General features: G+C 71.6%; 58 protein-coding genes and 1 pseudogene (1 of these 59 running past the window's edge). 37 read left to right on the forward strand and 22 right to left on the reverse strand.

What is annotated here, in order from left to right; all coding sequences use genetic code 11:
- The 5 genes from Z052_RS11210 to Z052_RS11230 form a co-directional block, all read left to right on the forward strand.
- Positions 1–884 (forward strand): NAD(P)/FAD-dependent oxidoreductase (locus Z052_RS11210; RefSeq protein WP_199058263.1); only part of this gene is annotated, 884 nt, incomplete at its 5' end.
- Between the two features lie 200 nt (positions 885–1,084).
- Complete coding sequence (locus Z052_RS11215) at positions 1,085–1,885, forward strand: bacteriorhodopsin (RefSeq protein WP_086220664.1); 801 nt, start codon at positions 1,085–1,087, stop codon at positions 1,883–1,885.
- A 105-nt stretch (positions 1,886–1,990) separates the two neighbouring features.
- Positions 1,991–2,329 carry a peptidyl-tRNA hydrolase Pth2 gene (gene pth2 / locus Z052_RS11220; RefSeq protein WP_089307943.1) on the forward strand — a complete coding sequence of 113 codons (339 nt, stop codon included), beginning with the start codon at positions 1,991–1,993 and terminating at the stop codon, positions 2,327–2,329.
- Complete coding sequence (gene truD, locus Z052_RS11225; RefSeq protein ID WP_094520362.1) at positions 2,330–3,841, forward strand: tRNA pseudouridine(13) synthase TruD; 1,512 nt, start codon at positions 2,330–2,332, stop codon at positions 3,839–3,841. It abuts the gene before it with no gap.
- A gap of 105 nt (positions 3,842–3,946) precedes the next feature.
- Entirely contained in the window at positions 3,947–4,501 is a 555-nt protein-coding gene (locus Z052_RS11230; protein ID WP_049932452.1) for a GMP synthase subunit A, read from the forward strand.
- Positions 4,502–4,567: 66 nt separating this feature from the next.
- On the opposite strand, the gene Z052_RS11235 is transcribed toward Z052_RS11230, so the two are convergent.
- The 5 genes from Z052_RS11235 to Z052_RS11255 all read right to left on the reverse strand — a co-directional run bounded on the left by Z052_RS11235 (position 4,568) and on the right by Z052_RS11255 (position 6,030).
- A complete protein-coding gene (locus Z052_RS11235) occupies positions 4,568–4,834 on the reverse strand; it encodes a DUF3194 domain-containing protein (protein WP_086220661.1) in 267 nt (88 codons plus the stop codon).
- Between the two features lie 4 nt (positions 4,835–4,838).
- Positions 4,839–5,225, reverse strand: coding sequence for a prefoldin subunit beta (locus Z052_RS11240; RefSeq protein WP_008440520.1), 387 nt, complete (start codon positions 5,223–5,225; stop codon positions 4,839–4,841).
- A gap of 119 nt (positions 5,226–5,344) precedes the next feature.
- Positions 5,345–5,596, reverse strand: coding sequence for a KEOPS complex subunit Pcc1 (locus tag Z052_RS11245; protein ID WP_094520005.1), 252 nt, complete (start codon positions 5,594–5,596; stop codon positions 5,345–5,347).
- Positions 5,597–5,624: 28 nt separating this feature from the next.
- Positions 5,625–5,759 (reverse strand): DNA-directed RNA polymerase subunit P, encoded by a 135-nt coding sequence (locus Z052_RS11250; RefSeq protein ID WP_004049526.1) that lies wholly within the window; start codon positions 5,757–5,759, stop codon positions 5,625–5,627.
- A gap of 4 nt (positions 5,760–5,763) precedes the next feature.
- Positions 5,764–6,030, reverse strand: coding sequence for a hypothetical protein (locus Z052_RS11255; RefSeq protein WP_094520006.1), 267 nt, complete (start codon positions 6,028–6,030; stop codon positions 5,764–5,766).
- Positions 6,031–6,539: 509 nt separating this feature from the next.
- On the opposite strand from Z052_RS11255, the gene Z052_RS11260 reads away from it, so the two are divergent.
- From Z052_RS11260 to metG, 8 genes are all read left to right on the forward strand, one after another.
- Positions 6,540–7,475: a sulfide-dependent adenosine diphosphate thiazole synthase gene (locus Z052_RS11260; protein WP_089307945.1), complete on the forward strand. Its 936-nt coding sequence runs from the start codon at positions 6,540–6,542 to the stop codon at positions 7,473–7,475.
- Positions 7,476–7,687: 212 nt separating this feature from the next.
- Positions 7,688–9,445: a pyruvate kinase gene (gene pyk, locus Z052_RS11265; protein WP_094519610.1), complete on the forward strand. Its 1,758-nt coding sequence runs from the start codon at positions 7,688–7,690 to the stop codon at positions 9,443–9,445.
- Positions 9,446–9,536: 91 nt separating this feature from the next.
- Complete coding sequence (locus tag Z052_RS11270) at positions 9,537–9,827, forward strand: hypothetical protein (RefSeq protein WP_094579994.1); 291 nt, start codon at positions 9,537–9,539, stop codon at positions 9,825–9,827.
- Positions 9,828–9,978: 151 nt separating this feature from the next.
- Positions 9,979–10,605: an NfeD family protein gene (locus Z052_RS11275; RefSeq protein WP_094519609.1), complete on the forward strand. Its 627-nt coding sequence runs from the start codon at positions 9,979–9,981 to the stop codon at positions 10,603–10,605.
- Positions 10,606–10,668: 63 nt separating this feature from the next.
- On the forward strand, positions 10,669–11,412 hold the full coding sequence (locus tag Z052_RS11280) for a YIP1 family protein (protein WP_049932439.1): 744 nt from the start codon (positions 10,669–10,671) through the stop codon (positions 11,410–11,412).
- Positions 11,413–11,505: 93 nt separating this feature from the next.
- On the forward strand, positions 11,506–12,126 hold the full coding sequence (dcd, locus tag Z052_RS11285; RefSeq protein WP_094519608.1) for a dCTP deaminase: 621 nt from the start codon (positions 11,506–11,508) through the stop codon (positions 12,124–12,126).
- Entirely contained in the window at positions 12,123–13,037 is a 915-nt protein-coding gene (locus Z052_RS11290; RefSeq protein ID WP_089307948.1) for a thiamine-phosphate synthase family protein, read from the forward strand. Before dcd ends, Z052_RS11290 begins: the two co-directional genes overlap by 4 nt.
- 320 nt (positions 13,038–13,357) lie before the next feature.
- The gene (gene metG, locus Z052_RS11295) at positions 13,358–15,508 is read left to right on the forward strand and encodes a methionine--tRNA ligase (protein ID WP_094519607.1); all 2,151 of its coding nucleotides are present in this window, start codon (positions 13,358–13,360) and stop codon (positions 15,506–15,508) included.
- Positions 15,509–15,536: 28 nt separating this feature from the next.
- On the opposite strand, the gene Z052_RS11300 is transcribed toward metG, so the two are convergent.
- Both Z052_RS11300 and Z052_RS21235 read right to left on the reverse strand, forming a co-directional pair.
- A complete protein-coding gene (locus Z052_RS11300) occupies positions 15,537–15,959 on the reverse strand; it encodes a VOC family protein (protein ID WP_086216203.1) in 423 nt (140 codons plus the stop codon).
- A 39-nt stretch (positions 15,960–15,998) separates the two neighbouring features.
- Positions 15,999–16,124 (reverse strand): hypothetical protein, encoded by a 126-nt coding sequence (locus tag Z052_RS21235; RefSeq protein ID WP_254921775.1) that lies wholly within the window; start codon positions 16,122–16,124, stop codon positions 15,999–16,001.
- 92 nt (positions 16,125–16,216) lie between these two features.
- Between Z052_RS21235 and Z052_RS11305 the strand changes: the two genes are divergently transcribed.
- On the forward strand, positions 16,217–16,897 hold the full coding sequence (locus tag Z052_RS11305) for a 2,5-diamino-6-(ribosylamino)-4(3H)-pyrimidinone 5'-phosphate reductase (RefSeq protein WP_094519606.1): 681 nt from the start codon (positions 16,217–16,219) through the stop codon (positions 16,895–16,897).
- A 270-nt stretch (positions 16,898–17,167) separates the two neighbouring features.
- On the forward strand, positions 17,168–18,091 hold the full coding sequence (locus tag Z052_RS11310) for a coiled-coil protein (RefSeq protein ID WP_094519605.1): 924 nt from the start codon (positions 17,168–17,170) through the stop codon (positions 18,089–18,091).
- Positions 18,092–18,223: 132 nt separating this feature from the next.
- Here Z052_RS11310 and Z052_RS11315 read toward each other — a convergent pair whose 3' ends face one another.
- The gene (locus tag Z052_RS11315; protein WP_094519604.1) at positions 18,224–19,753 is read right to left on the reverse strand and encodes a uracil-xanthine permease family protein; all 1,530 of its coding nucleotides are present in this window, start codon (positions 19,751–19,753) and stop codon (positions 18,224–18,226) included.
- Between the two features lie 154 nt (positions 19,754–19,907).
- On the opposite strand from Z052_RS11315, the gene sppA reads away from it, so the two are divergent.
- The 3 genes from sppA to Z052_RS11330 all read left to right on the forward strand — a co-directional run bounded on the left by sppA (position 19,908) and on the right by Z052_RS11330 (position 22,944).
- Entirely contained in the window at positions 19,908–20,843 is a 936-nt protein-coding gene (gene sppA, locus Z052_RS11320; protein ID WP_094579992.1) for a signal peptide peptidase SppA, read from the forward strand.
- 42 nt (positions 20,844–20,885) lie between these two features.
- A complete protein-coding gene (locus Z052_RS11325) occupies positions 20,886–22,022 on the forward strand; it encodes a DUF373 family protein (RefSeq protein ID WP_086216206.1) in 1,137 nt (378 codons plus the stop codon).
- A 97-nt stretch (positions 22,023–22,119) separates the two neighbouring features.
- Entirely contained in the window at positions 22,120–22,944 is an 825-nt protein-coding gene (locus Z052_RS11330; RefSeq protein WP_094519603.1) for a shikimate dehydrogenase, read from the forward strand.
- 29 nt (positions 22,945–22,973) lie between these two features.
- Here the strand turns inward: Z052_RS11330 and Z052_RS11335 are convergent, their stop codons facing one another.
- The 4 genes from Z052_RS11335 to Z052_RS11350 all read right to left on the reverse strand — a co-directional run bounded on the left by Z052_RS11335 (position 22,974) and on the right by Z052_RS11350 (position 26,130).
- Positions 22,974–24,026, reverse strand: coding sequence for a hypothetical protein (locus Z052_RS11335; protein WP_049932418.1), 1,053 nt, complete (start codon positions 24,024–24,026; stop codon positions 22,974–22,976).
- On the reverse strand, positions 24,023–24,508 hold the full coding sequence (locus Z052_RS11340; protein ID WP_049932416.1) for a FlaD/FlaE family flagellar protein: 486 nt from the start codon (positions 24,506–24,508) through the stop codon (positions 24,023–24,025). Before Z052_RS11340 ends, Z052_RS11335 begins: the two co-directional genes overlap by 4 nt.
- Before the next feature lie 153 nt (positions 24,509–24,661).
- A complete protein-coding gene (locus Z052_RS11345; protein ID WP_049932413.1) occupies positions 24,662–25,498 on the reverse strand; it encodes a phosphatase PAP2 family protein in 837 nt (278 codons plus the stop codon).
- Positions 25,499–25,620: 122 nt separating this feature from the next.
- Positions 25,621–26,130 (reverse strand): zinc ribbon domain-containing protein, encoded by a 510-nt coding sequence (locus Z052_RS11350; protein ID WP_094519602.1) that lies wholly within the window; start codon positions 26,128–26,130, stop codon positions 25,621–25,623.
- Positions 26,131–26,276: 146 nt separating this feature from the next.
- Here Z052_RS11350 and Z052_RS11355 point away from each other — a divergent pair, with 146 nt between their 5' ends.
- The 3 genes and pseudogenes from Z052_RS11355 (at position 26,277) to Z052_RS11365 (ending at position 27,832) form a co-directional block, all read left to right on the forward strand.
- Positions 26,277–27,146, forward strand: coding sequence for a pantoate kinase (locus tag Z052_RS11355; RefSeq protein ID WP_049932410.1), 870 nt, complete (start codon positions 26,277–26,279; stop codon positions 27,144–27,146).
- 12 nt (positions 27,147–27,158) lie between these two features.
- Positions 27,159–27,359, forward strand: a pseudogene (locus Z052_RS21395) (AbrB/MazE/SpoVT family DNA-binding domain-containing protein); the annotation flags it as partial.
- Positions 27,356–27,832: a PIN domain-containing protein gene (locus tag Z052_RS11365; RefSeq protein WP_094519601.1), complete on the forward strand. Its 477-nt coding sequence runs from the start codon at positions 27,356–27,358 to the stop codon at positions 27,830–27,832. The pseudogene Z052_RS21395 and the gene Z052_RS11365, both read left to right, overlap by 4 nt.
- A gap of 4 nt (positions 27,833–27,836) precedes the next feature.
- Here the strand turns inward: Z052_RS11365 and Z052_RS20985 are convergent, their stop codons facing one another.
- Complete coding sequence (locus Z052_RS20985; RefSeq protein WP_241897930.1) at positions 27,837–28,007, reverse strand: hypothetical protein; 171 nt, start codon at positions 28,005–28,007, stop codon at positions 27,837–27,839.
- Positions 28,008–28,203: 196 nt separating this feature from the next.
- Between Z052_RS20985 and Z052_RS11375 the strand changes: the two genes are divergently transcribed.
- The 3 genes from Z052_RS11375 to Z052_RS11385 all read left to right on the forward strand — a co-directional run bounded on the left by Z052_RS11375 (position 28,204) and on the right by Z052_RS11385 (position 31,351).
- Complete coding sequence (locus Z052_RS11375; protein WP_049932406.1) at positions 28,204–29,595, forward strand: signal recognition particle protein Srp54; 1,392 nt, start codon at positions 28,204–28,206, stop codon at positions 29,593–29,595.
- 92 nt (positions 29,596–29,687) lie between these two features.
- The gene (locus Z052_RS11380) at positions 29,688–29,960 is read left to right on the forward strand and encodes a hypothetical protein (protein ID WP_049932405.1); all 273 of its coding nucleotides are present in this window, start codon (positions 29,688–29,690) and stop codon (positions 29,958–29,960) included.
- A 149-nt stretch (positions 29,961–30,109) separates the two neighbouring features.
- On the forward strand, positions 30,110–31,351 hold the full coding sequence (locus tag Z052_RS11385) for an MFS transporter (RefSeq protein ID WP_094495250.1): 1,242 nt from the start codon (positions 30,110–30,112) through the stop codon (positions 31,349–31,351).
- A 7-nt stretch (positions 31,352–31,358) separates the two neighbouring features.
- Here Z052_RS11385 and Z052_RS11390 read toward each other — a convergent pair whose 3' ends face one another.
- Complete coding sequence (locus tag Z052_RS11390) at positions 31,359–32,378, reverse strand: hypothetical protein (protein ID WP_099289021.1); 1,020 nt, start codon at positions 32,376–32,378, stop codon at positions 31,359–31,361.
- 73 nt (positions 32,379–32,451) lie between these two features.
- Positions 32,452–32,874, reverse strand: a complete 423-nt coding sequence (locus tag Z052_RS11395) for a DUF2237 family protein (RefSeq protein ID WP_049932401.1) — start codon at positions 32,872–32,874, stop codon at positions 32,452–32,454.
- Positions 32,875–32,989: 115 nt separating this feature from the next.
- On the opposite strand from Z052_RS11395, the gene Z052_RS11400 reads away from it, so the two are divergent.
- From Z052_RS11400 to Z052_RS11410, 3 genes are read left to right on the forward strand one after another with little or no spacing between them, the layout of a single operon-like run.
- Positions 32,990–34,798 carry a helix-hairpin-helix domain-containing protein gene (locus tag Z052_RS11400; protein WP_099289022.1) on the forward strand — a complete coding sequence of 603 codons (1,809 nt, stop codon included), beginning with the start codon at positions 32,990–32,992 and terminating at the stop codon, positions 34,796–34,798.
- On the forward strand, positions 34,799–35,326 hold the full coding sequence (locus Z052_RS11405) for a Mut7-C RNAse domain-containing protein (protein ID WP_094519598.1): 528 nt from the start codon (positions 34,799–34,801) through the stop codon (positions 35,324–35,326).
- A 51-nt stretch (positions 35,327–35,377) separates the two neighbouring features.
- The gene (locus Z052_RS11410) at positions 35,378–36,022 is read left to right on the forward strand and encodes a hypothetical protein (RefSeq protein ID WP_049932397.1); all 645 of its coding nucleotides are present in this window, start codon (positions 35,378–35,380) and stop codon (positions 36,020–36,022) included.
- A gap of 448 nt (positions 36,023–36,470) precedes the next feature.
- On the opposite strand, the gene Z052_RS11415 is transcribed toward Z052_RS11410, so the two are convergent.
- The 4 genes from Z052_RS11415 to Z052_RS11430 all read right to left on the reverse strand — a co-directional run bounded on the left by Z052_RS11415 (position 36,471) and on the right by Z052_RS11430 (position 39,799).
- Positions 36,471–37,277, reverse strand: coding sequence for a class I SAM-dependent methyltransferase (locus Z052_RS11415; RefSeq protein WP_086220344.1), 807 nt, complete (start codon positions 37,275–37,277; stop codon positions 36,471–36,473).
- Between the two features lie 69 nt (positions 37,278–37,346).
- Complete coding sequence (locus Z052_RS11420; protein ID WP_094521025.1) at positions 37,347–37,841, reverse strand: hypothetical protein; 495 nt, start codon at positions 37,839–37,841, stop codon at positions 37,347–37,349.
- An 84-nt stretch (positions 37,842–37,925) separates the two neighbouring features.
- Positions 37,926–38,762 carry a deoxyribonuclease IV gene (locus tag Z052_RS11425; RefSeq protein ID WP_094521026.1) on the reverse strand — a complete coding sequence of 279 codons (837 nt, stop codon included), beginning with the start codon at positions 38,760–38,762 and terminating at the stop codon, positions 37,926–37,928.
- Positions 38,763–38,950: 188 nt separating this feature from the next.
- On the reverse strand, positions 38,951–39,799 hold the full coding sequence (locus Z052_RS11430; protein WP_094521027.1) for a biotin/lipoate A/B protein ligase family protein: 849 nt from the start codon (positions 39,797–39,799) through the stop codon (positions 38,951–38,953).
- Positions 39,800–39,945: 146 nt separating this feature from the next.
- Between Z052_RS11430 and Z052_RS11435 the strand changes: the two genes are divergently transcribed.
- The 9 genes from Z052_RS11435 to Z052_RS11475 all read left to right on the forward strand — a co-directional run bounded on the left by Z052_RS11435 (position 39,946) and on the right by Z052_RS11475 (position 48,978).
- Positions 39,946–40,860: a serine/threonine-protein kinase RIO2 gene (locus tag Z052_RS11435; RefSeq protein WP_049932388.1), complete on the forward strand. Its 915-nt coding sequence runs from the start codon at positions 39,946–39,948 to the stop codon at positions 40,858–40,860.
- A 164-nt stretch (positions 40,861–41,024) separates the two neighbouring features.
- Entirely contained in the window at positions 41,025–42,263 is a 1,239-nt protein-coding gene (locus Z052_RS11440) for an ABC transporter substrate-binding protein (RefSeq protein ID WP_094521028.1), read from the forward strand.
- Complete coding sequence (locus Z052_RS11445; RefSeq protein ID WP_099289023.1) at positions 42,260–43,276, forward strand: FAD-dependent oxidoreductase; 1,017 nt, start codon at positions 42,260–42,262, stop codon at positions 43,274–43,276. The genes Z052_RS11440 and Z052_RS11445 overlap by 4 nt, the downstream gene beginning before the upstream one ends.
- Positions 43,266–44,483 (forward strand): iron ABC transporter permease, encoded by a 1,218-nt coding sequence (locus tag Z052_RS11450; protein WP_099289024.1) that lies wholly within the window; start codon positions 43,266–43,268, stop codon positions 44,481–44,483. The genes Z052_RS11445 and Z052_RS11450 overlap by 11 nt, the downstream gene beginning before the upstream one ends.
- Entirely contained in the window at positions 44,484–45,422 is a 939-nt protein-coding gene (locus Z052_RS11455) for an ABC transporter ATP-binding protein (RefSeq protein ID WP_089307965.1), read from the forward strand.
- Between the two features lie 84 nt (positions 45,423–45,506).
- Positions 45,507–46,688 (forward strand): ABC transporter substrate-binding protein, encoded by a 1,182-nt coding sequence (locus Z052_RS11460; protein WP_099289025.1) that lies wholly within the window; start codon positions 45,507–45,509, stop codon positions 46,686–46,688.
- Entirely contained in the window at positions 46,689–46,865 is a 177-nt protein-coding gene (locus tag Z052_RS20520; protein WP_169514834.1) for a hypothetical protein, read from the forward strand.
- Between the two features lie 175 nt (positions 46,866–47,040).
- Entirely contained in the window at positions 47,041–47,865 is an 825-nt protein-coding gene (locus Z052_RS11470; protein WP_099289026.1) for an FAD-binding protein, read from the forward strand.
- 24 nt (positions 47,866–47,889) lie between these two features.
- On the forward strand, positions 47,890–48,978 hold the full coding sequence (locus Z052_RS11475) for a hypothetical protein (RefSeq protein WP_094519244.1): 1,089 nt from the start codon (positions 47,890–47,892) through the stop codon (positions 48,976–48,978).
- Positions 48,979–49,072: 94 nt separating this feature from the next.
- Here the strand turns inward: Z052_RS11475 and Z052_RS11480 are convergent, their stop codons facing one another.
- On the reverse strand, positions 49,073–50,134 hold the full coding sequence (locus Z052_RS11480; protein ID WP_094495262.1) for a TrmB family transcriptional regulator sugar-binding domain-containing protein: 1,062 nt from the start codon (positions 50,132–50,134) through the stop codon (positions 49,073–49,075).
- Positions 50,135–50,252: 118 nt separating this feature from the next.
- Entirely contained in the window at positions 50,253–52,547 is a 2,295-nt protein-coding gene (locus tag Z052_RS11485) for an alpha-amylase family glycosyl hydrolase (RefSeq protein WP_099289027.1), read from the reverse strand.
- A 104-nt stretch (positions 52,548–52,651) separates the two neighbouring features.
- On the opposite strand from Z052_RS11485, the gene Z052_RS11490 reads away from it, so the two are divergent.
- Positions 52,652–54,820 carry a glucan 1,4-alpha-glucosidase gene (locus tag Z052_RS11490; protein WP_099289028.1) on the forward strand — a complete coding sequence of 723 codons (2,169 nt, stop codon included), beginning with the start codon at positions 52,652–52,654 and terminating at the stop codon, positions 54,818–54,820.
- 428 nt (positions 54,821–55,248) lie between these two features.
- Here the strand turns inward: Z052_RS11490 and Z052_RS11495 are convergent, their stop codons facing one another.
- Positions 55,249–55,373, reverse strand: the 3' portion of a protein-coding gene (locus tag Z052_RS11495) for a hypothetical protein (RefSeq protein ID WP_099289029.1). It continues 61 nt past the right edge of the window; the window shows 125 of its 186 coding nt (coding positions 62–186); its start codon lies off the right edge, out of view; it ends in the stop codon at positions 55,249–55,251.

The following is a 55,373-nucleotide window of genomic DNA, read 5'->3' on the forward strand; positions in this document are numbered from 1 at the left end:
CTCGTGGGCTCGGCGTCTACTACCCCATGGGCGGGATGTACGAGGTGATCGAGGCGGTCGAAACGGTGGCGCGCGACGCCGGCGCAGACGTTCACACGGGCGTCGAGGTGACGGCGCTGGAGCCGATAGACGGCGGCGTCGAAGTCGAGCTCGGCGGCGACCGCTACGTCCACGATCGGGTCGTCTGTAATGCGCCGCCGGCGCACGTCGAGCGCGAGCTGCTCCCCGACGGCGCCGTCTCGCGGGTCGGCGACTACTGGGACCGGCGGACGTACGGGCCCGCGGCGCACCTGCTGTACCTCGGCGTCGAGGGGGAGCTGCCGGAGCTGGAACACCACACGCTCGCGCTGCCGACGGACTGGGACCCGCACTTCGCGGCGATATTCGACGACCCCGCGTGGCCGACTGGGGAGACGGACCCGGTCGTGTACGTGAACGTGCCCTCGCGCACCGACCCGTCGGTCGCGCCCGACGGCCACGAGGCGGTCGTGACGCTCGTGCCGCTCGCGCCCGGGCTCGACGACACCCCCGAGCGACGGACGGCGCTCAGGGAGCGCGTCCTCGACGCCGTGGCGTCGCGGGCCGGCGCCGACCTCCGCGGCCGGATCGTCGCCGAGGAGTCCGCGTGCGTCTCCGAGTTCGCCGATCGGTTCGACCAGCCCGGCGGGAGCGCGCTCGGACTCGCGCACACGATGCGACAGACCGGCCCGCTCCGCCCCGGGCCGCGCGTCCGCGGGACCGACCGGCTCTACTACGTCGGCGGGAGCAGCAACCCGGGGATCGGGGTGCCGATGTGCCTGCTCGGCGGCGAACACTGCGCGGCCGCCGTCGAGGCGGACGTCGGCGCTGGCCCGCTGGACCGACTCCCGCTGGTCGGTCGATGACCGCGAGGGACGAAACGATCGTCTGGTATTTAACCGATAAATAAGAATATTTCGAATAATACGAGCCGGTTCCGGAATCTGTTAGAAAAACCTTACCAGTCAGGTTGGTACATTTAATAAATACGCCACGTGATACACACCGTCGCATGATCGAAACAGCAGCGGCCGACATACTCGCAGGCGGAATGGTCCCGCTCGAAATGACCCAAACGCAGATCTTCGAGGCCGTTCAGAGCGACACGCTCCTCGCTTCGTCGCTCTGGATCAACATCGCCCTCGCGGGCCTCTCGATCCTCCTCTTCGTGTACATGGGCCGGAACGTGGAGGACCCGCGCGCGCAACTGATCTTCGTGGCCACGCTGATGGTCCCGCTGGTCTCTATCTCCAGTTACACCGGCCTCGTCTCCGGGCTCACGGTGAGCTTCCTCGAAATGCCGGCCGGCCACGCATTGGCCGGGCAGGAGGTTCTCACCCCGTGGGGCCGGTACCTCACGTGGGCGCTGTCGACGCCGATGATCCTCATCGCGCTCGGCCTGCTGGCCGGGTCGAACACCACGAAGCTGTTCACGGCCGTCGTGGCCGACATCGGGATGTGCGTCACCGGCCTCGCGGCCGCGCTGACGACGTCTTCGTACCTGCTCCGCTGGGTGTGGTACGCGATCAGCTGCGCGTTCTTCGTCGTCGTCCTCTACATCCTGCTCGCCGAGTGGGCCGAGGACGCCGAGATCGCCGGGACGGCGGACATCTTCAACACGCTGAAGGTGCTCACCGTGGTCCTCTGGCTCGGCTACCCGATCTTCTGGGCGCTCGGCGCCGAGGGGCTGGCGGTGCTTGACGTCGCGATCACCTCGTGGGCGTACAGCGGGATGGACATCGTCGCGAAGTACCTCTTCGCGTTCCTCCTGCTCCGGTGGGTCGTCAACAACGAGCGGACGGTCGCCGACGTGGCGTCCGGCCTCGGCTCGGGCTCGCGCGGCGGTGCGGCGCCCGCCGACGACTGAAGCCGGTCGCGTTCTCGGGGATCTTTTTTCGGTCGCTCGCCCGCCAGCGGTCGGCGTGACGACCGAGAGCAAAGCGCTAAACCCGCGGCGGCGGTGAATCGGGACATGAAACAGGCGATCGTCGCGCGGACGGACATCGGGATGGGCGAGGGAAAGCTCGCCGCGCAGGTCGCGCACGCGTCGCTGTCGGCGTATCAGGACGCGAGCGAGCGGGCGCGGAAGAAGTGGCAGGGCGAGGGACAGAAGAAGGTCGTCCTCAAGGGCGACTCCGAGAGCCGGCTGTTCGAGCTGGCCGACAAGGCGGACAGGGAGGGGCTCCCGTACGCGATCGTCCGCGACGCCGGGCACACACAGTTAGAGCCCGGCACCGTCACCGCGCTCGCGGTCGGGCCGGCCCGCGACGACAGCGTCGACCGCGTGACCGGCGACCTCTCGCTGTACTGAATGGCCCCCGAACGCACTCTCCGCGAGGCGCACCCGACCGAGCGCGCCGTCGGGATCGCGTACTACGTCAGCGACGCCGACGGGATCGGCGGCCGGCTCCGCGAGTCGCCGGAGGACTTTCGGGTCCGGGAGCTGGAGGCGTTCGACGCGGAGCCGCTCGGCGCCGAAGCGGGGAGCTACCCCGAACTCGTCGTCCGGGCGACGCTCCGCGACTGGGACACGAACGACTTCGCGCGCCGGCTCTCGGACGCCCTCGGGATCAGCCGCGAGCGCGTCTCGTGGGCGGGGACGAAGGACAAGCGCGCCGTCACCACGCAGCTGTTCACGGTCCGCGGGGTCGACGCGGACGCGCTCCCCGAGATCCGCGGCGCCGATGTCGAGGCGCTCGGCCGGGCGGGGCGGAGCCTCTCGTTCGGCGACCTCGCCGGCAACGCCTTCGAGATCCGCGTCGCGGACGCGGTCGGGGAGGCACCCGAGCGTGTCGCGGACGCGGTACAAGACCTCCGGGCGTTCGCGGGCGGCGCGGACGGGCCGAACGACTCCTCGACCGGTGAGCGGGCGTTTCCGATCGAGGCGACCGTCGGCGTCCCGAACTACTTCGGCCAGCAGCGTTTCGGCAGCCGGCGACCGGTCACCCACGTCGTCGGGCTCGCGATCGCCTGCGAGGACCCCCGCGAGGCGGTCCGGCTGTACGCGGGTAACCCGGCCGAGACGGAGCCGGACGACACCCGCGCCGCGCGCGACCGTGTGAACGCGGCCTTCGGCGTGAGCGACGGTTCCGGAGCCGACGACGGCTTCGGGGCCGACGGCAGTCCCGGCGACGGCGGTCGCGCCGCCGACGGCACGGGCGACGGCGACTGGGCCGCGTGCCTCGACGCGATCCCCGGGAAGCTCCGGTTCGAGCGGTCGATGGTCCACCGGCTCGCCGACCGCGGCGTCGACCCCGCCGCGCCGCCCGACGACGAGGACTGGTGGCACGCGCTGGAGGCCGTTCCCTCGAACCTCCAGCGGCTGTTCGTCAACGCCGCGCAGTCGTTCCTCTTCAACCGGATCGTCAGCGAGCGGCTGCGCCGCGGCCTCCCCTTCGACCACCCCGTCGCCGGCGACGTGGTCTGTTTCGCCGACGGCGACGCGCCCGGGGAGCTGTACGCGCCCGACGCGGACCGGCTCCAGCGGGTCGACGCCGACCGCGTCGACGTGGTCGCCAGGCACTGCGAGCGCGGGCGGGCGTTCGTTACCGCGCCGCTGGTGGGCACCGAGACGGAGCTCGGCGACGGCGAGCCCGGCGAGATCGAACGCGAGGTGCTCGCGGACGCCGGCATCGAGCCGGGGGACTTCGACCTCCCCGGCGAGTTCGACTCCGCGGGCACCCGGCGGGCGATCCTCCTTCGGACCGACCTCGACGCGTCGTTCGCGGACGGCGACCCCCGGTTCGCGTTCGCGCTGCCGAGCGGGTCGTACGCGACCGTGCTGCTCCGCGAGTTCACGAAGCGCGGCCCGCTAGCCCTCTGATCGATCCGCGTTTGTGTATTTTCGTAAACCTCGCGGCGGCGGAAAACACCACGATACTGCGACACGTTCCGAGCCGTTTTTGTGCGGCTGTCGTCAATCGAGGCCATGACCCGAATCGTCGTCATCGACCTCCACGGCCAGTTCACGCACCTCGAACGGCGGGCGCTCCGCGACCTCGGCGTCGACACCGAGATCGTCTCGGCCGACGCGCCGGCCGACGAGGTCGACGCTGACGGGGTCGTCCTCTCGGGCGGGCCCGACATGGACCGCGTCGGGAACGCGCCGGACTACCTCGACCGCGACCTCCCCGTCCTCGGGATCTGCCTCGGGATGCAGCTGATCGCCAGCGAACTCGACGGCGCAGTCGGCGAGGGCGACTACGGCGGCTACGCCGACGTGGACGTGGAGATCGTCGACGACGAGGACCCGCTCGTCGGCTCGCTCGCGCCGGAGACGCGCGTCTGGGCCTCCCACGCCGACGAGGTGACCGAGCTGCCCGACGGGTTCGGTCGCACCGCCACCTCCGACGTCTGCGGCATCGAGGCCATGGCCGACCCGGACGCGGGGCTGTACGGCGTCCAGTGGCACCCGGAGGTCGCGCACACGGAGCGCGGCGAGGAGGTCTTCGAGAACTTCGTCGCGATCTGCGAGTCGGCCTGACGGCGTCGCGCGGACCCGAGGCCCGCCGGTAGCGGCGGTGAAAGAACGGAAGGAGACGGCGAGCGCCTACTCGTCGAACAGCTCGTCGACAGCCTCGCCCGCGGTCTCGACCGCCTCCTGCGCGACCGCCTCTCTGTCTGGCTCGGCGTCCGCGGGCGCGTTGAGGTAGACGTCGACGTCGAGGACCCCGTCCTCGAAGGTGACGGTGACGTCGAGATCCGTGACGGCCGACTGGTCGTAGTGTTTGAAAACGATCCCCTCGGCCGCCTCGGCGGCGGTGCGAACGACCTCATCGTCGCTCGGGTCCGAGGCGGCGTCGGCGTCGTCGGTCACGGCCTTACGCGCCGCCGGCGCCCGGGCCGCCCGGTCCCATCGGGCCGCCGCCGCCGGCGCCGCCCTGAAGCATCTGCTGGAGTTCGCTCTGGAGGTCGTCGAACTGCTCCTCGACGCGCTCCTCCTGCTTCGTGAGCTGCTCGACGCGGACCTCGAGCGAGTCGACCTTGTCCTCGAGGTCGTCGTAGGCGGACTCGTAGTCCGTCTCGACGAGGACCTCGCCGATCTCGCGGTACATGCCCGCGTCCTCGTCGACGTCTTCGAGGGCGTCGAGGGCGGTCTTCGACTCGTTGAGCGCGGACTGCGCCTGCTCCTTCTGCTCGGCGACCTGCTGTGCGGTCTCCTGAAGCTCCTGCAGCTCCTCGATCTTCTCCTGTGCCTCGGGCGGCATGTTCCCTTGCATGGGCGGACCGAGGCGGCCCGGACAGAAAAACCCCTTACTTCTCCGACGAGGGACAATTCGCAGCGCAGCGGACTGAAGGGCCGCCGTATCGGCATCTCCGGTGATCCTCAATCACGGCCGGTACCGACGCGTTCGGCGACGGCGATCAGTCGCGACCAGCTGTTGACGCCGGCGCGCAGCGCCACGAGGTCGTCGGCGAGCACGCGGATCCGGACAGCGTCGCCCTCGCGGTCGACCGTCGCGGCCGAGCGGGCGTCGTCGATCTCGCCGATCTCGGGGCCGAGCGCGTCGGCCACGACCCGTGCGCGCCGCTCGGAGGGGTAGGTGAACGAGAGGACCGTCTCGTGTGCGCGCGTCACGGTCCGAGAGGGAGACGAAAGCGTCGGATTACTCGACGTTCACTTCCTTCACGTCGCCGCCGCGCTCCTTCAGGAGGACGCGGTGGCCGCAGTACGGGCAGCGCACGCCGCCGTACTCGTCGAGGGTGACGTCGCGCTTACAGCGGGAGCACTTGTAGCTCATCGTCCTATTCCTCGTCGGCGAGCGCGGCGCGGATGGAGCGGCGGACGGTGCGACCGCCGGGCGTCTCGGGGCGGTACGCGCCGCCGGTGAACGCCTCGCCGGTCTCCTCGTTGACCCAGATGCCGGTACCCACGCGCTTGACGTCGTCGCCGTCGACGGTCGCGTTGCGCATCTCCTCTTCGATGTCCTGGACCCGCTTGCGGGCGACCCGGCCGTAGCGAGCGCCGAATCGGCCCGCGCTGCCGGTGCTTCGAGCCTTGTCCTCAGCCATAGTAGCCACTCCTACCGCCAGCGCAGGTAAAAAGGCTGCGAGTCGCGGCGGTTGGAAAGTCACCCGCGACGAGAGAAGGCAACCGGATGTGACGGCGGCGCGTGCCTGCGAGCGGCCGGAGCGAAGCGGAGGCCGCGAGGGGCACGCGCGAGGGAGTCAGTCGCCCGAAGCGAAGCGAGGGCGAGTGACGAGGCTGGGGAGGTGTGAGGCACGGGGCGGCGCTGTGCGGGGTGGGACTCGAAGGGGCAGCCGTGAGGGCGCCGTAGGCGATGTAAGCACCGGAACGAGGGAGCGAACGAAGTGAGCGACCGAGTGAGGAGCACAGCGAGCGTACGGCGCCCTCACGGCTGGGGCTTTGGCGGTGGGAACCGGCGATCTGTAGCTGACCGAGCAGAGTTGAGCGGCTTGAGCTTCGGCTGTGTTCGACTCCGGAGTACCGATATGAATGGGACACACACCCGCGTATCGACCGCAACACATTTCACAACCAAGTAATACTACCAAGTTGTATGGACGGATTCAACGGCTTCGCGGACGTGAGCGAGACCGACGTGACGAAGGCGATCGGGAACGAGTGGACCGACGGATTCCTCGATTTCACCGACTCCGAGGTCATCGTCCTCGGCGGCGGCCCCTCCGGACTGATGGCCGCGAAGGAGCTGGCCGAGCGCGGCGTGAAGGTGATGATCGTCGAGAAGAACAACTACCTCGGCGGCGGCTTCTGGCTCGGCGGGTTCCTGATGAACACCGTGACGGTCCGGGACCCCGCCCAGGAGATCCTCGACGACCTCGACGTGGAGTACGAACCGGTCGAGGACGTGGACGGGCTCTACACCGCCGCGGGGCCGGAGGCCTGCTCCGGGCTGATCAAGGCGGCCTGCGACGCCGGCGCGCGCGTCCAGAACATGACCGAGTTCACCGACCTCGTCGTCCGGGACGACCACGAGGTCGGGGGGATCGTGATGAACTGGACGCCGGTCCACGCGCTCCCGCGCGAGATCACCTGCGTCGATCCGATCGCGGTCGAGTCCGACCTCGTCATCGACGCGACCGGCCACGACGCGGTCGCGATCAGCAAGCTCGACGAGCGCGGCGTCCTCTCGGCGCCCGGGATCGAGCACGCGAAGGAGCACAACACCGGCATGGACCAGACGGGCGACGGCGAGTACGGCGCGCCCGGCCACGACTCGCCCGGCCACGACTCGATGTGGGTCGGTGAGAGCGAGGACGCGGTCGTCGAGCACACCGGCGTCGTCCACGACGGCCTGATCGCCTCCGGGATGGCGGTCGCGACCGCCCACGGCCTCCCGCGGATGGGCCCGACGTTCGGCGCGATGCTCGTCTCCGGCAAGCGCGCCGCGCAGTCCGCGCTCGACGAGCTCGGCGTCGACGCGCCCGAGGTGTCGCTGTCGACCGGTAGCGCGCCCGCGCCCGCCGACGACTGAAAATCCGTCACCGCTGACGCTGCGGCGACCGACCCTCCACCGTTCCGATCGCTCGGCGATACGTACTCGACTGCGGAGCGACCGCGAGCGCCGGCAGAGCCCCGGTCGCGGGCTCCGTGTCCGGGACCCGCGAGGGACCGTTCTTCACGAACGTTCACTCGGGAGCGACTCAACCGGGTGCCTTTTTCAGCCGCTACGCCGAACCCGGCGGTATGCGAAACGCCAAGATCGTCTGTACGATCGGTCCCGCCTCGGACGACCGGGACACGATCCGCGGCCTCGCCGACGCGGGGATGTCCGTCGTCCGACTCAACGCCAGCCACGGGACGACCGACCACCGGGAGACGGTGATCGAGCGCGCCCGCGCCGTCGACGACGAGATCGACGACCCGCTCGCGGTGATGGTCGACCTGAAGGGGCCGGAGGTCCGCACCGCCGAGATCGACGACCCGATCGCGCTCGCCGAGGGCTCGGAAGTGAGCTTCCTCGAAGGCGACGACGCGACGCCCGAGCGCGTCGGGCTCACCCACTCGATCGGGGCCGCCGAGCCGGGCGACACGATCCTCCTCGACGACGGCCGGATCGAGTGCCGCGTCGAGCGCGTCGACGGCGAGTCCGTGGTCGCGACGGTCGTCTCGGGCGGAAAGCTCGGCTCCCGGAAGGGCGTGAACCTGCCGGGCGTCGCCATCGACGTGGACCTGATCACCCCGGAAGACGAGGCCGAACTCGACCTCGCGGCCCGGACGAACGCCGACTTCGTGGCGGCCTCGTTCGTGCGCGACGCGGACGACGTGTACCGGATCGCCGACGAGCTGGAGGCGCGCGGCGGCGACGACATCCCGATCGTCGCGAAGATCGAACGCGCCGGGGCGGTCGAGAACCTGGAGGGGATCGTCGACGCCGCCGACGGCGTGATGGTCGCCCGCGGCGACCTCGGCGTCGAGTGCCCGCTTGAAGACGTGCCCGTGATCCAGAAGCGGATCATCCGGACCTGCGTCAACGAGGGCGTCCCCGTCATCACCGCGACGGAGATGCTCGACTCGATGGTCTCCTCGCGGCGGCCGACCCGCGCGGAGGCCTCCGACGTGGCGAACGCCGTCCTCGACGGCACCGACGCCGTGATGCTCTCCGGCGAGACCGCGGTCGGCGAGGACCCGATCAACGTCGTCGACACGATGGACCGGATCGTCCGGCAGGTCGAGTCTAGTGACGAGTACGCGGAGACGCGCGAGCAGCGCGTCCCGACCGCCGAGGAGGGCTCCCGGACGGAGGCGCTGGCGCGGTCGGCGCGCTACCTCGCGCGCGACATCGGCGCCTCCACGGTGGTCGCGGTCTCCGAGTCGGGCTTCACGGCGCGAAAGACCGCGATGTTCCGCCCGGGCGTCCCGGTCGTCGCGACGACGCCGAACGACCGGGTCCGCCGACAGCTCGCCCTCTCGTGGGGAGTCCGACCGGTGTTGACCGAGTACGCCAACGACATGGAGTCGATCCTCGACAACGCGGTCGACGCCGCGCTCGACCGCGGCGGCGCGGCGTCCGGCGACACCCTCGTGGTCCTCTCCGGGATGCTCACCGAGCTGGAGGGGACGAACACGACGAACACCCTGAAGGTCCACGTCGCCGCGGAGACGCTCGTGACCGGGAAAGGGGCCGTGGCCGGCCGCGTGGCCGCCCCGGTCCACCGGACCGAGGACGGCGACCTCGACGCGCTCCCCGAGGACTCCGTGGTCGCGCTGGGGCCCGAGTTCAACGGGGAGTTCGGCGGCGACCTCGACCGGATCGCCGGCATCGTCGACGCCCGCGAGGGGATGACCGGCTACCCCGCCGTCGTCGCCCGCGAGCTGGGCGTCCCGATGGTCTCCGGCGCCGCCCTCCCCGAGTCGGTCGCCGACGGGGCCATGGTGACCGTCGACGGCGAGCGCGGCGTCGTCTACGACGGCGACGTGCTCCGCGCGGCCCGCGAGCGGTAAGTACCGGCGACGCCCGCGACGCGACCGCCGCGCTCGGTCCGGGACCGACGCGCCCGCCAGCCATTTATTACGGAGTCGCGTACGAGGTCGTATGAGCGACGAATCCGGCGACGGTGCCCGCGACGGAGACTCGGCCGTCGAGGCCGGCGACGACGCCGTCACCGGCGATCGGAGCCGAGCCAACGACGCGGGCGAGAAGGGCCCGGACGGCGGGACCGAGTGGCGCTTCTCGGTCGACGACGTGGGGCCGGACGGGATCACCGAGGACACCGCCACCCCGGCGGACGAACCGATCGAGCCGGGCGACATCACCCTCGAACACGCGGCGTTCGTCGTCCTCGGCGTCGCCCTCACCGTCGGCACCTTAGTGGTCGGACTCTGAGTCGGACGCCGCGGGGAGACCGGACGAGGAGCGTCGAGAGCGTCCGAGCGACGAGCGGCGAGACGGCCCGAGGGGAGAGCGTCAACGGCTCGTCGGACGCCGCGCGACCGCGCGCACCACCACTTATCAGGCCGCGGCCGTAGGACCGAACATGAACGCGCTGGCACAGTCCGGACTCCTCTCGCCGGACACCCTCCCCCTCCTGCTGTTGACCGCGGGGCTGCTGCTCTCGATGGCGGAGGCGCTCGCGCCGGGGGCGAACTTCATCGTCGTCGGCATCGCGCTCATCGGCGCCGGGCTCGGCGGGCTGGCGCTGACCTCGCTCGGCGTCGCCGGCGCCCTCCTCACCCTGTTCATGGCGCTGCTGACGCTCGTGTTCGGTGCGGCTGCCTTCTACGCCTACCACGAGTTCGACTTCTACGGCGGGAAGGGGCAACAGCAGACCAGCGACAGCGACTCCCTGAAGGGGAAGACCGGAACCGTCACGGAGCGCGTGACGCCCACGGGCGGCGAGGTGAAACTCGCCGGCGGCGGGTTCAACCCACACTACTCCGCCCGGTCGATGGAGGGGACGATAGACGAGGGCGAGGAGGTGATGGTGGTCGACCCCGGCGGGGGGAACGTCGTCACCGTGGAGTCGCTGGGGTACGTCGAGGACGACATCGACCGCGAGCTGGCGGCCGACCGCGCGCGGAAGGCCGCGGCGAGCGAGGCCGAGCGGGAGGCGGACGCGGCCGAAGAGGACGCCGACCCGGAGGCCGAACTCGAACGGGAGTGACGCGGTCGGCGGCGGCGCGTTCGACCGAAAAAGCACTTGTGTGTCGCCCCGGATCGCTTGGGCGTGCCCTCCCCGCTCGCCGTCCTCACGAGTCCGATCGGTAGCGTCCTCGACCGCGTCCGCGACGCGTTCGACTCTCCCCGCGCCGGGACCGTCGCGGTCGCGATGCTGGTCGTCGTCACGATCGGCACCAGTGTCGGAATCATCGCGCTCGGGGCCGTCTTCGACGCGACGGTCGACCAGCAGATCACGGTCGACAACCCGGATCGCCCCTCGGAGTCGACCTGCGAGACCTTCGGCGACGACCCCGACTCCGCGTTCGCAGAGGAGTGTGACGAGCCGAAGCAAATCGAGGTCGACGCGGGCGAGGAACTGAGCGACGCCGCGAACGGCTACATCCACTACGGGCTGCTCGGCGTCCCGATCTGGTGGGTCGCGTTCGCGCTCGCGCTCCACGTCGGGGCGCTCGTCGCGGGCGGCTCCGGCTCCGTCGGCGACTCCTTCGTGATCGCCGGGTGGGCGATCGGGGCTGAACTGCTCCGGCTCGGCGCCGGGATCGTCGCGATCTGGTACACGCTCTCGAACGCGGCGCCCGCGGGGTCGTCGTTCGAGGCGCTCACGACGGACCTCGTCGCCGCGATCACGAGCGCGACGGGGCCGCTGCTGGTCGCGTCCGCGGTAGCGATCGCGATCCAGTGGGTCGTGGTCGTCGGCGGGCTGGAGGCCGTACACGACCTCGACCGCGGCCCCGCGGCGGGGGTGGCGACGTTCTTCGCCGCGATCGCCCTCCTGATCGCGGCGGTCTGAGCGCTCCCAGAGCGGTCGGCCCCGGGCGTCGGTTCGAGCGCTCGGAGCCGCCGATTCGGGAGTTTTTAAGCCGCCGGCGCTCCCCCTCTCGGTATGATCCTGTCCGACGCAGACATCCTCGACCGGCTCGCCGAGGGCGACCTCGCGATCGAGCCGCTCGACGACGTCGACCAGCAGGTCCAGCCCGCCAGCGTGGACCTGCGGCTCGGCGAGCGGTTCCTGGAGTTCCAGCGCACCAACATCCCCTGTATCCACCCGACAGACGCCGGCGAGGTGAGCGAGTACGTCACCGAGACGACCGTCGCCGAGGGCGACGAGTTCATCCTCCACCCCGGCGACTTCGTCCTCGGGACGACCGCCGAGCGGGTCAAGATTCCGGACGACCTCGTCGCGCACGTCGAGGGGCGCTCTTCGCTCGGGCGACTCGCCATCGTCGTCCACGCCACCGCTGGGCTGTGCGACCCCGGCTACGAGGGGCAGATTACCCTCGAACTCTCGAACCTCGGGACCGCCCCGGTCGCGCTCTCGCCCGGAATGCGCGTCTCGCAGCTCACCTTCACCGAGCTGAAGCGGCCCGCGGACCGGCCGTACGGCGCCGAGCGGGGCTCGAAGTACCAAGGACAGGACGGCCCGCAGGCGTCGCGGATCGGCGACGATCCGGAGTTCGCCAACGATAGCCGCACCGATGAAGCGGCCGGAGGTGACGGGCGATGAGGTTCATCGAGGAGGTCGTCGTCGACGAGTTCCTGCCGACCGTCCGCTCGATGCTCGCGGAGGACCTCCGCGACCGCGGGTTCACCCAGAGCGAGGTCGCCGACGCCCTCGGCATCTCGCAGTCGGCGGTCTCGAAGTACGCCGCCGGCGACGTGGCCAGGCACGAAGACATCGTCGCGGACGAGCGCGTGCGCGACCTCGTCGAGCGCGTCGGCGAGGGGCTCGCGAGCGGCGACCTCACGCCCGTGGCCGCGCTCGTCGAAATCGAGGTGCTGATCCGCCAGCTGGAGGAGGGCGACCTGCTCGCCGACCTCCACGAGGCGGCGATGCCGGGGCTCGCCGACGCCGACGTGGAGTTCTCGGTCCACGACCCGGACAGCGGGCTCCGCGAGCGCGAGCGCGTCCTCACCTCGGTCCGGCGCGGGCTCCGCACCCTGACGAACGCCTCCGGCTTCGCCGGGCTCATCCCGAACGTCGGCGCGAACGTCGCCGAGTGTACCGACGACGCCGCCACGGTCGACGACGTGGCCGCGGTCCCGGGCCGGCTCGTCGACGTGAAGGGCCGCGCGATGGTGCCCGGCGAGCCGGAGTTCGGCGTGAGCGAACACGTCGCGACGGTGCTGCTCGCGGCGCGCGAGGCCGGGTCCGGCGTCCGGGGCGCGGTGAACCTCCGGTACGACCCGGAGACGGTCGCGGCGCTCGGCGAGTCGCACCCGACCGTCGAGTTCGACGCCGAGCGCGAGACCCGCGAGGCGGTCGCCGACGCGGTCGCGGCCGCCGACCGCTCGGCGGACGACGAGGCGGAGACGCTCGTGGCGTACCAGACCGGCGCGGTCGGCGTCGAGCCGATCGTGTACGTCCTCGCGCCGACCGCGGCCGAGGCGGCGCGGATCGTCCGCGGCCTGCTGTGACGCGGGGCAGGTCGTCCGCGACCGACCGTGACCCCGTCACGGGCGACGGGTTTTAGACCGGACCGTCCAAATTCACGGGCGTGACACGGACACGGCGGTCCGGGATGCGGACGCGCTCCTTCTAGCGGCGGGCGGATCCGTCGCGGCGGCGACGGCCGGTAGCGCGGCCGACGCCGGCGCGGCGGCGAATCCCGCCGCCCTTCCGCAGCGCCCGGACCGTCGACCCGGCCGCGGTGTGACCAGTTCCCGAGCCGGCCGCGACGGCCCAGAACCAGCGGGCTTTAGACCCGATCGACCGACATACGACATACACACACCACATGAGCCACGACGACTTCCCCACGGCCGACCCGGCGGTGGTGACCTGTGGGCTGCCGTACGCCAACGGCGACCTCCACATCGGTCACCTCCGCACCTACGTCGGCGGCGACGTGTACAGCCGCGCGCTCGAACGACTCGGGCAGGAGACCGCGTTCGTCTCCGGCTCCGACATGCACGGCACGCCGGTCGCGGTCAACGCCGAGCAGGAGGGCGTCTCCCCGGAGGCGTTCGCGCTCGACTGGCACGAGCGCTACGCGGAGACGTTCCCGAAGTTCAACGTCGAGTTCGACAACTACGGCCACACCCACGACGAGACGAACACGGCGGTGACTCAGGAGCTCGTCCGCGACCTCGACGAGGCGGGCCACCTCTACGAGAAGGAGATCATGGTCGCGTACGACCCCGTCGACGACCAGTACCTCCCGGACCGCTACGTCGAGGGGACCTGCCCCTACTGCGGCGCGCACGCCCGCGGCGACGAGTGCGACGAGGGGTGCCAGCGCCACCTCGAACCCGGCGAGGTCGAGGACCCCGAGTCGACGATCACCGGCAACCCGGCGGAGTACCGCGAGCGCACCCACCAGTTCTTCGCGGTCTCGGAGTTCGCCGACTACCTCTCCGACTTTCTCGACCGGCTGGAGGGCACCTCGAACGCCCGCAACCAGCCTCGCGAGTGGATCGAGCAGGGGCTCCAGGACTGGTGTATTACCCGCGACATGGACTGGGGGATCGACCTGCCCGGCGGGAACCCGCAGGACCTCGTCCTCTACGTCTGGGTCGACGCCCCGATCGAGTACATCTCCTCGACGAAGCAGTACTCCGAGCGCGTCGGCGCGGACGCGTTCGACTGGGAGGCGGCCTGGAAGGAGGGCGCCAGCGACGACCACCCCGAGGGCGGCGAGATCGTCCACGTGATCGGCCGCGACATCATCCAGCACCATACGATATTCTGGCCCGCGATGCTGGAGGCGACCGACCACGCGGAGCCGCGCGCGGTGATGGCGAGCGGGTTCGTCACCCTCGACGGGAAGGGGTTCTCGACCAGCCGCGACCGCGCGGTCTGGGCCGACGAGTACCTCGACGAGGGGTTCCACCCGGACCCGCTGCGCTACTACCTCGCCACCAACGGCGGGTTCCAGCAGGACGTGGACTTCTCGTGGGAGAAGTTCGCCGAGCGCGTCAACACCGAGCTCGTGGGGACCGTCGGCAACTTCCTCTACCGCTCGCTGCTGTTCGCCCACCGCAACTTCGAGGGCGGCCCCGACGCCGACGCCCCGAGCGACGACGTGGCGGCGCGGATCGACGAGGCGGTCGACGACGTGGCCGCCGCGGTCAACGACTACTCCGTGCGGGCGCTGGGCGACGCGGTCACCGACCTCGCGCGGTACGGCAACGAGTACATCCAGCGCAACGAGCCGTGGAAGCTCGTCGACGAGGCCCCCGACGAGGCGGAACAGGTCATCTACGACTGCGTCGCGCTCGCGAAGGCGATCGGGGTCCTCTTCGAGCCGCTGGGCCCCGAGAAGAGCGAACGACTCTGGGAGCAGCTCGGCGAGCCCGGCTCCGTCCACGAGACCACCGTCGAGGCGGCACGGGAGGGCCCGGCGGGCGACCTGAGCGAGCCGACTGAGCTGTTCGAACAGATCGAAGACGAGCGCGTCGAGGCGCTCAACGAGAAGCTCGAAGCGCGCGTCGCCGAGGCGGAAGCGGACGACGGCGACGAGGAGCGCGACGACGACGCGGACGCGACCGACGACGACGGAACCGACGCGAACGCCGACGAAGCCGACGCCGACGACACCGACATGACCGACATCGAACCCCTCAGCGACGACCGCATCAGCTTCGACGACTTCCAAGAACTGGACATCCGCGTCGGGCGGATCGAGGACGCGGTCGGGATCGACGGCGCCGACGAGCTGCTGAAGCTCACCGTCGACCTCGGCGCGGAGACCCGGACGATCGTTGCGGGGCTCAAGCAGCTCCACGACGTCGACGACCTGCCCGACACGAAGGTGATCGTGCTCGCGAACATGGAGAAGGCGGAGCTGTTCGGCGTCGAGTCCAACGGGATGGTCCTCGCGGCCGGCGAGGAGGCCGACCTCCTCACCACCTACGAGGGCGCCGGACCGGGCACGAAGGTGAAGTGAGGCGACGGACCGGCCGGCGCAGCGCCGCTCAGGCGTCGAGCACTTCTATCAGGTTCCCCTCGGGGTCCCTGACGAACAGGACGGTGGTCCCGCTCTCGGTGGTCCGAGGCGGGCTCAGCGTCTCCACGTCGTCCGCGAGGCCGTCGTAGAACGCCTCCACGTCGTCGACGGAGAGGCCGAGGTGCGTCGCCCCGGGACGGTTCAGCTCCGGCGGGTCGGGGCTCTCCTCGCCGACCGGCTCGTATTCGACGAGCTCGACTATCGAGCCGCCGGCGTCGAGGTGGGCGAACTCGGCCGACGCGTCCTCGACGGCGACCGCCTCGGCGAAGGCGTCGCCGCCGACCGCGAACTCGGCGACGAGGTCGAGGCCGAACGTCTCGGCGTAGAAGTCGACGGCGCGGTCCAAGTTGGCGACGGTGATCCCGACGTGGTGGGCGGTTGGGTCGGACACGGGTAGGCGCTCGGCCGGCGCCGGGGAAACCGTGTCGCCTCAGAGCCCGAACAGGCGAGCGACGAGGCCGGCGAGGACGACCAGCGCGCCGAGAACGAACGTCCCCGGGAGCGGGAGAACGAACAGGAGCGCGCCGACCAGTATCAGGAGCGTCGAGGTCCGCATCACCGTCGTTTCGGCGTCGCGACCGATATACCTTCGGACGAGCGACCCCCCGGGACCGAAACGACCATTCCGCCGCCGGCCGACCCTCCGGTATGCACGTGGTCGTCAACGCGGCCCAGAGCGTCGACGGGAAGCTCGCCACCCGCCGCCGGGAACAGCTCCGGATCTCCGGCCCGGAGGACTTCGACCGGGTCGACCGGGTCAGGGCGGCCGCGGACGCGGTGCTCGTGGGCGTCGGCACCGTCCTCGCGGACGATCCGCACCTCACCCTCGACGAGGAGGACCGTCGCGTGGGGCGGCTCCAGAACGGGCGACCGGGCGACCCCGCGCGCGTCGTGGTGGACTCGACCGGGCGGACGCCGACCGACGCCCGAATCTTAGACGACGCGGCGACGACGTACCTCCTCGTCTCGGCCGCGACCGACCGCGACCGGCGGAGCGAGCTCGCCGACGCCGGCGCGGAGGTGATCGTCGCCGGCGAGGAGCGCGTCGACGTCGCCGAGGGGTTCGAGACGCTCGCGGACCGCGGTGTCGACCGGCTGATGGTCGAGGGGGGCGGCGAGGTGATCTTCTCGTGTTTCGAGGCCGGCCTCGTCGACGAACTCCACGTCTACGTCGGCTCGTTCGTGATCGGCGGCCGCGACGCGCCGACGCTGGCGGACGGGGCCGGGTTCACCGAGGAGTTCCCCGACCTGACGCTCGCGGAGACGGAGCGGTTCGACGACGGGATCGTCCTCTCGTACGAGGTCGGCGGTGGCGGCGGCGAGTCGTGAGCAGGGGGACGCGAGGCGAGTCGTGAGCAGGGGGACGCGGCCCGGGGCGTGTGAACGGTAACCACGAAATCGCGGAGTACACGCGCCGTGCCACCGGTGTACACGAAAATCACCGAAGTATTTATATGCCGTCCGCAGGTAGTTGCGGGTACCAGAACGCCTCTGGCGCTGGTGGAATCGCACGCTGAAATGAACGGGAGTTCTTGCAGACGGCCCGACGCACCACAGCGAGCGTCCGCTATCGCCGGAGCGGTGATGGAGAGATAACAAATGGTAACGAAAGAAGAAGTCATCGAGCAGTACGACGTGGAACCGATGGACGAGGCGGACAACGTGGACCTTTCTGAGGACGACTTGGACAACGGCTCCAAGGGGCAGCTCATCAAACGCGCCGGGCAGCTGCGAGACCGACGCAACGAGCTGAACCAGATGGCGTCCGAGCGCGCCTCCAAGCGCGACGACCTCAACGCGAAGACGCGAGAGAAGGTCGACGAGGCCCAGGAACACCGCGAACAGCGCGACGAGCTCAACGAGCAGGTCCAGGAGCACAAGGACAAGCGCAACGAGCTCAACGCCGAGGCCAACGAGCTGTTCGACGAGGTCGAGGAGCTCAAACAGGACCTCGAACTCGGCTCCGGTAAGTCCATCGAGGAGCTCGAAGAGGAGATCGAGGACCTCGAGTTCCGCCAGCAGACCGAAGTGCTCGACGCCGAAGACGAGCGCGATCTCATCGAGAAGATCGACGACAAACGCGAGAAGCTCGCCGAGAAGAAAGAGAAGGTCGACGACACGAGCGAGCTCGACGACCTCGTCGAGGAGGCCGAGGAGGTCCGCTCCGAGGCGTCCCAGCACCACCAGAAGGTGACGGAGCTCGCGGACAAGGCCCAGGAACACCACAACCAGATGATCGAGGCCTACCGCGAGGCCGACGACATCCGCGACGAGGCCGACGAGATGCACGAGCTGTTCGTCGAGGCCCAGGAGGCGGCCGACCGCCACCACGAGGACTTCGTCCGCGTCCAGAAGCGCCTGCGCGAGCTCGACAAGAAGGAGGAAGAAGAGCGGGAGGACGAGCGCGCCGAGAAGCGCGAAGAGGAGAAGGAAGAGGCCGAGGAGATCTATCAGAAGTTCAAGGAGGGCGAGACGCTCGACACCGAGGACCTGATGAAGCTCCAGAAGACCGGCCTCCTGTAAGCCGGGCGACGCGACCTTTCTGCGGTTCTTCTGCGACGCGCCGAGCGACGGGTCCGTCGCCCGCCACGCGCAGGTCGACGGGGGTCCGCCGAGGATTGGCGATCCCGACCGAACGGCTCGGCTCGACGCCGTTCAGTCGGTGCGCGTCGGCTCGTCCTCGGCGACGAAGCGGTCGTACGCAGATGTGAACTCCGCGTCCGCCTCGGTCGCGTCCTCCCACGCGGTGAGGCCCCGCTCCGCGGCCGTTCCCGGGATCGAGTTGTCGAGGAGGAACGCCACGACCCCGCCGACCGCCATCCCCGTCGACCCGATGACGTAGACCGTGTTCGCGACCACGTCGGCCCCGAGGAGCGGGCCGAACAGGAAGACCTCGACCAGCCCCTGCTGGAGGGCGTCCGCGCCCCCGACGCTCCGCATGTACTCCGGGACGGCCAGTCCGGTGAACATCGCGATACCGACGACGAAGATGTTGCGCGAGGAGTCGAGGTCGACGTACTTGAGGTTCGAGAGCCCGACGCCGACGATCTGGGCGAACATGGCGATGTAGAGTCCGCCGATGATCGGGCTCGGGACGGTGGCGACGAGCTGGCCGAAGTAGCCGACGAACCCGACGAGGATCATGAGCGCGGCGCCGATCTGGACGACGTACCGCGAGGCCACGCCGGTGAGACCGATGGCGCCGACGTTCTCGGAGTACGAGGTCGACCCGCCGGTCCCCATCACCCCGGAGAAGACGTTCATCAGCCCCTCCATCCCGATCCCGTGCGTCATCCGCTCGCTGCTGGGGGCGCCCATGCCGGAGAGCCGGGCGACGGCGTGGTAATCGCCGATGGACTCGACGATCGAGGCGGCGACGCCGGCGAGCATCCCGATGACGAACGCCGGCGTGACGCTCGGCACGCCCCACTGAAGCGGGTAGACGAGGTGAACTGGGTCGGCGGCAGCGACGCTCGCCAAGTCGACGTAACCCGGCGTCTCCGGTCCGAAGACGCCGAGAACCGAGAGGGACGCCGCGAGTACCCACGCGACGACGATGCCGAGGAGAACCGGAAACAGCTGGAACAGCTTGGACCGCGCGCCGAGGTACTGCGAGAACAGGACGATGGCGACCAGCGTCAGGCCGACGAGCCACCAGTTCTGATCGGCCGTGGTGATCTCGGGGGCGTTGAACAGGGAGAGACCGATGAGGACGATGACCGGGACGATGACGACCGGCGAGAGACCCTTCCGCAGTCGACCGACGAGGCCGAAGTAGCCGACCGCGACCTCGGCGAGCGCGGCGACGATGATCGCGCCCTGAAGCTGTAACAGGGCGGCCCGCCAGGCCTCGATGCCGGCCGGCGGGTTCGCCGTCACGACGCCGATGACCGCGAGCGCGGGCGCGAGCATCGAGAACGGCGCGCCCTGAACGATCGGGTAGCGGTTGCCGAACGTCGTCTGCGCGAGCGTCGCGATCCCCGACACGACGAAGAACGTGCCGACGAAGCGGGGGATGACCGACTCCGGCATGCCCATCGCGCCGGCGAGGATGAGGGGCACGGCGATGTTCGCCCCGACCATCGTGAGGTAGTGTTGCGCGCCCAGCAGAAGCGACCTCCCGAGCGGTGGTCTGTCGTCGATGCCGTACCGAACGAACGCGTCGTCGTCCTCGTTCCCTCCCATTCCTGTGGCGTTCATCGACGCAGGGGTACAAAAATTCGGCCCTTGGCGGGCGCGGGTCGGCCCGTTGGGAGGTACGGTGCTGTGCCGCGGTAGCTCCGCGACGCGCGTCGGCCGGCGACAGTATATATAAACGGTCCCGCGCCTAACCGACGGTATGGACGACGCGCCGGCGAACGGACGGAAGGGATTGCTCGTGGCCGCCGCGGTGGGCGCGGCGACGACGATCGCGGGCCGAGCGGTGCTCTCGCGGCTCACCGGCGGGCGGTTCGGTGACGCCGACGAGTACAACGCCGCGAAGGTGACCGTGTCGGGGCCGATCAGGCGAAGTCAGGGGCGACCCTCGCCGCTTTCGGGCCCCGGCGGCGCGACCGCCGACGACGTGGTCGAGCAGATCGAGGCGGCCGACGACGACGAGGACGTCGAGGCGCTGCTCGTCGAGCTCAATACGCCCGGCGGCGAGGTCGTCCCGAGCGACGACATCCGGCGGGCCGCCGCCGCCTTCGACGGGCCGACCGTGGCGTACGCGACCGACACCTGCGCCTCCGGGGGGTACTGGATCGCGAGCGGCTGCGACGAGCTGTGGGCACGCGACGCCAGCCTCGTCGGCTCCATCGGCGTCGTCGGCTCCCGACCGAACGCGAAGGGGCTCGCCGACAAGCTGGGGATCTCCTACGAGCAGTTCACCGCCGGGGAGTACAAGGACGCCGGCGTCCCGCTGAAGGAGATCGAGGAGGAGGAACGCGAGTACCTCCAAGGGATCATCGACGGCTACTACGAGCAGTTCGTCGAGACCGTGAGCGAGGGGCGCGACATGGACCCCGAAGAGATCCGGGAGACCGAGGCGCGCGTGTACCTCGGCGACGACGCCGCGGAGATCGGGCTCGTCGACGAACTCGGGACCGAGGACGACGTGGAGGACCGGCTCGCGGAGCTGATCGGCGCGGAGCCGGAAGTGCGCGAGTTCACGCCGGAGCGCGGACTGGCGGAGCGGCTCGGTATCGGCGCCGAGCGGGTCGCGTTCGCCGCCGGGAGCGGCGTCGCGGACGCCTTCGTCGACGACGGCGGCGACATCGACGTGGAGTTCCGCTAGCGACGGGGAGGATTTTTGTCCGGTCGCGGTGTGAGTCGACACGTGACGACGCTGGTCATCTGCGTCGACCGCTCCGGGGCGATCGGCCGCGCCACCAACGTCCCGATGCCGGTCGCCGGCTGGGAGGCCGTCCGGTCGCTGGTCACGGACGCCGGGCTGGACGACCCCGAGGACGCCAGCGTGAACTGCCTGCTGGAGTCGCTTCGCGTCGCGCGCGACCTCAGGGACGAGCGCGAGGAGTCGGTGGTGGCGGTCGTCTCCGCCGAGAGCGACACGGCGGTCGGCGCCGACCGCTCTATCGCCTCCCAGCTCGACGACCTCGTGGAGCGGTACGACCCGCGGGCCGCGATCGTCGTCGTCGACTCCGCCGAGGACGAGCGCGTCCTCCCGGTCGTGGAGTCGCGGGTCCCCGTCGACTCCGTCGACCGCGTCGTCGTCCGGCAGGCCCGCGACATCGAGTCCACCTACTACCTCCTCAAGCAGTTCCTCGCCGACGAGCAGCTGCGGTCGACGGTGTTGGTCCCCGTCGGGGTCGCGCTGCTCCTCGTGCCCGCGCTGTTCGCCTGGTTCTCCGCGGGCGAGGCGGTCGCGGGCGTCGCCGGGCTGCTCGGCGCCGCGCTGCTGTACAAGGGGCTCGCGATCGACCGGCTGATGGCGGGGATGCCCGAGCGCGTCCGCGAGGCGCTGTACGCCGGACAGGTGTCGGTCGTGACGTACGTCGTCGCCGGGGGGCTCGCCCTGGTCGGCGGCTTCTTCGGCTTCCTCGCCGCCTCGGAGCTGGCCCCCGGATCGCCCCGGCTCGTCGAGGTCGTGGAGTTCACCTTCGTCGCGGTCCCGTGGTTCGCGGTCGCCGGCGTGACCGCGGCCGTCGGGCGGCTGCTCGACGAGCTGATCCGCGACGAGGGGATCCGGACGCCGTACCTCAACCTCCCGTTCGTCATCGCCGCGGTGGCCCTCGTCGTCCGCGGGTTCGCGGGCTACTTCCTCGCCCAGGAGGCGATCCGGCAGCCGCTGTCGGCGTACGGGATGGCGATGACTCCGGTCCAGCAGCTGGCGGCGTTCATCGTCGGCGGAATCGTCGTGTCGCTCGTCGGCGTCAAGGTCGCCAGCGACGTCGGCACCGAGACCCTCGAAGACGTCATCGACGCGGACCGAGACGCCGAGGGGCAGCGCGAGTAGACGGCCGGACGAGACGTTCAGCCGCGAGGGCACGGGTAGACCGCGGACGCGTCGTCCGACCGACCGCCTTTTGTCGGTCGCGGCCGCGGGGGCGGGCATGGACGTTTACGGACTGATCGGGAACCCGGTCGAGCACTCGCTGTCGCCGTCGCTACACGAGGCGGGCTACGAGGCGCTCGGCCTCGACGCGCGGTACGTCACCTTCGAGCCGGACGCCGACGCCGCGGCCGCGGCGATCACGGGCGCGGCCGACCTCGGAGTGGCGGGGCTCAACGTCACGGTGCCGTTCAAGCGCGACGCCCTCGACGCGGTCGACGCCGCCCCGCTCGCCGCGCGCATCGGCGCGGTCAACACGGTCGACTACGGGCCGGTCCGGGCCGGCGAGGCCGACCGGCCGCGCGGCCACAACACGGACGCCGCCGGGGTGACCCGGGCGCTCGCGCACCACGACGTGGCGGTCGACGGGCGAGACGCGCTCGTCGTCGGGGCGGGCGGCGCGGGACGGGCGGCCGCGTTCGCGCTGGCCGACGCGGGCGCGACGGTCCACGTCGCGAACCGCACCGCGGAGCGGGCCGTCGAGCTGGCCGACGCGGTTCCGGACGCGACCGGCGGCGGCCTCGACGACCTCGGTGAGCGCGTCGCCGCCGCGGACCTCCTGGTCAACGCGACGAGCGTCGGAATGGAGGCGCCCGACGAGACGCCCGTCCCCGCGGAACACCTCCACGGGGACCTCGCGGTCCTCGACGCGGTGTACGCGCCCGTCGAGACGCGGCTGCTGCGGGAGGCCGCCGCCGCGGGCGCGACGACCGTCGACGGCGCGTGGATGCTGCTGTATCAGGGCGTCGAGGCGTTCGAGATCTGGACCGCCGAGGACGCGCCGGTCGACGCGATGAACGCGGCGCTGCGGGCTGCGTTGGAGTAAGGAAGGGTTCGGGACGGGAGGTTCGCCGCTCAGACCAGCCGTTCCGCGATCCGCGCCGCGCCCTCCGCGGCCGCGGTCGCGGGGCTGTCGGGGGAGACGACCTCAACGTCGCGGTCGAGCTCCTCGGCGAGGCGCTTCTCGAACTCCTCGGTGAGCCCGGGGATACACGCCATGCCGCCGGTTGCGGCGAGGGGGCGCCCGAGCGCCAGCTGGTATGGTTTCATGTGGTCGTTCGCGAGCTCCGGGAGGAACTCGTTGGCGACGACGTCGACCGCCTCGTCGATGTACCGGTCGACCGGCTCGCGGACGCCCCGGTCGACGGTGAACTCGTGGCTTCCGCCGCCCGGCTGCTGGATCACGTCTGTGAACGGCTCGAAGTCGTACACGTCCGCGTGCTCCTCTTTATACTCGCGGGCGGTCGTCCGGTCGATGTGGACGCGGCCCTGGCTCTCCTCCTCGACGGCGGCGACGATCCGGCGGTCGACCTCGTTACCCGTCACCGAGCCGGTCGAGAACGGCGAGAGCTGCTCGCCGCGCCGGTAGGCGCACGCCTCCATCGTCGTCGACCCGAGGTTCACCGAGACGAACACCTCGTCGATCGCGTCAAGGTCGTCGCCGTAGGCGGGGATCGCCCCGCACAGCGACTCGGGGTAGCTCCGGGTCTCGACCTGGCCGATGGAGGAGCCCTCGATCACCGACTTGAGGTTCTCGACGCCCGCCTCGTTGTCGATGGTCGGCACCGCGTAGACGACCGCGCTGTCCTCGGGCACGTCGTAGGCATCTACGATGGCCTCGAAGAAGCGCTCTGCGTCCGCGACGCTGTCGTCGTCCTCGGGGAGGCCTGACCGCAGCATGAAGCGCACGCGGTCGGGGTACTCGACCGCGGCCTCCTCGCCGAACAGCACCTTTTCTTCGCCGGTGATGGCGTCCTCGTAGGTCGCCAGACAGGTCAGCACCGAGTGGCGCTCCCGTCCGCCCCGCCCGTCGGGAACGTCGAGCACCGTTCGGGTGCTGCCGAGTTTTACGCCGACCGCTGCCGATTCGTCCGATTCGTTGATGTCCGTGGATTCGTCGTCGCTCATTGGTCACTCGCACACGAAGCGATCCGGACGATGGAGACGAGACTGATCCGGTGGTCCGCCGGCGTGAACGGCCGGTCGCGCGTCGGGGCGTCGAACCCCTCCAGCCGGCGCGTCAGCGCCGCGACCGCGTCGTCGCCGACCCAGTCGAGCTCGCCGTAGTAGGACAGCACGTCCCGGCTCCGCACGTGGCCGCCGACGTCGACGAGGTAGCCGAGCCACTCGCCGATCTCGCGTTCCGCCGCGGGCGACGCCGGGATCGCCGTCAGGTACGGCCGATCCGCGGGGTCGTCGCCGTCGAACCGCGCACCACGCTGACGCTGGAGCAGCTCCGTGAACGCGGCCGAGCGCGCCGCCTGCTCGGCTCGGTTCCGGTTCGGCCGCCGGAGCGCCCGCTCCCGAGGCGCCCCGTCCGCACCGTCTCGCGGCGCGTCCGCGATCCGGCGCAGCTCCCGTACGTCGTATCGTCGTGGATTCAGACTCATGTTTCCGTCCGTCGTTCGCGTCCGTACCCGAATCCTCACGGCGGGGTCATATGATAGTTAGGCCTCGGTTATCAGCGGTGAGAAACGTCGTGGTGGCACGACCGGCGCCGGGAGCGCTCGCCGCGCGCTCGTGCGCGGACCGTGTGCGGCCGCTCAGTCGACGACGCGGTTCGCGAGCGCGACGCTGCCGGCGGCGAGTGCGGTCCCGGCGACCACGTCGGTCGCCCAGTGGATCCCGAGGAACATCGTCGCCACCACGATGCTCGCGGTGAGGAACGCGGCCACTGGCGTCCACCGCGGGAACTCCTCGTGGGTAAAGACGGCCGCGAGCAGCACCGTCACCGACAGCGCGGTGTGAAGCGAGGGGAAGACGTTCGTCTCGACGTTCACTCGCGCCGTCAGCCGCGTCACGCCGCGGAACCAGTCGAGGAGGAGCGGCTCGACGCTCGCGGCGCTCTGGTCGGCACCGGGCACGTCGCGGTAGCTGCGCGGACCGTACGCGACGACCCCGGCGTAGCAGGCGATCGCGAACGCGTAGTTGACCGCGTACGCCGCGATCAGTCGCTTCAGCGGTCGCAGATTCCGGGCGAACGCGTACGCCACGAGCGGGAACGAGAGCAACACGACGTAGCCGACGACGTATATCGGTCCGAAGTAGTACACCGCGGCCCGCGGGATCGCGTCCTGTATCGCGGCCACGAGGTCGCCCTCCACAGCGTAGATGGCAGTCGTCGCGCGGTAGCCGTACTCGAACGAGAACGCTTCCAGCCGTCGAAGCAGGCCCTTGTTGACGGCGAGCACGAGCGCGAGTCCGCCGACGTACGGCGCGATTCTGCGCGCGCGCTCGCGGAGCAGTTCGCGGTCCGCGAGGACGCTCCGGACTCGATCGCGGCCGACACACGCCGGTAGCAGCGCGGCGAACGCGGCGACCACGGCGGCGAGGACGACGCCGAGGAGCCGGAGGAACTCGACCGGGAGTTGCTCGATCATCGACTACGTCTCACCCGTCATCCGTCGGTACGAGGCCAGGACCGGACCGGTATTACTCCCTCGGTAGCGGTGGGTCGGTCCGCGTCTCCGACGACCGCCGCGCTCCGCACCGCCCCGTCGACTCAGTCCGACTCTGCCCACGGGAGCGGCTCGGTACACCAGTGACAGAATTCGAGGTCGGCGTCGATCTCCTTGCCGCAGTTGGGACAGGTCACGTCGACGGACTCGCCGTCCTCGCCGCTCACGGCCGCGACCGGCGCGGCGTGACCGGCTCCCGCCCCGTCGTCGCCGTCGGCGCGCTCGACCTGACGCCGCATCGCCTCGGCGGTGGCGGCGCGCTCGCGCTCCGCGACGACGGTCCGGCCGACGAGGTACGCGTCGAGCGCCGACAGCAGCGACAGGAGCGCGATCGGCAGCGCCACGTCCGGGGGGACCGCGGCCGACACCGCCGCGGGGTCGGCGAGAGGGTCGACCGGTTCGACGTCGTACAGGGCAAACAGCGCGACGCCGCCGCCGATGATCGTCAGGTGCCACAGCAGCGCCCGGCCCCACCGGCGCAGCGAGAGGTGGCCGAGCCCCGGGAGGACCAGCGCGAGCACGGCGGCGAGGACGGGACGCAACTGGCTTCGCATACGGCCCGGGTTCGATCGGCCCGTACTTAGGCCTGCGGTGTCGCACCGAGCGACCGCGGCCGGGCGGTCGCTCTCGTCGCGCGGACGCCCCGGGGATCCCGTCGCGGATAACAACCGTTAATCGCCGCCCGGTCGTCGGCCGCGACATGAGCAGCCAGCGGGCGACCGCGTTCGTCCCGGGTCACGTCACCGCCTTCTTCAGCGCGCACCGCGACGACGACCCGACCGTCGCCGGGTCGCGCGGCGCGGGCGTGACGCTCACCGACGGCGTGACGGTCCGAGTGTCGGCGGCGGACGACGGGGACACGGTGGCGGACGACGCCGCCGCTGGGGAGACGACCATCGACGGCGAGGTCGGTTCGATCGGCGCGGTCGACGACGTGCTCGCCGAACTGGACGCGACCGCCGCCGACGTGGCGGTCGAGACCGACCTCCCGATCGGCGCGGGCTTCGGCGTCTCGGGCGCCGCGGCGCTCGGGGCCGCGCTCGCGGCGAACGACGCGTTCGACCGGGGGCGCTCCGAGAACGAGCTCGTCCGCGTCGCCCACGCCGCGGAGGTCGACCGCGGGACCGGCCTCGGCGACGTGGTCGCGCAGGCGCGCGGCGGGGTCCCGGTCCGGCTCGAACCCGGCGCGCCGGGCGTCGGCGAGCTCGACGGTGTGCCGGCGAGCGCGCGCGTCGAGTACGTCACGTTCGGCGAGCTGTCGACCGAGGAGGTACTCGGCGGCGACACGGACGCCCTCTCGGCGGCCGGCGAGGACGCGCTCGACCGGCTTCGGGCGGACCCGCGGCTCCCGACGCTGATGGACGCGGCCCGCGGATTCGCCGGCGAGGCTGATCTCCTCGTTCCCGAGGTGGCCGAGGCGATCGACGCGGTCGACGCGGCCGGCGGCGAGGCCGCGATGGCGATGCTCGGCCGCACCGTCTTCGCGCTCGGCACCGGGCTCTCCGACGCGGGCTACGACCCCGAGGCCTGCCGGATCGACGCCGCGGGCGCGCGGCTCGTTGACGACTGAGGGCGCCTCGGATCCGAGTATCGGCTCCAGAAGCGGGCGACGACCACAGAAGACGGCGACGACCTCTTCGAGAAGCATCGCGGCAGCGCCGACAGCAACGAGACGATGCCGGAGCGGATGCGTCGACTCCGCGGCGAGTACCCGCGAGAGGTCGATGGCCCACCAGAAACCGACGAGGGTTCCGACGGCGGGACGACGGGTGCCGACCCGTGACGACGGCGGTCGACACGCACGCGTTCCTCGGGCTGCTGTACGACGACGAACGCGCTGACGCAAGCGAGGCGGCGCTCAGGCGCGCGTATCGAGACGGAGCGGTCGTTGCCGCGCCCGTCGTCTACGCCGAACTCGCGGCCGACGGCCGCTTCGCATCGGCCGCCGACCTCGATCGCTTTCTCGCGGACTTCAGCGTCGACGTGACCGAACCCTCGCGCGAGGCGCGCTTCGCCGCGGGCGAGCGGTTCCGGGAATACGTGGACCGCTGTCCGGACGGAATCCAGTGTCCCGCGTGCGGTGAGAAGCGGTCCGTCGACTGCGAGGCGTGCGGCAAGTCGCTCTCACCGCGCCAGCACGTCGCCGCCGATTTCCTCATCGGCGCGCACGCCGCAGTCGACTGCGACGGACTGGTCAGCTTCGACGAGGAGTTCTACTCGACGTACTTCCCGTCGCTGACCGTGTCTCCCGCATGATCGGTTACCGGGTTTCGTCCGGAAAGAGGTCCCGCAAGTCCGGGTGTTCGCGGGGTTCGATCGGCGGTTCTTGACTCCGGGCCGCGGACGGATCGGAGGCGATCCGGTCCCGGATCCGTTGCCACTCCTCGTGGCGACACAGGACGTTCACCGTAATCTCGTCGAGTTCGAACACGGACGCGACCGCCGCCCGGTGGAACCCCTCGCACAGTTGTATCTCCCCGTCCCGTCCGATCGCGACGACCGGTACACCGCCGTCTCTCGAAGCCGCTCTCTCCCGTCGAGGTCCCAGTCGCTGCCCTCGACGCGGCCTCCTCGCAGCGCCCGCCGACGAACAAAGCTTTACCGCGTCGCCTGCCTAGCTCCGGCAAATGGTACTCGACGACCTCGGCACGTCCCTGCGGAGCAGCCTCGACAAGCTCCAGGGGAAGTCCCGACTCTCCGAGAGCGACGTCGAGGAGATCGTCAAGGAGATCCAGCGCTCCCTGCTGTCCGCCGACGTCGACGTCTCCCTCGTGATGGAGCTGTCGGACTCGATCAAGTCCCGCGCGCTCGAAGAGGAGCCGCCGGGCGGCACCACGGCGAAGGACCACGTCCTCAAGATCGTCTACGAGGAGATGGTCGAGTTGGTCGGCGACTCGACCGAGCTCCCCTTAGAAAACCAGACGATCCTCCTCGCCGGCCTCCAGGGGTCGGGGAAGACGACCTCCGCGGCGAAGATGGCGTGGTGGTTCTCGAAGAAGGGGCTCCGGCCCGCGGTCGTCCAGACCGACACCTTCCGGCCGGGCGCGTACGACCAGGCGAAGCAGATGTGCGAGCGCGCGGAGGTCGACTTCTACGGGAACCCCGACAACGACGACCCGGTCGACATCGCCCGCACCGGCCTCGAAGAGACGGCCGACGCGGACGTTCACATCGTCGACACGGCGGGGCGGCACGCACTCGAAGACGACCTCATCGCGGAGATCGAGGAGATCGAAGGCGTTGTCGACCCCGACCGCTCGCTGCTCGTCTTGGACGCCGCGATCGGGCAGGGCGCGAAGGAGCAGGCCCGACAGTTCGAGGAGTCGATCGGCATCGAGGGCGTCGTGATCACCAAGCTCGACGGGACCGCGAAGGGCGGGGGCGCGCTGACCGCGGTCAACGAGACCGACTCCTCGATCGCCTTCCTCGGGACCGGCGAGACGGTCCAGGACATCGAGCGGTTCGAGCCGTCGGGGTTCATCTCCCGGCTGCTCGGCATGGGCGACCTGAAGCAGCTCTCCGAGCGCGTCGAGCGCGCGATGCAGGAGACCCAGGAGGAGGACGAAGACTGGGACCCCGAGGACATGCTTCAGGGCGAGTTCACCCTGAAGGACATGAAACGGCAGATGGACGCGATGAACAAGATGGGGCCGCTCGACCAGGTGATGGACATGATCCCGGGGCTCGGCGGCGGGATGATGGACGAGCTCCCGGACGACGCGATGGACGTCACCCAAGACCGGATGCGCCGCTTCGAGCGCATCATGGACTCGATGACGGAGGAGGAGCTCGAGAACCCGCGCGTCGTCGGCCAGTCGCGCACGGAGCGCATCGCCCGCGGCTCGGGCACCGACGAGGAGACGGTCCGGCAGCTGCTCGAACAGCACTCGATGATGGAACAGACGATCAGCCAGTTCCAAGGGATGGGCGAGGGCGACATGCAGCGCATGATGAAGAAGATGGGCGGCGAGGGCGGCGGCCTCGGCGACATGATGGGCGGCGGCAAGGGCCCGTTCTGAGCGGCGCCGCGAGGCGGTTCCCGTGCGGCTGTCCGCTCCGCCCGGTCGGGGCGACGACAAAACACTTCTGACGGGGGCGAGTTGAGGCCGGCGTGACCGTGCGCGACGTGGTGACCGACAACCTCGGATACGCCCTCCTCGGCGGTCCGGCGGTGGCCGTCCTCTCGGGGCTCGCCGGGGCGTCCGCCCTCGGGACGGCTGGCGGCGTCGCCTGCGGGACGGCGGCGTACGGCCTCGGGTGGGTGCTCGCGGTCCGCCGGTCGACGGGAGACGCCGAACCGCCGTCGGACGCCGACGAGGCCGACGGCCGTCGCGAGGGCGAGCTAGAGGCGCAGAAGGGGTCGTACGGCGGCGGTGGCGGATAGCGCCCGCGCCGGCGTTCGCCATCGCGGCGGCAGGTAACGCGGCACGAGTACAGAGAACGCAACGCGGCGACGGGAGCCCACACGCCGCGCGACCGCGGGCCGCCCGACGCTTCAGACCTTTTATGCCGTCGACCGGGCAAGAACGCCCGATGCGCTCCCGTCGAATCGGCGAGTACGACGCCCTCCTCCTCGTCTCGCTCGTCTGGTTCCTCGGGAAGTTCGTCCGGTACCTCTTCCCGCCGCTGTTCGAGTCGATCCGGGGCGCCTACGGCGTGAGCAACGCGACCGTCGGGACCGCGTTCACCGGCTTCATGATCGTGTACGCGCTGTTACAGTTCCCGAGCGGTGCGGTCGCGGACCGGGTGGGTCCGGTACGGGTGATCGTCGCCGGCGCGCTCGTCGCGGGCGCGGGGTCGCTCGCGTTGGTGGTCGACGCCCCCTTCGCCGCGCTGGTGGCCGCGATGCTCGTCATCGGCGCGGGGACGGGCGTCCACAAGACCGTCTCGGTGCGGCTGATCGCCCGCGTGTACCCCGCTCGCACCGGGCGGATGCTCGGCGCGCACGACACGCTCGGCGCGATGGGCGGGGTCGCCGCGCCCGCGGTCGTCGTCGCCGTCCTCTCGGCGCCGCCCGCGCTCGCGGCCGTCCTCGCGCGCCTGCCCGGCGCCGACTGGCGCGCCCCCTTCCTGCTCACCGGGACGCTCGCCGTCGCGCTCGCGGCCGTCGCCGCGGTCCGGCTCGCCGGATCCCCGGCGGCGACGGGGGCGGCGGACGAGGGCGACGACGGCGGCGATCCGGGGGCGCGCGACTACCTCCGGCTGTTCGGGGACGCCCGGTTCGCGGCGTTCGTCCTCGTGACGGTCGGCTTCTCGTTCGCCTACAACGGCCTCGTCGCGTTCCTGCCGCTGTACCTCTCCGAGGCGGTCGAGCTCACGAGCCCGACGGCGAGCCTGCTGTACTCGCTCGTGTTCGCGATGACGCTCGTCCAGCTCGTCACCGGCGATCTCTCTGACCGCGTCGGCCGCTTCCCCGTGATGGTCGCCACGCTCGGGCTGGCGGCCGCGACGCTCGTCGCCCTCGTCTCGCTCCCCGCGCTCGGCGGCGGCGCGCTCGCGGCCGGCGCGGTCGTCGCCGCCTTCGGCCTCGGGTCGCACGGCTTCCGCCCGGTCCGGGGCGCCTACCTGATGGAGCTGCTCCCCGAGCGGCTCGCCGGCGGCGGCCTCGGCGTGGTCCGGACGCTGCTCATGGGGGCCGGCGCGCTCGCGCCGAGCGCGGTCGGCGTCGTGGCCGACGCCGCCGGGTTCCGCCCGGCGTTCGCGCTGCTGGCCGTGTCGATGGGGGTCGCGGCGGCCGTCGCAGCCGGGCTCTGGCTGACCGAGTCGAGGGAGTGACGGCCGCTCACGCCTCGCCGTCGGTCTCGCGCAGGATGAACGGGCCGACTGAGAGGGTGCGCTTCGTCACCGTCGCGATCCGGAGGATGTAGGCTAAAAGCAGCGCGAACGGGACGAGCGAGACGGCGGCTGCGAGCGCCACCCAGAACGCGACGGCCTCGACGCCGAGGATAGACCCGGCGTAGCGCTCGGCGTCGAAGAAGGCGACCATCGCCGCCGCCGTCAGCAGCGCCGGGACGGCGGACACGAGCATCCGCCGCGAGAGGTCGATCAGCTCCCACTGGAAGTACAGCGTCTTGAAGTGTTCACAGGCGGGGCCGAACAGCCGCAGCGTCTCAATCAGGTCGTCGAGCGCCGCCGCCGCGGTCTCGTTCAGCGCCTCGCCGTGGCGCTCGCGGAGCCGCCGGGCCGCGAACAGCTTCCACGAGTAGTTGAAGTCGAGGACCGCCGATATCACCTCGAACGCGCCGAACTGAGCCCCGTCGAGCCCGTCCGTCGTCCGGACAGCGTTCTCCGCGACGGCGTCGGTCAGGTCGTCGGTCGCCCGGGCCAACTCCGCGTCGGTCGTCCCGGAGACGGCCTCGCGGAGGGCGGTCGCGCGGTCGCTCGCCGTCCGGACGAGCGCGCCGAGGAACGCCGCCGGCTCGGCGGGGCTGACCGGCTCGCCGAGGACGGCCGCCGCGTCGTCCCGGAACGCCATCGCGCCGTCCATGCGCTCGCGCTGGTCGCCGACGGCGCCGAGCTCCTGTGAGAGCACGAGCTGGTTCAGCGTGAGCACGAGCGTGACGCCGGTGATCGTGGCCGTGAGGAGCCCTTGGAACAGCGTGTCGACGGAGTCGCCGCCGCGGAGGGTCTCGGCGGCGCCGGGCAGGACGGCCCCGGCCGCCACCAGTCCGAGGAAGACGAGCGAGAGGATGACGGCCGTGACGAGCCGTCGGTCGGCGTCGAGCAGGAGCCACAGCGCGACGCGGCTCCTATCGGCGCGCTCGCGGACGCTGTCGTCCGGCGCGTCGCCCGTCTCGGCCATGTCTCGGAGTCCCGGGCCGGGGCGAAAAAGCCTCCGGGGTCGCCTCCGAACGCCGCCCCGGCGCGCGCCCACCTCAGTCGAGCGTTCCGGGATCGAACGCCGCCGGGTCGAACTCGTGCTCGCGGAGTCGGTCGGGATCGACCGCGCGCAGCACGGACTCGTCCGTCGCCTCGAGGACGACCGGCGGGGCGACGCCCGCCTCGGCGGCCTCCAGCCACCGGCCGACGCAGAGGCACCAGCGGTCGCCCGGCTCCAGCCCGGGGAACTCGAACTCGGGGCGGGGCGTGATCAGGTCGTTGCCGCGGTCGCGGCTGTACCGAAGGAACTCGGCCGTGACGACCGCACAGAGCGTGTGCTCGCCGGCGTCGCCGTCCACGTCGCGACAGTGTCCGTCCCGCAGGTAGCCGGTCGTCGGGTCGCGGCCGCAGGGGGCCAGTTCGCCCCCGAGGACGTTTCGGTCCGCCGTGCCGTCGGCGCCGCCGTGGTCGCTCGACATACTACCGGGTTCGGTCTCGGTCGGAATAAGCGACCGGTCGACGTGGCCCGCGGACGGCGCCGATCGCGGGCGTTCGCCCGGCGGTATAAGTGCCGTCCCGCCGAACGGTCGCGTGATGAGCCGGAACGACGAGGTCGCGACGCGGTTGGAGGAGTTCGCCGACCTCCTCGAGGCGACGGGCGTCGAGTACAAACCGACCGCCTACCGACGGGCGGCCGAGAACGTCCGCGACCACCCGGCGCCGATCGAGGGGCTCGCGGCCGACGGCGAGGACGCGGTCGCCGAGATCGACCGCGTCGGCGACGCCATCGCCGCGAAGATCGTCGAGTACGTCGAGACCGGCGAGATCGGAGAATTAACCGAGCTCCGCGAGGAGCTGCCCGTCGACATGGCCGGGCTGACCGCGGTGGAGGGCGTCGGGCCGAAGACGGTCGGCTCGCTGTACGACGCGCTCGGGATCAGCGACCTCGACGAGCTGGAGACCGCCGCCGAGGCGGAGGAGATCCGGGAGGTCTCCGGCTTCGGGGCCAAGACGGAGGAGAACATCCTCGACAACATCCCGTTCGCGCGCGAGGCCCGCGAGCGGACCCGCCTCGGCGACGCCCGGCCGGTCGCGGACGACGCGCTCGCGTACCTCGCCGACCGCGACGCCGTCGAGTCGGTCGAGGTGTGCGGCTCGATCCGGCGGTGGAAGCCGACGATCGGGGACATCGACCTGCTCGTCGCCAGCGAGGAGCGCGATCCAATCGTCGAGGCGTTCACCGACTGGGAGGCCGCGGACGCGACGATCGAGGCGGGCACCGGGAAGGCGAGCGTGCGCGCGGACGGCACCCGCGTCGACCTCCGGATCGTCGACCCCGGCGAGTTCGGCGCCGCGCTCCAGTACTTCACCGGGTCGCGGGCACATAACGTCGCCGTCCGCAACCACGCGATCGACCGCGGGCGCAAGCTGAACGAGTACGGGCTCTTCGACGTGAGCGACGCGGAGGGCGAGGCGGCCGACGACGACGCGGAAGGCGAGGCGGCCGACGGAGCCGCCGCGGACGGCGCGGAGGCCGACGCGACGCGTGCCGGCGAGCGCATCGCGGGGGAGAGCGAGGACGAGGTCTACCGCGCGCTCGACATGGACCCGGTCCCGCCGGAGCTCCGGGAGGACCGCGGCGAGGTCGAGGCCGCCGCCGAGGGTCGCCTGCCGCCGCTCGTCGGGCCGGACGAGCTCCGCGGCGACCTCCACACCCACACCGACTGGTCCGACGGCGGTTTCTCGATCGCCGAGATGGCCGCGGCGGCCGAAGAACGCGGCTACGACTACCACGTCGTCACCGACCACGCGACCGGACCGGGAATGGTGGGCGGCGTCGGGCTCGACGAGTCCGACATCGAGGCGCAGGCCGCGGCGGTCGCCGAGGCGGCCGACGAAGTCGATATCCCGCTCCTCCACGGGATCGAGGCGAACATCGACGCCGGCGGCGACCTCTCGACCGACGACGAGACGCTCGCCGCCCTCGACTTGGTCGTCGCGTCGCCGCACGCCGCGCTCGGGCAGGACGCCGAGGCGGCCACCGAGCGACTGGTCCGGGCGGTCGAGCACCCTCACGTCGACGTGCTCGGCCACCCGACCGGCCGGTTGATCAACGAGCGACCGGGGCTCGACCCGGACGTGGAAGCGGTCGCCGAGGCGGCGTCCGCGTCGGGCACCGCCATCGAGGTGAACGCGAACCCCGCCCGGCTCGACGCCGACGGCGAGTTCGTCCGGGCCGCGGTCGAGGCGGGCGCGACGATCGCCGTCAACACCGACGCGCACGCCCCGCGCGAACTCGACAACGCGCGGTACGGCGTCCACACCGCGCGGCGGGGGTGGGCGCGGGCCGCCGACGTGCTCAACGCGCGCTCGCTCGACGGGCTCCGGTCGTTCCTGCTGTAGATGACGGACCGGGACGGGAGCGCCCCCTCGGCCGCCGACCGCCCGCCGGTCCTGCTCGACGTGATGTGCGGGAAGCTCGCCACCTACCTCCGGCTCTGCGGGTACGACGCCGCCTACGCGCTCGACCGGGGGACCGAGGCCGACGACCGGCTCCGCGAGGTCGCGGCCGCCGAGGACCGCGTCCTCCTCACTCGGGACCGCGACCTCGCGGACCGCGCCCCCCGCGGCGACCCCGCCGTCGACGCCGTCCTCCTCGCCGAGCGCGACGTGCTCGACCAGCTCCGGGAACTCGCCGCCGCCGGTCTCCGCGTCGAACTCGCCGACGAGCCGACGCGGTGCGGCTCGTGTAACGGGCCCGTCGAGCGCGTCGACTCGCTCGAAGTCGGCGACCCGTCGGCCGACCGTCCGGAGTACGTCCCGGACGACGTAGGGTCGGAGCGCCCGGGGTGGCGCTGCACCGAGTGCGGCCAGTGGTTCTGGAAAGGGGGGCACTGGGACGACGTGGCGGCGCGGCTCGACGAGATCTGACCGCCCCGCCGAGCGTAACCGGTTTGCCCGCCCGACGCGTAGTCGTCGCCAATGGAACGCGAAGGGGCCGTCGACCGTCTGGAGTCGCTCGTCGACCGCGTCGCGGGCGAACCGATGCCGGTGCCCGTCCGCGAGGTGTGGGCGTTCGGCGACGTGGCGCTCGGACTCGACCCGGTCGACCGGCTCGACGTCTATCTCACCAAGGACGTGATCATGGGCGGCGACGGCGACGCGGCCGCGGCGTTCGAGGCCGAGTACGGCGTGAAGGGCGTCGGCACCACCGTCGACGCCGAGTGGGCCGAGGCGCACCCGGACCGCGTGCGGACGAGCGACAACGGGTACGCCGCACCAGAGAAGTGCCTCGCGGCCGAACTCCTTGACGACGACGAGCCGATCCACTTGGAGGTGTGTAACGCGGGCTTCGAGGACAACGTCCGGCAGCGCCTGAAGGGCGCGCTCGCCCGGGACGCCTACGAGGAGGTGCTCGACCCCCGCGGGGTCTGCCTGTGGGTCGACGGCGAGCGCGACGACGAGGCCTTCGACCGCCTCCGCGAGGCCTCGCTCGCGATGCCGACGCTACCCGCCGCGCTCGGGATGCTCGGCGCCGACGAGGAGGCCGCGACCGAGGCCGCGGACGTGTTGAAACGACAGCGCACAGAGCAGGAGGGCGCCTCGGTTCGCGGCGACATGGTGTAAGGCGGACGCACCGCGACGCTATTTATAAATCGAACCCGGTGCGGTGGCGCGCGCCTCCGAGCGGCCGCCCTCGGCGGCCGCGAGACAGCACGCGCGAGGGAGTCGGCCGGCCGGAGCGAAGCGGAGGCCGGCCGACGAGGCTGGGGAGGCGTGAGGCGCGGTGCGGGGCGGGACTCAAAGTGGCAGTCGCGAGGGCGAAGCACGGCGCAGTACGCACCGCAGCGAGCAACGCGAGCGAGGAGCGCAACGAGCCGCGCGAGCCCTCGCGGCTGGGGCTTTGGAGGAGTTCGCCGCCGATCTACAACCAGTCATTTATACCCGGACGGCTGGGGCTTTGGCGGTGTCGGCCGCCGATCTGCTACCGTTTATTTATCTATCAAATTCGGAATCAGCCTCTCTGACTTATAAACAACCGCCCGTCGGCGTCGGTTCTGGTTTCCTCTTTCTCTCAGCTCACTCGTCCGACCGTCACGTCGAACGGGACGTACTCGACGCGTTCGTACTCCGCGGCGCCGATGGCGTCGACGACCTCGCGGCCCATCTCGCGCCAGCGCCCGCGGAGGTCGTCGTACGCGCGCTCGGAGGTCGCGGCCACCAACTCGTCGCGGTGGTCGGCCAGCCCCGCGCCGGAGGCCTTCCGCGCCGCCGACCGCAGCGCGGCCTCGGCGTACGGCGGCTCGGTCCGCTTCTCGTGGACGTAGCGCCGAGTGCGCACGTCGACGAGTCCCGCCGCGTCGAACGCCTCGCGGACCCGGTCGCCGAGCGCCACGTCGGTGTCCACCCCGTCGACGTACGCCTCGCGGGCCTCGCGCTCCAGTCGCTCCTCGGCGTCGACCGTCGAGGCCACCCGCACGTCGGCGTTGTCCGGCTCGACCGCGGCGACGAGGTCCCCGGAGACGCGGGCGAGCTCTCGGACCGCGGCGGTCGGGTCCGGGAGGTTGATCAGCAGGGCCTGACAGGCGGCCAGGTCGACCGCGTCGTCATCGACCGGGAGCCGCGTGGCGTCGCCCGCGAGGTAGCCAGTCCGGCCGTCGCTCTCCTCGCGGGCGACCGAGAGGAGCTCTCGGTCCGCGTCGACGCCGAGTACGTCCGCGTCCGTCTCCGCGGCCAGCACGCGGGTCAGCTCTCCGGTACCGCAGCCGACATCGAGGACGCGCTCGCGGCTCGATAGCTCCAAGTCGGCGAGCGCGTCGCGGCCGTCCTCCCACATCCCGCGGCGGGTGTGTTCGAGGTACTCGGCGGAGAAGCGTCGCACGCCCCCGCTTCGGCGCGGGCGAAAATAAACGTCCGGAGATCGACCGCCGCTCGATTCCCGGTCGGGCCGTCACGCCTCGTCGGCGTCCCCCTCGCCGCCGTCCGTCTCCCCTCCGCTGCCGTGGCCGCCGAATCCCAGCATGTCGGCGGCGAGGACGGCGGTCACCCCGGCGCAGTAGCCGACAAACGCGCTGCTCAGCCCGATCGCGGCGAAGCTCACCGTCACGTCGCCGAGCGCCGGGTTCCCGCCGTTGACGCCGGGGACGCCGACCAGCGTCCCGACGAGGACGAACCCCCCGAGGACGACCGCCGGCACGACGCCGACGGTCAGACAGGCCGGTCCCCCGCAGCGCGCGTACGCCCCGGCGGCGGCCAGCGGCCCGGGCGCGTAGAACACTAACGGCGGGAGGAGCCGGTCGGTCAGCGCGGCCGCCGTCGTCGCGCCGACCGACTCGGCGACGAAGGCGGCGACGAGCACGAGGGCCACGACCCCGGCGAATCCGACCACCAGTCCGACCGCGCGGCCGCGGCGACGGCCGACCAGCAGCGCTCTCGTGGTGGACATGCCCGCGGATCGCCCGCGAGATAACTTAAAACTGCGTCGGACGGACGGCGTCCGCGGAGACGGCGACGTCTCGGTCGCGGTGCCTCAGTCGCGCCGGAGTTCGCGCACTCGGTCGATGTTCCACGCGAAGCTCTTTCCGTCCTCGGTCGGCGTCTCCAGCGCGAGCGGCACGTCCGTCAGGTCGGGGTGGTTGAGGAACCGCTCCATCCCCGCCTCGCCGATGTGCCCCTCGCCGATGTGGGCGTGTTCGTCCTTGTTGGTGCCGCACTCGTGTTTCGAGTCGTTGAGGTGGACGTACTCCAAGTGTTCTAACCCGACCACGTCGTCGAACTCGCCGATCGTCTGGTTGACCGCCTCGGGCGTCGAGAGGTCGTAGCCCGCCGCGAACGCGTGTGCGGTGTCGACGCAGACATCGATGTCGGTCTCGGTGCGGTCGATGACCCCCGCGAGGTGCTCGAACTCGCCGCCGAGTTTCGTTCCCGCGCCCGCGTCGCTCTCGATCAGGATCGTCACGCCGTCGGGCACGTCGAGGTCGTCTATCACCGACGCGGCGTTATCGAGGCCGCCCTCGACGCCGGCCCCCGTGTGCGCGCCGAGGTGGACGTTCACGTACGGGATGCCCAGCTTGTCGGCCGCGTCGACCTCTTTTTGCATCGAGTCGAGCGACTTCTCACGGAGCCCCTCCTTCGGCGTACAGAGGTTCACGAGGTAGGAGGTGTGGATCACCCACGGCCCCTCCAAGTCGCGTTCGGTCCCCTCGCGGAACCGTTCGGCCTCCTCGTCGCCGATGTCCGGGTCCTGCCACACCTGCGGCGAGTGGGTGAAGATCTGTCCACAGTTGCCGCCGACCTCGACCTGGTTCGCCACGGCGTTGTCCACGCCGCCGGCGATGGAGACGTGCGCGCCGACCTTGAGACTCATACCGATCACACGGGGGCGGTCGAAAAAGCCCCTTCGGAACCGGGCGGTCCGCGGTCGTTCGCGGTCGTCCCCGCCGTCACCCGCCGCCGCTCCCCGCTTTCCACGTCTTACCGCCGCTCCCCGCTTTCCACGTCTTGCCGCCGCTTCCCGCTTTCCACGTCTTACCGCCGCTCCCCGCTTTCCGCATCTTACGCGCCGCCCCCGGGTCGCGTCCGGGCCCATTCCTCGTTCCGGTACTTCTCCGCGGCGATTTCCTCGGCCCGCTCCAGTTCGTCGTCGGTCCACGACCCGTCCGCGTCGACCGTCGCTCCCGGAGTCGCGTCCGCCCAGTCGGCCAGCGCCGCCTCGACGGTCGCCACCGCGGCCGCGCGGTCGACATCGACCAGTTCGTCCATCCCGACGACCCGGTCTCGGAACGCCTCGGGAGTCACCGACGGATCGGCGAAGACGCCGAGGTGCCGCGGCGCGTCGACCGAGAAGGTCAACGACCCGTGCTGGATCACCGCCTCCCGCTTGCGGTACTGCGCGTTGCCGGCGATCTTGCGGAGCTCGTCGCCCTCCGGTCCCGGGGCCACCACGTCGTGTGCCGGGTGGAGCTCGCGGAGGTAGCAGGCGGGGTGATACAGTTCCGGCATCGACTCGTCGACGTAGTCCGCGTCGACGCCGAGCCGGTCGAAGGCGTCGAGGACCGGCTCGCAAAGAAGGTGGTAGCAGTCGAGCAGTTCGCCCGGCACCGTCTCCGCGGGGACCGCGATAGAGTAGGCGATATCACCCGTTTCGTCGTGGTAGATGCCGCCGCCGCCGGTCTGCCGGCGCGTTGCGTCGATCCCCTCGCGCTCGCAGAATCTCCAGTCGACCGTCTCCGGGTCTTGGTGGCGGCCGAGGGTGAGACAGCTCGGCTCCCAGCGGTAGGTGCGGAGCGTGGCGGGGCCGCCGGCCGCGGCGGTCTCGGCGGCAACCTCGTCTAACGCCATCTGCATTGGGCCGGGGCGGGTCTCCTCGCGGATCAGCCGCCAGTCGACGGCGGGCGCGGTCATGTCGACACCGTCGGCCGCCGCTCCGAAAGCGGTTGCGCTCGGCCCAGCGGTCGGCCCGAACAAAATTCGATATCGCGATATACGCTATACCAGTGGATGTCGTCGAACGCGCGCCCCTTTTACGAATCGCCGGAGTAGGGGCGCGTATGGTGCGAAACGTCGCCGGCGACATGGCCGACCTCGACCCCGAGGACTTCTACCTCCTCTCGGGCGTCGAGCAGGGGATGCGCTTCTCGGAGTGGGTCCGTCGCGACAAGCTCCCGGACTACGCCGACCTGACGCGCGAGGAGGTCGACTACCGCATCGACCGCTGCCTCGACCGCGAGCTGATCGAGCGGAAGACGATCCAGTACGAGGGGTACCAGCTCACCTTCGAGGGGTACGACGCCCTGGCGCTCCGGACGTTCGCGGAGCGGGAGACGATAGACGGCGTGGGGTCGCCGCTCGGGCTCGGCAAGGAGGGCGACGTGTACGAGGCGCAGTCGTTCCGGCCGCTCGCCCTGAAGTACCACCGCGAGGGGTACACCAACTTCCGCGAGGTGAACCGCGAGCGCGAGTACACCGCCGACCGGGACCACGTCTCGTGGCTGTACACCGCGCGCAAGGCGGCCGAGCGGGAGTACGAGGCGATGGAGTCGCTGTATCCGGACGTCTCCGTCCCCCGGCCGGTCGACCACAACCGACACGCCATCGTGATGGAGAAGTTCGCGGGCGTCGAACTTTCGCGCGCGAAGCTCGACCCCGAGCAGGCGGTCGGCGTCCTCGATCTGATCTGCCGCGAACTCGCGACCGCCCACGAACTCGGCTGGATCCACGCCGACGCCTCCGAGCACAACGTCGCGGTCGCCGAGAGCGGGATCACCATCTTCGACTGGCCGCAGGCGGTGCCCGTCGACCACGAGAACGCGCGGGAGTTCCTCGAACGCGACGTGGAGAACCTCGTCCGGTACTTCGGTCGGAAGTACCCGCACGAGGTGCCGCGAGAGGCCGACATCGAGGGCATCGCCGCCGCTATCGCCGACGGCTCGTTCGAGAGCGTGCGGTCGTTCGGCGCCGAATAAAGCGGATAGCGCGATACGAAATCCGGCTTGGCCGCGGTTCGTCCCGCTCGGCTGCCGTTCGTCACGTCCGCACCGGTCCGCGGGGTCTCGCCGACCGTCTGGCGAGGTTTTAGGCATACCTAAGATTCGAAACCGCTTTAATCCTTTAGGGTGGCCTAAATCGTATGCAACCAGACGCGGACCGACTCACCGGCACGCGACGCGACGCGATCAGGTACTGCGGCGCCGTCGCCGGCGCGGGGCTCCTCGCCGGGTGTAGCGGGAGGGAGACGACGCCGAGCGGGTCCGAGAATGAGGCCGGTTCCGCGGACGGAGGCTCCGGCGGCGACTCGCCGGACACGTACACGGCCGCGATGGCCCCGGTGGGCGAGGTCGAGTTCGACGCGGTCCCCGAGAGCGTGTCGGTGTACAGCCTGCTGTACGCCGACCTCGCCGTGGCGCTCGGCCACGGCGGGGCGGTGAACTCTCTCGGGTTCGACGCCGACGCGGGCGGGAACACGCTCGACGCCTACTACGCGAACCTCGACGGCGTCTCCTTCGATCGCGAGGGGATCACGCAGCTCAACTCCGGTTCGAGCGGGGGCATCTCGGTCGACCGCGAGCTCCTCTACGAGCTCGACTCCGACCTCCACCTGGCCGACCCGGCGCTGTTCGCCTCCTTCGACGGCTGGGACGAGGAGGACGTGGCCGAGGTCCGGGAGCGCGTCGGGCCGTGGTTCGGAAACAGCTACAGCCGCCGGCACGCCGCGCCGCCCGAGGCGTACCGCGACCGGTACGAGTACTACACCCTCCCCGAGATCGGCGAGCGGGTCGCCGCCGCGTTCCGAGAGTCGGAACGCTTCGCCGCGCTCGACGCGGTCCGCGAGGACCTGATCGAGACGATCCGGAGCGACCTCCCCCCGGCCGAGGAGCGGCCGACCGTCGCGACGCTCATCTACATGGACGGGACCTACTACCCCTCGCGGACCGACGAGCCGGGGTTCGCGAACGCGCACGTGCGTCCGTTCGACGTGCCCGACGCGTTCGCCGGCGACGACGTCACCTACGAGACGGCATACGACCACGAGCGACTGCTGGAGGTCGACCCCGACGTCGTCCTCCACCAGTACGGGATCGCCTCTTACTACGACGTGGGCGCTGTCCGCGAGGAGCTGTCGGACCACCCGGTCGCCGGCGACCTCTCCGCGATAGCGAACGACCGCTTCTACCCCTCCGGCGATCCGGTTCAGGGCCCGATCATGAACCTGTTCCAGCTGGAGATGACCGCGAAACAGCTGTTCCCGGAGCGGTTCGGTGAGTGGCCGACGTACGAACACGGCGACGACTACCCGGAGATCCCCGCCGACGAACAGCTGTTCGACCGCGGCGAGGTCGCCTCGATCGTCGCCGGAGGGGGCGAATGAGCGGTCCCGCCGAGCCCGAGGCCGCCGACCGCGACGTCGTCGTGGTCGGCTGTGGGCCGGCCGGCTGCGCCGCCGCGGTGTTCGCCGCGCGCGACGGCCTCGACGTGACCGTCTTCGACCGCGGCCGGTCGTCGCTCGCGCGGTGCGCTCACCTCGAGAACTACCCCGGCTTTCCGGCCGGCATCGACGTCGGAATCCTCTCCGACCTCATGCGCGAGCAGGCCGAGCGGGCGGGCTGTGCGGTCGTCGACGACCTCGTCGAGACCGTCGAGCGGGCGACCGACGGCGGGCCCGGAGAGCCCCCCGAGGGCGACGCGCCTCGGTTCGTCGTGACCCCGCAGGAGGGCGACCCGGTCACCGCCCGCCGGGTGGTCGCGGCGACGCGCTATGACGGCGAGTACCTCCGCGGGCTCGACGAGGACGGCGCGATGTTCGAGGCACGCGATCGCGACGGCGAGACGCGCGAGGACTTCGACCGGGAGTACGCGGACCGAGACGGGAAGACGCCGGTCGAGGGGCTGTACGTCGCGTCTCCGTCGGACGCGGACCGGCAGGCGGTCACGGCCGCGGGCCGGGGCGCGCGGGTCGGCAAGCGGGTGGTCGCCGACGCCCGGATCGACGACGGCTGGTGGCCGGCGGCGGCCGAGGGCGTCGACTGGGTCCGCCGCGAGGCCGAGCGCGAGGGCGAGTGGACCGACCGGGAGCGCTGGGTCGAGTGGTTCGACGAGACCCACGCCGACGGCCCGGTCGACCCCGACTCCGAGCGGTTCGCGCGCGTCCGCGAGGCCGCGGTCGACGACGCCCTGTCGGCGTACGTCGACGCGGACGAGGCGGCCGCGCGCGCCGCGGCCGGTCACCGCGCGCTCGCCGAGCGACTCGACCCCGAGGCGGTCGTCGACGCACACGGGCCCGCCGCGCTGCTCGACGCGCTGGACGACGGGGCGGTCGCGGCGTACGCGGGCGGCGACGGGTCGACGCGCCGCGAGCCGACGGAGGCCCGCGATGAGCGGTGAGGGGTCGCGGACCGACGGCGGGCGGGTGACGGGGGGCGAGGGTCGGGCGGTCAGCGGCGAGTCGACCGCGAGGCGACCGGGCGGGCGCGGTCGGCTCGGGTGGCTCTTCGAGCCGCGGCTCGCGACCGTGGCCGCGGTGAGCCTCTTCATAGTCGTCCTCGCGGGGCTCGTTCAGGTGAGCTTCGGGGCATACTCGATGACGGTCGGGCAGGCGTGGCGGGCTGTCCTCGACCCGGCCGTCCTGCTCGACCCGCGGTGGTTCCTCAACTTCCTCCTCGGCGAGGAGCCGATGCGGGCGGTTACGGGGTTCCGGGGCGAGCTGCCGGAGCTCGCGCGCGAGACGCTCGTCGTCTGGAGCATCCGCCTGCCGCGAGTGCTCGTCGCCGTCGTCGTCGGGATGAACCTCGCCGTCTCCGGCGCCATCTTCCAGGCGGTGACGCGCAACGAACTCGCGAGCCCGTTCATCCTCGGCGTCTCCTCGGGCGCCGGGCTGACCATCCTGCTCACGCTCGTCGTGTTCGGCGGGCTCTCGGCGTTCCTCCCGCTGATCGCGGCGCTCGGCGGATCGGTCGCGTTCCTGATCGTCTACGCTATCGCGTGGAAGAACGGGACGAGCCCGGTCCGGCTCGTGCTCGCGGGCGTCATCGTCGGGACCGTCTTCAACAGCCTCCAGACGGGGCTGTTCTTTTTCGCCGACGACATCGGCGTCGTCCAGTCGGCGATCCAGTGGACGACGGGGTCGCTGACGGGGACCGACTGGGAGCAGGTCCGGACCGCGCTCCCGTGGACGCTCGTGGCGGTCGTGCTGTCGCTCGTCGGCTCGCGGCAGCTGAACCTCCTCCTCCTCGGCGAGCAGACGGCGAAGTCGCTGGGGATGTCGATCGAGCGGGTCCGGTTCGCGCTCTCCGGCGTCGCCGTGCTGGCGGCCGCCGCCAGCATCGCGGTGGCGGGGATCGTGAGCTTCGTCGGCCTCATCGTCCCGCACGTGGTCCGGAATCTCGTCGGCAGCGATTACAAGCGGGTGATCGTCGGCTGCCTGTTCGTCGGCCCGGCGCTGATGGTCGGCGCCGACGTCGGCGCGCGCCTCGGGGTGAGCGTCCTAACCGGCGCGGACGCACAGATCCCGGTGGGGATCGTCACCGGGCTGGTCGGCGGCCCGTACTTCCTGTACCTGATGCGGCGGCGGCAGAACGTGGGTGAGCTCTGAGTGTCCATATTCCGTGCGAACGCGACCGAACCGGAGGGATCGAGCGGCAAGACCGAAACGCGCGGCGCGAACGGCCCGCGCGACGGGACCGGACAGACAGGGGCCGGTGACGCGACCGGACCGACCGGAGCCGGCGACGCGACCGACGCGAGCGACCTCAACGCCGAGGACCTCGTGGTGGGCTACCCGACCGCCCCGGAGCCGGTGATCGACGGCGAGTCGATCGCGGCCGAGCCGGGCGCGGTGACGGCGCTCGTCGGGCCGAACGGCTCCGGGAAGAGCACCCTCCTGAAGGGGTTGGCGGACCAGATAGCGCCCGACGACGGCTCGGTCCTGCTCGACGGGCGCGACGTCCAGTCGATGGACGCGAAGCCGCTCGCGAAGCGGCTCGGGCTGCTCTCGCAGGAGCGCACGTCGCCCGAGAGCATCACCGTCGAGGACCTCGTGTACCACGGTCGCTACCCGCACCGGGGGTTCTTCGAGCGGACGACCGAGGAGGACGCTCGCGCGGTCGAGCGCGCAATCGACCTGACGGGCTGCGGCCACCTGCGCGACCGCGAGGTTGGGAGCCTGAGCGGCGGGCAGCGGCAGTTGGCGTGGATCGCGATGGCGTTGGCGCAGGACACCGACGTGCTCCTCTTAGACGAGCCGACGACGTTCCTCGACCTTCACCACCAGATGGAGGTGATGGAGGTAATCGAGACGCTCCGCGACGAGAGCGATGTCACCGTGGTCGTCGTCCTCCACGACATCGAGCAGGCCGCGCGGCTCGCCGACCGCGTGGTCGCGCTCAAGGGCGGGGAAGTCCGGGCGCGCGGCCCGCCGGAGGAGATCGTCACGGAGGACCTGCTCTCCGAGGTGTTCCGCGTCGACGCCGACGTGGTCGACACCGACCGCGGGCCGCGAGTCACGCCGATCCGCGCGCGCCACGAAGAGTGACCGGAACCGGTGCGGGGGAGCGACACGGTTTTAGGTCGCCCTAAAGATCGGAACGGTTAAATTGGTTTAGGCTAGCCTAAAAGTATGCGCAGAAGCGACGAGGCAGTCGACGGACACACCCGGAGAGCGTTCGCGAAGTACGGCGGGACGGTCGCCCTCGGCGGACTACTCGCCGGCTGTGCCGGCGGCGGCGCGGAGTCCGATCCGTCGGGGTCCGACGGCGGCGACGAGAGCTACGCCGCGTCGATCTCGCCGACCGGCGAGGTGACGTTCGAGTCGCCGCCCGAGACGGTGTTCACGCGGCTCACTCACCACGCGGGCATGGCGTTCGCCCTCGGACGGAGCGACGGGCTCACCGCGATGCACGCGTCGGACTACTACGACGGGCTCTGGAACCAGTTCGTCGAGCGGCTCCCCGGCGTCTCGCTCGACTGGTCGGGGCTCTACTCCTCGTGGCAGCCCGACAAGGAGAAGCTGTACGAACTCGACAGCGACGTCCACCTCGCCGACCCGGCGTGGATCACCCGGCAGGACGCGTGGAGCCGCGAGGACGTCGACGAGATCGCCGAGCGCGTCTCGCCGTGGTTCGGCAACTCCCTCTCCGACCGCCACCAGGAGCCGACGGGCGAGTGGGCCGACGGGTACCAGTACTACGGCCTCTGGGAGCAGTTCGAAATCGTCGCGGAGGCGTTCCGCGAGCGCGAGCGCTACGAGGCGCTCGCGGCCGTCCGCGAGGAGCTCCTCGCGACGATCGACGATGGGCTCCCGCCGGAGTCGGAGCGCCCGACCGCGATCATGGTCGCGGCCGCCGACATCGAGCAGATCTACGCGTACACGCTGAGCAACCCCGGCTTCCTCACGTCGCACACGCGCCCGCTCGGGCCGCGCGACGCCTTCGGAGGGGGCGTCGAGTCCGGCACGGTCGTCGACTTCGAGACGATACTGGAAGCCGACCCCGACGTGATCCTCTACCTCGGCGGCTTCGAGCCCGGAACCGACATGGCCGGGCGGCGGGCCGCCTTCGAGGAGGACCCCGTCGGCTCGGAGGTCACCGCGGTGAAGAACGACCGGATCCACCCGCAGGGCGCGCGGTATCAGGGACCGATCCTGAACCTCTTCCAGCTGGAGATGACCGCGAAGCAGCTGTACCCCGACGCGTTCGGCGCGTGGCCCCGCTACGAGGAGGGCCCGTACCCGGAGATCCCCGAAGACGAGCGGCTGTTCGACCGGCAACGGGTGGCCGACGCGATCAACGGAGAGCTGTAGATGCGCGCCCGCGAGTGGACCGTCGCGGCGACGTACGGCGACCCGACCGACTACGACGTGCCCGCGCTGCCGACGTGGCGCGTCGAGCGCGGCGAGTGCGGCGGGATCGCGTTCGCGGCGACCGACCGCGACGAGCCCTTCATCGCCGCGGAGCGGCCGGTCCGAGTTCGCCGATGACCGCGGGATCGTCGGCCGCTCCGGCGCGCCCGATCGACGCCTCGGCCCGCTCGGGTCGCGTCGGCGACGCGACCCGCGACCGAAGGCCGTATCTCGTCGCGGCGGCGTCAACGGGTATGAACTCGAACCGCGATCGGACCGGCGACGCCTTCGGACGTGGACGGGTGAGCGAGCGATGACGGCGGGCGCGACCGGAGCGGTCGAGGGCCCGGACGGCCCGACCGACGAGCGCCCGCGCGAGCGCGGCGCGGTCGTCGTCGGCGGCGGCGTCGCCGGGCTCTCTGCGGCCGTGTACACCGCTCGGCAGGGGCTCGACACGCTCGTCGTCGACCCGGGCGGGTCGATCCTCCGGCGGAACGCGCGCCTAGAGAACTTCCCCGGCTTCCCGCTCGGCGTCGACCCGCGCCGCCTGCTGGACCTGCTCGGCGAGCAGGCGGAGACCGCCGGCGCGGACCGGCTCGACGCCCGGGTCACGCGGGTCTCGCTCGCCGACGGGGACCCCGACGCGGCCGACGCCGGAAACGCGGCGAACGGCGCCCGCTTCGCCGTGACCACCGACGAGGGCGACCGGATCGGTGCCCGACAGGTCGTCGCGGCGACGAAGAACGAGGTGGGGTATCTGACGGAGCTCGACGGCGTCGATATCGTCGACCGCGGGAAGGCGTACGTCGACGCCGACGAGCGCGGGCGGACCGGCGTCGACGGGCTGTACGCCGCGGGACGGCTCGCCCGCAAACCCCACCAGGCGGCGGTGTGCGCGGGCCACGGCGCGGAGGTCGCCGTGACGCTGTTGGAGGAGTCCGACGAGCCGTTCTACCACGACTGGGTCGCGCCGGAGGGGTACTTCACCGACCGCGACCGCGACGTGCCGCCGGGCTGCGAGGAGATCGCCGCCGCCGAGCGCGAGGCGCGGGAGTCGGCCGCGCTCGACGCGACCCGCGACCGGTTCGCCGAGCCACACCCCGACCCGCAGGAGACGCACCCGAGCCTGGAGGACTGACCGCACGCGACCACCCACCCAACCGTGATCGGAACCACGCTACTCGACATCGCGGACCACATCGAATCGCTCGCGGGCGAGGACGGCGAGTTCTCGCTCGTCTGCGCCCGGTACGGCGACCGGCCGGTCCCGGCCGCGGGGCTGCGCTTCGAGGGCCGCGAGACAGCCCGCGCGGCGGCCCGGGCGACGGAGCAGTACCGCGACACGCTCCGTCGGTACGACCCCGAACTCCCCTTCTACGACGTGATCGTCAGACAGGAGTTCGCGGAGCCGACGACCGGGACGGCGACCGGGGACCCGGGCCTCGACCGATTTGTCCCCGACCTCGACGTCGGCGCGGCCGACGAGCTGACCGACCGCGTGGTGGAGGCCGTCGACGACCGTCCCGCCGAGGGCGACCGCGACGCCGAGGGCAGCGACGGGAGCGCCCTCGATGGCGACGCGGATCCGCACCCCGACGCACCGACCCGGTCCAGACCGCCCGGACGGGGCCCGCGCCGCGACCGCGTCGAGTTCTGTCACGCCGCGGCGGCGGCGGCGTTCGAGGCGCTTTCCGCGGCGGGCCACGACCGCGTCGAGTCGGCGGTGATGGACGCGTACTTCGCGTTCGCGGAACGGCTCTCCGACCCCGACGACCTCTGTCTCTGCCTGCTCGAAGCGACGGCGATAGCGCTCGACCGCCACCTCGATCCGGAGGCGCAGGCGACGGTGCTGTCCGCGGCCGCCGAGCGCCTCCCAGACCCCGGGCCGACGCCGGCCGCGGACCCGGTCGCGGCCGCGTTCGACCGGCTCGCGGCGGTCGGCCTCGTCGAGGACTACGAGCGCGTCGGCGGCTCCGAACGCGCCGACGACCCCGACCGGGCCGCCGAGGCCGAGCGCGGCGCGACCGTCCGCGTCTCCGGGTACGCGCTGTCTCCGACGGACGGCCGCGTCCCGACGCTGCCGGTGGCGCTGGAGGTGTGCCGCCGCGACCCGCGCGGTCGGCTCGCCGGCGTGGCGCTGCTCGGGGGCGGCGGCGACGCGACCGGGTCGGACTGCTGGTTCAGGGTCGATCCGGACGCTCCCTCCCTCGACGGCGGCCCGTCGAGCTCGTCGGTTCCCTCGGAGAGCTGACCGCCGCCGGGAGGACGCGTCGCTCCGCCGCGTGTTCCGGATCTCCGCGTCTCGGGGTCCGCGTCCCGGCCCTCCGGAACCCCGCGTCGCCGCCCTACTCCTCGTCCGACTCGATCCGGACGAGGTCCGCCTCGACGTCCTCGACGAACGCGCCCTGTCCCCCGACGGTGACCTCGCCGTCGTCGGTCTCGACGACGAGCGAGTGCTCGACCGGGAACTCGTTGTTCCTCGGCTCCACCATCCCCTGTTTCGTCTCGACGACGCGGCCGACGATCTCGGCCGCCTCGTCGTCGTCGGTCCACCGCCCCCCGACGGTCACCCGCGGCGGGTCGCCGGCGCGGAGCCGCAGGGTCGCCTGGAGGACGGTGTGTCTGAAGTCGGTGTACTCGACGGGGAGCGGCGCCGGCTCGGCGACGGCCATCTCGGTCGCGGCGGGCCAGTAGTTCCCGAGGAAGGAGCCGACGATCACGGGCGCGAGCTGCTCCTGGGCGAAGGCGATGGCCTGTCGGTCGGTGGTCGACTGCCGGAGGAGCTCGGGCGGGGAGACGACACCGGCCGCGGAGTCGACCGTGAGCAGCGTCGGCATCGCCTCGCTCCACGTCCGGACGACGTTCGCGACGCCCGACAGCGCGGGGTCGTCCGCGTCGAGGCTCGCGTCGGCGTCGGAGACGACGAGCAGGACGAGGACGCCGCGGTCGACCGCGTCGGCGAGCGCCTCGCGCACCTCGGGGAGCTGCTTCGCGGTGATCGAGAGCGTCACCTCGCTTTCGGCGTCCGCGAGCAGCGACCGGATCCGCTTGATTACCGTGACCCGCGATTTGATCACCTCGAACTGCTCGGCCTGACGCTCCACGCGGGAGTACCGCTCCGCGAGCCCGGGTCGCATCGCGTCCACGTCCGACCGGAGCCGGTCTATCACCTCGTCCGGCGGGTTCGCCCGGATCGTCGTCGGCACGACGTGGTCGTTCACCTCGACGAAGCCGCGCTCCGCTAGCGACTCGCTCACGCTGTAGACGTACCGCTTCGAGACGCCCGCCGCGTCGGCGACGGTGCTCGCCTTCGCCTCGCCGTGTTCGAGCAGACTGAGATAGGTGTCGACCTCCTTATCAGAGAGTCCGAAGCGACGGAGGAGGTCGGTCAGCGTCCGGTCGTCCATACGCACGCCTCTGGCGAGCGACACTTATAGGAGTCGGTACCGGGCGGCTTCGCCGCTCCGCGACGGCGGCGACGGCGACGGCGACCGGTCACCGGAGCACGGCGGCGGCGTCGACCGGTCACCGGAGCACGGCGGCGGCGTCGACCGCGACCCGGACCCCGGCATCGCCGTCGCCGCCGCCGTCGCGGTCCACCGCGCTTCCGTCGCCGAGCAGGTCCGTCTCGACCCCGTCGGGGACGGCGACGGTCGCCGGCTCCGTCGCGAAGTTGACGACGACGAGCAGGGGATCGGCCTCGCTCCCGTCTCCCCCCGCCGGCGTCCGCTCGTACGCGGTCACCCGCTCCGCGTCCCCTTCGACGACGCGCACGTCGGCCGCGCGACCCTCGAACGTCACGTCGCCGTCGCGGAGGAGCGGTTCGGCCCCGCGCAGCGCGACCAGCCGCCGGTGGAAGTCGGTGAGATCGTTGTCGCCGTCGTGCCACCGGATCGGCCCGCGGTACGTCTCGTTGCCGCGCTCCTGCCCGGCGTAGATCATCGGCGCCCCCGGCAGGGTGAACGTCACCGCGGCGGCGGCGCGGAGCGCGTCGCGACCGTACTCCGCGAGGTAGCGGTCCTCGTCGTGGTTCTCGACGTACCGCATCTGCGAGCGGCCGTCGTCGAAGCCGAGCCACTCGCCGCGCGCGAGGGCGGCCTCGACCGCGTCGGCCGGCTCCTCGCCCGCGCCGACCGCGCGGAGCGTCTCGTACAGCGAGGTGTCGTAGTGGCGGTGGAACTCCCCCTCGCCGCAGAAGGGGTCGTGGGGCAGCGTCTCGTCGAGGAGCAGCGTGTCGTCCGGCACGCGGTCTGCCACCTCCTTCCAGAAGCCGTGCGGGACGCCCCACGCCACGTCGGCGCGGAAGCCGTCGACGACGCCGGCCCACTCGTCGACCACGTCGAGGAGCCACCCGCGGACCGCCGGGCTGTCGAAGTTGAGGTTCGGGATGCGGCCCCACTCGAAGTAGTAGTCGGGCGCCGCGCCCCCGTCGAGTTCGGCCCAGTCGATCCCGGTCACGTCGGCGACCGCGTCGGTCCGGCGGTAGTGGTCCGCGTACGCGTCGACGCCGGCCGAGTGGAGCTGGAAGGCGGGGTGGTCGCGGGAGGTGTGGTTGATCACTAGATCGAAGACGACCCGGATGCCGGCGTCGTGGCAGGCGTCGACGAGCGACTCGAACGACTCGCGCGAGCCGAGGTCCGCGGCGGTGTCGTAGTAGTCGGTGACGTGGTAGCCGTGGTCCGTCGGCGAGGCGAGGACGGGCGTGAGCCAGAGCGCGTCGACGCCGAGGTGGTCGAGGTACTCGACTCGGCGCTCGATCTCCGCGAACGTCGTCGGCAGCGTGTCGCCCGCGAACGACCGCACGAACACCTCGTAGATCGTCGGGGACTCGGCCCACTCGGGCGTCGGGTTCGGGTCGGCGACCGCGACCGACGCGGCCGTCGCCTCCGCAGCGTCTCCGTCGCTCGCGTCCGTCTCCACCCGCACCGTCTCCGCAGCCCCGTACCGCTCACCGTGCGGGGCCGCGCGGATCCGGACCGAGTCCGGGAGCTCGTCGAGCGGGACCGAGAGCGTCCGGCCGTCGGCGCGCGACTCGATCGCCGCCACTGTCTCCGGGTCGGCGTCGCGGTCGTCGACGAGGAACGTCACGTCGAGGGCGTCCGGATCGCCGGCGCGCTCCACGTCGTCGACGGCGGGCGCGGGCTCGATCTCGGCCGTCAGGCGGAGCCGGTCACTTTCCTCGGGGCCGTCGCCCTCGACGACGGCCGCGTCGAGCGATATCCGCGGTCGCCCGGGGCCAGAGACCTCGCAGTCGCCGTGGTACGCCGCCGAGCGGTCGCCGTCGGGGACGAAGCCGAAGCCGTGGCGTCCGGGCGGGACCCGCACCGTCGCGACCCACTCGTCGCCGTCGCGCTCGGCCCGGTCGAGCCCGAGTCGGTTCTCGTTGTGGGGCCACAGCAGGGAGACGCGGTCGACCTCGTCGTCGCCGTCCGTCGGGATGTCGGCGGCCGGGACGCGGATCTCCGTCTCCCGTCGCTCGTCCGGGAAGGCCCGGACGCGCTGTCGGTGCGTCCCGTCGGGCGCGTCGAGCGCGAGGACGTACGTGCCGGGAGCGTCGGGCGCGAGGTAGACGACCGGATCGTCGTCGCGGCTCGTCTCGCCCGCGCGGAGCACCGCGGTCGAGGGCGCCGAACCCGCTGCCGTCGCCGTGCTCGGCGGGCCGGTCGCGTCCGGGTCCGGGCCGTCTCCAGCGGAGAGCGCGCTGTCGGCGGGCGCGTCGCGGACGCGCCAGCGGTACGTGCCGTCGGCGTCCGGGGACCGCGCTGCCAGCTCGACGGACTCGCCGACGCTCGTCGTTCGCGGGGGGCCGGGTTCGTACACGACCCGCCTGTCGGCGCGGCGCGATTTGAGGGTTTCCGTTCGGCAAACGCGTGAACAATAATTACACCAAAGCTTCATACGCAGCGGCGGCGTGTGTTCGCGTAATGCAGCTTCGCGACGCGCTCGACGACTACAAGCGCCACGCCGGCGACGGGACGCGCTTCCCCGGCGAGCGGCGCACCGTCTCCGGCCGGTTTTCGGGCGGGGACGGTCGACTCGTCCACGTCGGCGACGACGGCGAACTCCGCGACTTCGGCTACCCGCTGACCGGTCGGACCGGGCTCGTTCGGTCCCGGATCGGGCTCGCCGTCGGCGACGAGGTCACGTGGCTCGACGAGGCCGACACGACGCAGCGGTACGTCGGCGACACCGCGCTGGTCGAGACGGTCCACGAGACGCCGCGCGCGACGGTCACCCGCCACGACGTGACGCTCGGCGACGCGCACCTCACGCGGGCCGCGGTCGAGTTCGACGGCGCGAGCAGCGGGGACGACGGCGCGGAAGACGGGGACGACGACGGGGCCGCCGTCGACCCCGCGGACGCGTCGCTCGTCGTCTACGCCCGCTTCGCGCCGGACGGCCGCGACGACCGCGTGGGGCAGCTCCGATACGACGACGCCGTCGAGGTGTACCACGCCGACGAGCACGACTTCCTCGCGAGCGCGACCGGCTTCGCCGACCTCCGCGGCCAGCTCCCGACCACGTTCCCCGAGCTGCTCGCCGACGACCCGACCGAGCTCCCGCGCGACCGCGACGGCGACCGGTACGAGGAGGAGCGCCTCTCCGGCGAGGTGATCGCCGACGTGCCGTTCGACGACGGGGTCGCGACGGTCGCCACGCTCCTGACGGACCGCGCGGAGACCGACCGCGAGGCAGCCCGCGAGCGCCTCGACGCGCTGTTCGCCGACCACGACGACGTCGACGCGCTCGCGGACGCGGCCGCGGACGCGCTCCCAGCCGTCCCCGAGTCGGCTCCCGCCCGCGAGTCGGTCGTCGCGGACCTCCGGGTCCTCTCGCTGCTCTCCGCGCCGTCCGGGCTCCGGATCGCGGGCCCCGACTTCGACCCGTACTACGAGCACTCCGGCGGCTACGGCTACACGTGGTTCCGCGACGACGCGGAGATATCCGGCTTCCTGCTCGGGGCCGCCGACGCGGTCGACCTCGACCTCGACGACTGGCACGCGCGGTCCGCCGAAATGTACGTCGCCACCCAACGGCCCGACGGCTCGTGGCCCCACCGAGTGTGGCCCCGCGACGGCGCGCTCGCCCCCGGGTGGGCGAACGCGCGCATCGAGGACGGGCCGGACGTCGACTACCAAGCAGACCAGACGGGCAGCGTCGTCGCGTACCTCGCGCGGGCCCGCGAGGCGGGGGTCGACGTCGAGGGGCTCGACTCGACCCTCGTCGCCGCGCTCGCTGGGCTCGACCGCACGCTCGAACCGGACGGCCGCCCGGTCGTCTGTCAGAACGCGTGGGAGGACTCCGCGGGCCGGTTCGCCCACACCGCCGCGACGTTCCTCGAGGCGTACAGCGAGCTCGGCCGCCACGGCGAGGGGCTCGCGGTCGACGCGCTCGACGACCCCGACGCCGTCCCCGGCGCGGCGTCGCTCCCGGACGACCTCGCCGCGCACGCCCGCGACCGGGCCCGCGAGGTGTACGACGCGCTCGACGACCTCTGGGTCCCCGAACGCGGCTGCTACGCTGTCCGCGAGACGCTCGACGGCGGGATCGACGATCGGCTCGACTCGGCGACGCTCGGACTCGCGGCCGCGCACCGCTCCTTCGACGCGCTCGGCGCGGCGGGCGACGGGTCCGGAGCCGGCGGCGCGGTCGACGAGGAGCGCCTCGACCGACTGGTCTCACACGTCGAGACGGTCGTTGACGGCCTCTCCCACGAGACCGACGACATCGCCGGCCTGATCCGGTACGAGGGCGACGGCTGGCGGCGGGCCGACCAGCTCTCGGAGAAGGTGTGGACGGTCTCGACGGCGTGGGGGGCGAACGCCTGCGCGGAGCTCGCCGCGCTGCTCGCGGCGCGAGACGACCCGCGCGCCGCCGAGATGGCGGCCCGGGCCCGCGACCTGCTCGCGCACGTCTCGCCCGGCGGAACGCTGTGCGAGCCGACGACGTACCTCCCCGAGCAGTACTTCGACGACGGGACGGCCGACAGCGCGACGCCGCTCGGCTGGCCGCACGCGATCCGGCTGGCGACGGTCGCGCTGCTCGACGACGAACTGCCGCAGTTCGCCGACGCCGCGACCGCGGACGACTGACCGAACCCCGACGACTATTCACACACCAAATCCGCGGAGCGGCGCGCGCCTCCGAGCGGCCGCCACCGGCGGCCGCGAGGTGCGCGTGCGAGGGAGTCGGGCACGACGTGGGCGACCGGAGGGAGCCCGCGGAACGCGCCCGACGAGGCTGGGGAGGCGTGAGGTGCGGTCGCTGTGCGGGTGGGACTCAAAGGGGCAGCCGCGGGACGGGCGCAGGCGACGTAAGTACCATAACGAGCGAACGAAGTGAGCGACCGAGGAGCGTGGTTCGAGACGCCCCCGGCGTCCCGTCATCACGAAAGGCGCGAAGCGCCTTTCGAACGACAGCGAGCGTGCGCCCGCCCCGCGGCTGGGGCTTTGGAGGTATCCGTGACCGCTCCGCTAGCACCGATTCATAAATACACGCCGAAGCCGCTGCCAAACAGATATTATCGCCACTCGTCGCGGGGAACGCAGTCGGACTCGCGGACCGTGATCCACCGGGTGGTCCGCTCGTCCGGGTCGACGTCCCGCTCGAAGAACGTCACCTCGCCGCCGCCGTCGCCGTCGGTCC

This window comes from Halorubrum sp. C191 (assembly GCF_002727095.1).
Lineage (GTDB): Archaea > Halobacteriota > Halobacteria > Halobacteriales > Haloferacaceae > Halorubrum > Halorubrum ezzemoulense.

What these genes read in the sequence shown, in the direction of transcription:
- Z052_RS11290 (WP_089307948.1), top strand. Translation starts at nt 12,123, where the DNA reads ATGAGGTTCATCGAGGAGGTCGTCGTCGACGAGTTCCTGCCGACCGTC.
- Z052_RS11255 (WP_094520006.1), bottom strand. Translation starts at nt 6,030, where the DNA reads ATGGCTGAGGACAAGGCTCGAAGCACCGGCAGCGCGGGCCGATTCGGC.
- Z052_RS11270 (WP_094579994.1), top strand. Translation starts at nt 9,537, where the DNA reads ATGAGCGACGAATCCGGCGACGGTGCCCGCGACGGAGACTCGGCCGTC.
- metG (WP_094519607.1), top strand. Translation starts at nt 13,358, where the DNA reads ATGAGCCACGACGACTTCCCCACGGCCGACCCGGCGGTGGTGACCTGT.
- Z052_RS11395 (WP_049932401.1), bottom strand. Translation starts at nt 32,874, where the DNA reads ATGTCGAGCGACCACGGCGGCGCCGACGGCACGGCGGACCGAAACGTC.
- Z052_RS11460 (WP_099289025.1), top strand. Translation starts at nt 45,507, where the DNA reads ATGCGCAGAAGCGACGAGGCAGTCGACGGACACACCCGGAGAGCGTTC.
- Z052_RS21235 (WP_254921775.1), bottom strand. Translation starts at nt 16,124, where the DNA reads ATGCGGACCTCGACGCTCCTGATACTGGTCGGCGCGCTCCTGTTCGTT.
- Z052_RS11215 (WP_086220664.1), top strand. Translation starts at nt 1,085, where the DNA reads ATGACCCAAACGCAGATCTTCGAGGCCGTTCAGAGCGACACGCTCCTC.
- Z052_RS11240 (WP_008440520.1), bottom strand. Translation starts at nt 5,225, where the DNA reads ATGCCGCCCGAGGCACAGGAGAAGATCGAGGAGCTGCAGGAGCTTCAG.
- Z052_RS20520 (WP_169514834.1), top strand. Translation starts at nt 46,689, where the DNA reads ATGCGCGCCCGCGAGTGGACCGTCGCGGCGACGTACGGCGACCCGACC.
- Z052_RS11335 (WP_049932418.1), bottom strand. Translation starts at nt 24,026, where the DNA reads ATGAGCGACGACGAATCCACGGACATCAACGAATCGGACGAATCGGCA.
- dcd (WP_094519608.1), top strand. Translation starts at nt 11,506, where the DNA reads ATGATCCTGTCCGACGCAGACATCCTCGACCGGCTCGCCGAGGGCGAC.
- Z052_RS11250 (WP_004049526.1), bottom strand. Translation starts at nt 5,759, where the DNA reads ATGAGCTACAAGTGCTCCCGCTGTAAGCGCGACGTCACCCTCGACGAG.
- Z052_RS11305 (WP_094519606.1), top strand. Translation starts at nt 16,217, where the DNA reads ATGCACGTGGTCGTCAACGCGGCCCAGAGCGTCGACGGGAAGCTCGCC.
- sppA (WP_094579992.1), top strand. Translation starts at nt 19,908, where the DNA reads ATGGACGACGCGCCGGCGAACGGACGGAAGGGATTGCTCGTGGCCGCC.
- Z052_RS11410 (WP_049932397.1), top strand. Translation starts at nt 35,378, where the DNA reads ATGGAACGCGAAGGGGCCGTCGACCGTCTGGAGTCGCTCGTCGACCGC.
- Z052_RS11275 (WP_094519609.1), top strand. Translation starts at nt 9,979, where the DNA reads ATGAACGCGCTGGCACAGTCCGGACTCCTCTCGCCGGACACCCTCCCC.
- Z052_RS11375 (WP_049932406.1), top strand. Translation starts at nt 28,204, where the DNA reads ATGGTACTCGACGACCTCGGCACGTCCCTGCGGAGCAGCCTCGACAAG.
- Z052_RS11340 (WP_049932416.1), bottom strand. Translation starts at nt 24,508, where the DNA reads ATGAGTCTGAATCCACGACGATACGACGTACGGGAGCTGCGCCGGATC.
- Z052_RS11400 (WP_099289022.1), top strand. Translation starts at nt 32,990, where the DNA reads ATGAGCCGGAACGACGAGGTCGCGACGCGGTTGGAGGAGTTCGCCGAC.
- Z052_RS11450 (WP_099289024.1), top strand. Translation starts at nt 43,266, where the DNA reads ATGAGCGGTGAGGGGTCGCGGACCGACGGCGGGCGGGTGACGGGGGGC.
- Z052_RS11445 (WP_099289023.1), top strand. Translation starts at nt 42,260, where the DNA reads ATGAGCGGTCCCGCCGAGCCCGAGGCCGCCGACCGCGACGTCGTCGTG.
- Z052_RS11430 (WP_094521027.1), bottom strand. Translation starts at nt 39,799, where the DNA reads ATGACCGCGCCCGCCGTCGACTGGCGGCTGATCCGCGAGGAGACCCGC.
- Z052_RS11260 (WP_089307945.1), top strand. Translation starts at nt 6,540, where the DNA reads ATGGACGGATTCAACGGCTTCGCGGACGTGAGCGAGACCGACGTGACG.
- Z052_RS11490 (WP_099289028.1), top strand. Translation starts at nt 52,652, where the DNA reads ATGCAGCTTCGCGACGCGCTCGACGACTACAAGCGCCACGCCGGCGAC.
- Z052_RS11390 (WP_099289021.1), bottom strand. Translation starts at nt 32,378, where the DNA reads ATGGCCGAGACGGGCGACGCGCCGGACGACAGCGTCCGCGAGCGCGCC.
- Z052_RS11230 (WP_049932452.1), top strand. Translation starts at nt 3,947, where the DNA reads ATGACCCGAATCGTCGTCATCGACCTCCACGGCCAGTTCACGCACCTC.
- Z052_RS11385 (WP_094495250.1), top strand. Translation starts at nt 30,110, where the DNA reads ATGCGCTCCCGTCGAATCGGCGAGTACGACGCCCTCCTCCTCGTCTCG.
- pyk (WP_094519610.1), top strand. Translation starts at nt 7,688, where the DNA reads ATGCGAAACGCCAAGATCGTCTGTACGATCGGTCCCGCCTCGGACGAC.
- Z052_RS11405 (WP_094519598.1), top strand. Translation starts at nt 34,799, where the DNA reads ATGACGGACCGGGACGGGAGCGCCCCCTCGGCCGCCGACCGCCCGCCG.
- Z052_RS11330 (WP_094519603.1), top strand. Translation starts at nt 22,120, where the DNA reads ATGGACGTTTACGGACTGATCGGGAACCCGGTCGAGCACTCGCTGTCG.
- Z052_RS11310 (WP_094519605.1), top strand. Translation starts at nt 17,168, where the DNA reads ATGGTAACGAAAGAAGAAGTCATCGAGCAGTACGACGTGGAACCGATG.
- Z052_RS11470 (WP_099289026.1), top strand. Translation starts at nt 47,041, where the DNA reads ATGACGGCGGGCGCGACCGGAGCGGTCGAGGGCCCGGACGGCCCGACC.
- Z052_RS11440 (WP_094521028.1), top strand. Translation starts at nt 41,025, where the DNA reads ATGCAACCAGACGCGGACCGACTCACCGGCACGCGACGCGACGCGATC.
- Z052_RS11345 (WP_049932413.1), bottom strand. Translation starts at nt 25,498, where the DNA reads ATGATCGAGCAACTCCCGGTCGAGTTCCTCCGGCTCCTCGGCGTCGTC.
- Z052_RS11420 (WP_094521025.1), bottom strand. Translation starts at nt 37,841, where the DNA reads ATGTCCACCACGAGAGCGCTGCTGGTCGGCCGTCGCCGCGGCCGCGCG.
- Z052_RS11315 (WP_094519604.1), bottom strand. Translation starts at nt 19,753, where the DNA reads ATGGGAGGGAACGAGGACGACGACGCGTTCGTTCGGTACGGCATCGAC.
- Z052_RS11350 (WP_094519602.1), bottom strand. Translation starts at nt 26,130, where the DNA reads ATGCGAAGCCAGTTGCGTCCCGTCCTCGCCGCCGTGCTCGCGCTGGTC.
- Z052_RS11355 (WP_049932410.1), top strand. Translation starts at nt 26,277, where the DNA reads ATGAGCAGCCAGCGGGCGACCGCGTTCGTCCCGGGTCACGTCACCGCC.
- truD (WP_094520362.1), top strand. Translation starts at nt 2,330, where the DNA reads ATGGCCCCCGAACGCACTCTCCGCGAGGCGCACCCGACCGAGCGCGCC.
- Z052_RS11425 (WP_094521026.1), bottom strand. Translation starts at nt 38,762, where the DNA reads ATGAGTCTCAAGGTCGGCGCGCACGTCTCCATCGCCGGCGGCGTGGAC.
- Z052_RS11480 (WP_094495262.1), bottom strand. Translation starts at nt 50,134, where the DNA reads ATGGACGACCGGACGCTGACCGACCTCCTCCGTCGCTTCGGACTCTCT.
- Z052_RS11435 (WP_049932388.1), top strand. Translation starts at nt 39,946, where the DNA reads ATGGTGCGAAACGTCGCCGGCGACATGGCCGACCTCGACCCCGAGGAC.
- pth2 (WP_089307943.1), top strand. Translation starts at nt 1,991, where the DNA reads ATGAAACAGGCGATCGTCGCGCGGACGGACATCGGGATGGGCGAGGGA.